Source organism: Mucilaginibacter pallidiroseus (assembly GCF_007846085.1).
Classification (GTDB): domain Bacteria; phylum Bacteroidota; class Bacteroidia; order Sphingobacteriales; family Sphingobacteriaceae; genus Mucilaginibacter; species Mucilaginibacter pallidiroseus.
In genome coordinates, this window is record NZ_VOEJ01000010.1 from 57,672 (window position 1) to 112,773 (window position 55,102).

The 55,102-nt window shown below is 42.0% G+C and carries 66 protein-coding genes (2 of these 66 only partly in view); 17 read left to right on the top strand and 49 right to left on the bottom strand.

Annotated features, from left to right (window positions below; translation table 11 throughout):
- Both FPZ43_RS17780 and FPZ43_RS17785 read right to left on the bottom strand, forming a co-directional pair.
- A protein-coding gene (locus tag FPZ43_RS17780) for an SDR family oxidoreductase (protein WP_146383287.1) crosses the window boundary here: on the bottom strand, positions 1-405 show its beginning. Its footprint begins 453 nt before the window's first position; the window shows 405 of its 858 coding nt (coding positions 1-405); the start codon lies at positions 403-405; its stop codon lies off the left edge, out of view.
- A gap of 516 nt (positions 406-921) precedes the next feature.
- Entirely contained in the window at positions 922-1,623 is a 702-nt protein-coding gene (locus FPZ43_RS17785) for a sterol desaturase family protein (protein WP_146383288.1), read from the bottom strand.
- 171 nt (positions 1,624-1,794) lie between these two features.
- Between FPZ43_RS17785 and arsM the strand changes: the two genes are divergently transcribed.
- Together arsM and FPZ43_RS17795 are read left to right on the top strand one after the other, a co-directional pair.
- The gene (gene arsM, locus FPZ43_RS17790) at positions 1,795-2,766 is read left to right on the top strand and encodes an arsenosugar biosynthesis arsenite methyltransferase ArsM (RefSeq protein ID WP_146271936.1); all 972 of its coding nucleotides are present in this window, start codon (positions 1,795-1,797) and stop codon (positions 2,764-2,766) included.
- Positions 2,767-2,778: 12 nt separating this feature from the next.
- Positions 2,779-3,768 carry an NAD-dependent epimerase/dehydratase family protein gene (locus FPZ43_RS17795; RefSeq protein WP_146383289.1) on the top strand — a complete coding sequence of 330 codons (990 nt, stop codon included), beginning with the start codon at positions 2,779-2,781 and terminating at the stop codon, positions 3,766-3,768.
- Here the strand turns inward: FPZ43_RS17795 and FPZ43_RS17800 are convergent.
- Positions 3,752-4,228 carry a TlpA disulfide reductase family protein gene (locus FPZ43_RS17800; RefSeq protein WP_146383290.1) on the bottom strand — a complete coding sequence of 159 codons (477 nt, stop codon included), beginning with the start codon at positions 4,226-4,228 and terminating at the stop codon, positions 3,752-3,754. The two genes, FPZ43_RS17795 and FPZ43_RS17800, sit on opposite strands and share 17 nt — an antisense overlap.
- Before the next feature lie 72 nt (positions 4,229-4,300).
- On the opposite strand from FPZ43_RS17800, the gene FPZ43_RS17805 reads away from it, so the two are divergent.
- Positions 4,301-4,993: a TIGR04283 family arsenosugar biosynthesis glycosyltransferase gene (locus FPZ43_RS17805; RefSeq protein WP_146383291.1), complete on the top strand. Its 693-nt coding sequence runs from the start codon at positions 4,301-4,303 to the stop codon at positions 4,991-4,993.
- Here FPZ43_RS17805 and FPZ43_RS17810 read toward each other — a convergent pair.
- From FPZ43_RS17810 to FPZ43_RS17830, 5 genes are read right to left on the bottom strand one after another with little or no spacing between them, the layout of a single operon-like run.
- The gene (locus FPZ43_RS17810; RefSeq protein ID WP_146383292.1) at positions 4,990-5,583 is read right to left on the bottom strand and encodes a TIGR04282 family arsenosugar biosynthesis glycosyltransferase; all 594 of its coding nucleotides are present in this window, start codon (positions 5,581-5,583) and stop codon (positions 4,990-4,992) included. The two genes, FPZ43_RS17805 and FPZ43_RS17810, sit on opposite strands and share 4 nt — an antisense overlap.
- A gap of 20 nt (positions 5,584-5,603) precedes the next feature.
- On the bottom strand, positions 5,604-6,266 hold the full coding sequence (locus FPZ43_RS17815) for an aquaporin (protein ID WP_186461888.1): 663 nt from the start codon (positions 6,264-6,266) through the stop codon (positions 5,604-5,606).
- An 11-nt stretch (positions 6,267-6,277) separates the two neighbouring features.
- Positions 6,278-7,327, bottom strand: a complete 1,050-nt coding sequence (gene arsS / locus FPZ43_RS17820) for an arsenosugar biosynthesis radical SAM (seleno)protein ArsS (protein ID WP_261381132.1) — start codon at positions 7,325-7,327, stop codon at positions 6,278-6,280.
- Positions 7,327-7,662 (bottom strand): arsenosugar biosynthesis-associated peroxidase-like protein, encoded by a 336-nt coding sequence (locus FPZ43_RS17825; RefSeq protein WP_146271946.1) that lies wholly within the window; start codon positions 7,660-7,662, stop codon positions 7,327-7,329. The genes arsS and FPZ43_RS17825 overlap by 1 nt, the downstream gene beginning before the upstream one ends.
- A complete protein-coding gene (locus FPZ43_RS17830) occupies positions 7,655-8,344 on the bottom strand; it encodes a DUF547 domain-containing protein (protein ID WP_186458759.1) in 690 nt (229 codons plus the stop codon). The genes FPZ43_RS17825 and FPZ43_RS17830 overlap by 8 nt, the downstream gene beginning before the upstream one ends.
- Positions 8,345-8,551: 207 nt before the next feature.
- On the opposite strand from FPZ43_RS17830, the gene FPZ43_RS17835 reads away from it, so the two are divergent.
- The 7 genes from FPZ43_RS17835 to FPZ43_RS17865 are packed head-to-tail and all read left to right on the top strand — an operon-like array spanning position 8,552 to position 12,969.
- A complete protein-coding gene (locus FPZ43_RS17835) occupies positions 8,552-8,881 on the top strand; it encodes an ArsR/SmtB family transcription factor (protein WP_146271950.1) in 330 nt (109 codons plus the stop codon).
- Positions 8,882-8,936: 55 nt separating this feature from the next.
- Positions 8,937-9,494: a DUF6428 family protein gene (locus FPZ43_RS17840; RefSeq protein ID WP_146383293.1), complete on the top strand. Its 558-nt coding sequence runs from the start codon at positions 8,937-8,939 to the stop codon at positions 9,492-9,494.
- Between the two features lie 18 nt (positions 9,495-9,512).
- Positions 9,513-10,007 carry a GNAT family N-acetyltransferase gene (locus tag FPZ43_RS17845; RefSeq protein WP_146271954.1) on the top strand — a complete coding sequence of 165 codons (495 nt, stop codon included), beginning with the start codon at positions 9,513-9,515 and terminating at the stop codon, positions 10,005-10,007.
- Positions 10,008-10,039: 32 nt separating this feature from the next.
- On the top strand, positions 10,040-10,456 hold the full coding sequence (locus tag FPZ43_RS17850; RefSeq protein ID WP_146383294.1) for an arsenate reductase ArsC: 417 nt from the start codon (positions 10,040-10,042) through the stop codon (positions 10,454-10,456).
- Positions 10,457-10,478: 22 nt separating this feature from the next.
- Positions 10,479-11,564 carry an ACR3 family arsenite efflux transporter gene (gene arsB / locus FPZ43_RS17855; protein WP_146383295.1) on the top strand — a complete coding sequence of 362 codons (1,086 nt, stop codon included), beginning with the start codon at positions 10,479-10,481 and terminating at the stop codon, positions 11,562-11,564.
- Between the two features lie 2 nt (positions 11,565-11,566).
- Positions 11,567-12,325, top strand: a complete 759-nt coding sequence (locus FPZ43_RS17860; protein ID WP_146271960.1) for a metallophosphoesterase family protein — start codon at positions 11,567-11,569, stop codon at positions 12,323-12,325.
- On the top strand, positions 12,325-12,969 hold the full coding sequence (locus FPZ43_RS17865) for a metallophosphoesterase family protein (RefSeq protein WP_146383296.1): 645 nt from the start codon (positions 12,325-12,327) through the stop codon (positions 12,967-12,969). The genes FPZ43_RS17860 and FPZ43_RS17865 overlap by 1 nt, the downstream gene beginning before the upstream one ends.
- Positions 12,970-13,180: 211 nt before the next feature.
- Here the strand turns inward: FPZ43_RS17865 and FPZ43_RS17870 are convergent, their stop codons facing one another.
- Positions 13,181-14,098, bottom strand: a complete 918-nt coding sequence (locus FPZ43_RS17870; RefSeq protein ID WP_146383297.1) for a DUF5677 domain-containing protein — start codon at positions 14,096-14,098, stop codon at positions 13,181-13,183.
- Positions 14,099-14,253: 155 nt separating this feature from the next.
- On the opposite strand from FPZ43_RS17870, the gene FPZ43_RS17875 reads away from it, so the two are divergent.
- Positions 14,254-14,517 carry a hypothetical protein gene (locus FPZ43_RS17875; RefSeq protein ID WP_146271966.1) on the top strand — a complete coding sequence of 88 codons (264 nt, stop codon included), beginning with the start codon at positions 14,254-14,256 and terminating at the stop codon, positions 14,515-14,517.
- Positions 14,518-14,647: 130 nt separating this feature from the next.
- Here the strand turns inward: FPZ43_RS17875 and FPZ43_RS17880 are convergent, their stop codons facing one another.
- From FPZ43_RS17880 to FPZ43_RS17905, 8 genes are all read right to left on the bottom strand, one after another.
- Positions 14,648-15,715, bottom strand: a complete 1,068-nt coding sequence (locus FPZ43_RS17880; protein ID WP_146271968.1) for a DUF932 domain-containing protein — start codon at positions 15,713-15,715, stop codon at positions 14,648-14,650.
- A 4-nt stretch (positions 15,716-15,719) separates the two neighbouring features.
- Positions 15,720-15,893: a hypothetical protein gene (locus FPZ43_RS19375; protein ID WP_186458760.1), complete on the bottom strand. Its 174-nt coding sequence runs from the start codon at positions 15,891-15,893 to the stop codon at positions 15,720-15,722.
- Positions 15,894-15,897: 4 nt separating this feature from the next.
- Complete coding sequence (locus tag FPZ43_RS19625) at positions 15,898-16,026, bottom strand: hypothetical protein (RefSeq protein WP_261381133.1); 129 nt, start codon at positions 16,024-16,026, stop codon at positions 15,898-15,900.
- Positions 16,027-16,089: 63 nt separating this feature from the next.
- On the bottom strand, positions 16,090-16,707 hold the full coding sequence (locus FPZ43_RS17885) for a hypothetical protein (RefSeq protein ID WP_146271970.1): 618 nt from the start codon (positions 16,705-16,707) through the stop codon (positions 16,090-16,092).
- A gap of 542 nt (positions 16,708-17,249) precedes the next feature.
- Entirely contained in the window at positions 17,250-18,122 is an 873-nt protein-coding gene (locus FPZ43_RS17890; RefSeq protein ID WP_146271972.1) for a hypothetical protein, read from the bottom strand.
- A 19-nt stretch (positions 18,123-18,141) separates the two neighbouring features.
- Positions 18,142-18,642, bottom strand: coding sequence for a GNAT family N-acetyltransferase (locus FPZ43_RS17895; protein WP_146383298.1), 501 nt, complete (start codon positions 18,640-18,642; stop codon positions 18,142-18,144).
- Positions 18,642-18,941: a type II toxin-antitoxin system TacA family antitoxin gene (locus FPZ43_RS17900; protein ID WP_146271976.1), complete on the bottom strand. Its 300-nt coding sequence runs from the start codon at positions 18,939-18,941 to the stop codon at positions 18,642-18,644. The genes FPZ43_RS17895 and FPZ43_RS17900 overlap by 1 nt, the downstream gene beginning before the upstream one ends.
- 429 nt (positions 18,942-19,370) lie before the next feature.
- On the bottom strand, positions 19,371-20,846 hold the full coding sequence (locus tag FPZ43_RS17905; protein ID WP_186461889.1) for a HEPN domain-containing protein: 1,476 nt from the start codon (positions 20,844-20,846) through the stop codon (positions 19,371-19,373).
- Positions 20,847-21,025: 179 nt separating this feature from the next.
- Between FPZ43_RS17905 and FPZ43_RS17910 the strand changes: the two genes are divergently transcribed.
- Complete coding sequence (locus FPZ43_RS17910) at positions 21,026-21,454, top strand: helix-turn-helix transcriptional regulator (RefSeq protein ID WP_146271980.1); 429 nt, start codon at positions 21,026-21,028, stop codon at positions 21,452-21,454.
- Between the two features lie 43 nt (positions 21,455-21,497).
- Positions 21,498-21,734, top strand: a complete 237-nt coding sequence (locus tag FPZ43_RS17915; RefSeq protein ID WP_146271982.1) for a hypothetical protein — start codon at positions 21,498-21,500, stop codon at positions 21,732-21,734.
- Here the strand turns inward: FPZ43_RS17915 and FPZ43_RS17920 are convergent.
- The 21 genes from FPZ43_RS17920 to FPZ43_RS18020 all read right to left on the bottom strand — a co-directional run bounded on the left by FPZ43_RS17920 (position 21,712) and on the right by FPZ43_RS18020 (position 39,040).
- Entirely contained in the window at positions 21,712-22,197 is a 486-nt protein-coding gene (locus tag FPZ43_RS17920; RefSeq protein WP_146383300.1) for a hypothetical protein, read from the bottom strand. The genes FPZ43_RS17915 and FPZ43_RS17920 overlap by 23 nt on opposite strands.
- Before the next feature lie 56 nt (positions 22,198-22,253).
- Positions 22,254-23,024 (bottom strand): hypothetical protein, encoded by a 771-nt coding sequence (locus FPZ43_RS17925; protein WP_146383301.1) that lies wholly within the window; start codon positions 23,022-23,024, stop codon positions 22,254-22,256.
- Between the two features lie 35 nt (positions 23,025-23,059).
- Positions 23,060-23,878 carry a DUF4138 domain-containing protein gene (locus FPZ43_RS17930; protein WP_146383302.1) on the bottom strand — a complete coding sequence of 273 codons (819 nt, stop codon included), beginning with the start codon at positions 23,876-23,878 and terminating at the stop codon, positions 23,060-23,062.
- A 9-nt stretch (positions 23,879-23,887) separates the two neighbouring features.
- Positions 23,888-25,132 (bottom strand): conjugative transposon protein TraM, encoded by a 1,245-nt coding sequence (traM, locus tag FPZ43_RS17935; RefSeq protein WP_146383303.1) that lies wholly within the window; start codon positions 25,130-25,132, stop codon positions 23,888-23,890.
- Positions 25,117-25,473, bottom strand: coding sequence for a hypothetical protein (locus FPZ43_RS17940; RefSeq protein WP_146383304.1), 357 nt, complete (start codon positions 25,471-25,473; stop codon positions 25,117-25,119). The genes traM and FPZ43_RS17940 overlap by 16 nt, the downstream gene beginning before the upstream one ends.
- Positions 25,474-25,478: 5 nt before the next feature.
- Positions 25,479-26,093 carry a conjugative transposon protein TraK gene (gene traK, locus FPZ43_RS17945; protein WP_146383305.1) on the bottom strand — a complete coding sequence of 205 codons (615 nt, stop codon included), beginning with the start codon at positions 26,091-26,093 and terminating at the stop codon, positions 25,479-25,481.
- Positions 26,094-26,116: 23 nt separating this feature from the next.
- Positions 26,117-27,319 (bottom strand): conjugative transposon protein TraJ, encoded by a 1,203-nt coding sequence (gene traJ / locus FPZ43_RS17950; RefSeq protein WP_146383306.1) that lies wholly within the window; start codon positions 27,317-27,319, stop codon positions 26,117-26,119.
- Positions 27,320-27,329: 10 nt separating this feature from the next.
- A complete protein-coding gene (locus FPZ43_RS17955; RefSeq protein WP_186461892.1) occupies positions 27,330-27,926 on the bottom strand; it encodes a TerB family tellurite resistance protein in 597 nt (198 codons plus the stop codon).
- Positions 27,927-27,987: 61 nt separating this feature from the next.
- The gene (locus tag FPZ43_RS17960; RefSeq protein ID WP_146383308.1) at positions 27,988-28,680 is read right to left on the bottom strand and encodes a hypothetical protein; all 693 of its coding nucleotides are present in this window, start codon (positions 28,678-28,680) and stop codon (positions 27,988-27,990) included.
- Positions 28,667-29,347: a conjugal transfer protein TraI gene (locus FPZ43_RS17965; protein WP_261381134.1), complete on the bottom strand. Its 681-nt coding sequence runs from the start codon at positions 29,345-29,347 to the stop codon at positions 28,667-28,669. Before FPZ43_RS17965 ends, FPZ43_RS17960 begins: the two co-directional genes overlap by 14 nt.
- A gap of 59 nt (positions 29,348-29,406) precedes the next feature.
- Positions 29,407-29,775 (bottom strand): hypothetical protein, encoded by a 369-nt coding sequence (locus tag FPZ43_RS17970; protein ID WP_146383310.1) that lies wholly within the window; start codon positions 29,773-29,775, stop codon positions 29,407-29,409.
- Between the two features lie 12 nt (positions 29,776-29,787).
- Entirely contained in the window at positions 29,788-32,277 is a 2,490-nt protein-coding gene (locus FPZ43_RS17975) for a TraG family conjugative transposon ATPase (RefSeq protein ID WP_146383311.1), read from the bottom strand.
- Entirely contained in the window at positions 32,274-32,594 is a 321-nt protein-coding gene (locus FPZ43_RS17980) for a DUF4133 domain-containing protein (protein WP_146272006.1), read from the bottom strand. The genes FPZ43_RS17975 and FPZ43_RS17980 overlap by 4 nt, the downstream gene beginning before the upstream one ends.
- 11 nt (positions 32,595-32,605) lie before the next feature.
- Positions 32,606-32,881 carry a DUF4134 domain-containing protein gene (locus FPZ43_RS17985; protein ID WP_391563984.1) on the bottom strand — a complete coding sequence of 92 codons (276 nt, stop codon included), beginning with the start codon at positions 32,879-32,881 and terminating at the stop codon, positions 32,606-32,608.
- Between the two features lie 98 nt (positions 32,882-32,979).
- Positions 32,980-33,504, bottom strand: a complete 525-nt coding sequence (locus tag FPZ43_RS17990; protein ID WP_146383313.1) for a hypothetical protein — start codon at positions 33,502-33,504, stop codon at positions 32,980-32,982.
- Positions 33,505-33,650: 146 nt separating this feature from the next.
- Positions 33,651-34,559, bottom strand: a complete 909-nt coding sequence (locus FPZ43_RS17995; protein ID WP_146272011.1) for an RteC domain-containing protein — start codon at positions 34,557-34,559, stop codon at positions 33,651-33,653.
- 85 nt (positions 34,560-34,644) lie between these two features.
- On the bottom strand, positions 34,645-36,579 hold the full coding sequence (gene mobC / locus FPZ43_RS18000; protein WP_146383314.1) for a conjugal transfer protein MobC: 1,935 nt from the start codon (positions 36,577-36,579) through the stop codon (positions 34,645-34,647).
- Between the two features lie 11 nt (positions 36,580-36,590).
- A complete protein-coding gene (locus FPZ43_RS18005; protein ID WP_146383315.1) occupies positions 36,591-37,841 on the bottom strand; it encodes a relaxase/mobilization nuclease domain-containing protein in 1,251 nt (416 codons plus the stop codon).
- The gene (locus FPZ43_RS18010; RefSeq protein WP_186458762.1) at positions 37,796-38,218 is read right to left on the bottom strand and encodes a plasmid mobilization protein; all 423 of its coding nucleotides are present in this window, start codon (positions 38,216-38,218) and stop codon (positions 37,796-37,798) included. The genes FPZ43_RS18005 and FPZ43_RS18010 overlap by 46 nt, the downstream gene beginning before the upstream one ends.
- A gap of 175 nt (positions 38,219-38,393) precedes the next feature.
- On the bottom strand, positions 38,394-38,714 hold the full coding sequence (locus tag FPZ43_RS18015) for a hypothetical protein (RefSeq protein WP_146383316.1): 321 nt from the start codon (positions 38,712-38,714) through the stop codon (positions 38,394-38,396).
- The gene (locus FPZ43_RS18020; protein WP_146383317.1) at positions 38,711-39,040 is read right to left on the bottom strand and encodes a helix-turn-helix domain-containing protein; all 330 of its coding nucleotides are present in this window, start codon (positions 39,038-39,040) and stop codon (positions 38,711-38,713) included. Before FPZ43_RS18020 ends, FPZ43_RS18015 begins: the two co-directional genes overlap by 4 nt.
- A 164-nt stretch (positions 39,041-39,204) precedes the next feature.
- Between FPZ43_RS18020 and FPZ43_RS18025 the strand changes: the two genes are divergently transcribed.
- Positions 39,205-39,768 carry a hypothetical protein gene (locus FPZ43_RS18025; RefSeq protein ID WP_146383318.1) on the top strand — a complete coding sequence of 188 codons (564 nt, stop codon included), beginning with the start codon at positions 39,205-39,207 and terminating at the stop codon, positions 39,766-39,768.
- 2 nt (positions 39,769-39,770) lie between these two features.
- Here the strand turns inward: FPZ43_RS18025 and FPZ43_RS18030 are convergent, their stop codons facing one another.
- The 5 genes from FPZ43_RS18030 to FPZ43_RS18050 form a co-directional block, all read right to left on the bottom strand.
- Positions 39,771-40,229, bottom strand: a complete 459-nt coding sequence (locus tag FPZ43_RS18030; RefSeq protein ID WP_146383319.1) for a Mov34/MPN/PAD-1 family protein — start codon at positions 40,227-40,229, stop codon at positions 39,771-39,773.
- Complete coding sequence (locus FPZ43_RS18035; protein WP_146383320.1) at positions 40,229-41,983, bottom strand: E2/UBC family protein; 1,755 nt, start codon at positions 41,981-41,983, stop codon at positions 40,229-40,231. The genes FPZ43_RS18030 and FPZ43_RS18035 overlap by 1 nt, the downstream gene beginning before the upstream one ends.
- A 5-nt stretch (positions 41,984-41,988) precedes the next feature.
- Positions 41,989-42,984, bottom strand: a complete 996-nt coding sequence (locus tag FPZ43_RS18040; protein WP_146383321.1) for a CBASS cGAMP synthase — start codon at positions 42,982-42,984, stop codon at positions 41,989-41,991.
- A gap of 3 nt (positions 42,985-42,987) precedes the next feature.
- Positions 42,988-44,028, bottom strand: coding sequence for a CBASS cGAMP-activated phospholipase (locus FPZ43_RS18045; RefSeq protein WP_146383322.1), 1,041 nt, complete (start codon positions 44,026-44,028; stop codon positions 42,988-42,990).
- A gap of 238 nt (positions 44,029-44,266) precedes the next feature.
- The gene (locus FPZ43_RS18050) at positions 44,267-44,668 is read right to left on the bottom strand and encodes a DUF305 domain-containing protein (RefSeq protein WP_261381135.1); all 402 of its coding nucleotides are present in this window, start codon (positions 44,666-44,668) and stop codon (positions 44,267-44,269) included.
- Positions 44,669-44,791: 123 nt separating this feature from the next.
- Between FPZ43_RS18050 and FPZ43_RS18055 the strand changes: the two genes are divergently transcribed.
- On the top strand, positions 44,792-45,382 hold the full coding sequence (locus FPZ43_RS18055; protein WP_146383324.1) for a hypothetical protein: 591 nt from the start codon (positions 44,792-44,794) through the stop codon (positions 45,380-45,382).
- A gap of 1 nt (position 45,383) precedes the next feature.
- Here FPZ43_RS18055 and FPZ43_RS18060 read toward each other — a convergent pair whose 3' ends face one another.
- From FPZ43_RS18060 to FPZ43_RS18070, 3 genes are read right to left on the bottom strand one after another with little or no spacing between them, the layout of a single operon-like run.
- Entirely contained in the window at positions 45,384-46,214 is an 831-nt protein-coding gene (locus tag FPZ43_RS18060; RefSeq protein WP_146383325.1) for an HNH endonuclease, read from the bottom strand.
- Positions 46,201-48,138: an AbiJ-related protein gene (locus FPZ43_RS18065; RefSeq protein WP_146383326.1), complete on the bottom strand. Its 1,938-nt coding sequence runs from the start codon at positions 48,136-48,138 to the stop codon at positions 46,201-46,203. Before FPZ43_RS18065 ends, FPZ43_RS18060 begins: the two co-directional genes overlap by 14 nt.
- 50 nt (positions 48,139-48,188) lie before the next feature.
- A complete protein-coding gene (locus FPZ43_RS18070) occupies positions 48,189-49,412 on the bottom strand; it encodes a site-specific integrase (RefSeq protein WP_146383327.1) in 1,224 nt (407 codons plus the stop codon).
- Between the two features lie 1,254 nt (positions 49,413-50,666).
- Here FPZ43_RS18070 and FPZ43_RS18075 point away from each other — a divergent pair.
- On the top strand, positions 50,667-51,041 hold the full coding sequence (locus tag FPZ43_RS18075; RefSeq protein ID WP_146383328.1) for a TetR/AcrR family transcriptional regulator: 375 nt from the start codon (positions 50,667-50,669) through the stop codon (positions 51,039-51,041).
- A 47-nt stretch (positions 51,042-51,088) separates the two neighbouring features.
- Here FPZ43_RS18075 and FPZ43_RS19630 read toward each other — a convergent pair whose 3' ends face one another.
- The 3 genes from FPZ43_RS19630 to FPZ43_RS18085 form a co-directional block, all read right to left on the bottom strand.
- The gene (locus tag FPZ43_RS19630; protein WP_261381136.1) at positions 51,089-51,214 is read right to left on the bottom strand and encodes a hypothetical protein; all 126 of its coding nucleotides are present in this window, start codon (positions 51,212-51,214) and stop codon (positions 51,089-51,091) included.
- A gap of 218 nt (positions 51,215-51,432) precedes the next feature.
- A complete protein-coding gene (locus FPZ43_RS18080) occupies positions 51,433-52,092 on the bottom strand; it encodes a CPBP family intramembrane glutamic endopeptidase (RefSeq protein WP_146383329.1) in 660 nt (219 codons plus the stop codon).
- Between the two features lie 353 nt (positions 52,093-52,445).
- Positions 52,446-53,162 carry a hypothetical protein gene (locus FPZ43_RS18085; RefSeq protein ID WP_146383330.1) on the bottom strand — a complete coding sequence of 239 codons (717 nt, stop codon included), beginning with the start codon at positions 53,160-53,162 and terminating at the stop codon, positions 52,446-52,448.
- 711 nt (positions 53,163-53,873) lie between these two features.
- Here FPZ43_RS18085 and FPZ43_RS18090 point away from each other — a divergent pair.
- On the top strand, positions 53,874-55,102 hold the 5' portion of the coding sequence (locus FPZ43_RS18090) for a TlpA family protein disulfide reductase (RefSeq protein WP_146383331.1). The gene runs 217 nt beyond the window's last position; only the first 1,229 of its 1,446 coding nucleotides appear in the window; the start codon lies at positions 53,874-53,876; the stop codon falls past the right edge of the window.

Sequence of the window (55,102 nt, forward strand, 5' to 3'; positions counted from 1 at the left end):
GTGACCCGATCCTTGCGCTCTTAGATAAGGTGCAGCATGGCGGATAACGTGTAAAGGCCCAAATACATTAACATCAAAGTTCCTTTGCACCTCTGCAGCACTAAGTTCCTCGACTGCACCAATCTGACTGAAGCCAGCGTTGTTTACGATCACGTCGATACGGCCAAACTTGCCAACTGCCTCACCGATCACTTTTTTTACATCATTGTCGTCGGTAACGTCCATATTCAATGGCAGGAAGTTTTCATGCTCACCGATTGCTTCTATTAGCGCCTCCTTTTTTCTTGAAGTGGCGGCCACCTTATAACCGTCGGCCAGTAGTTGTTTTACGAGGTCGGCACCCAGGCCCTTTGAAGCCCCGGTCACGAACCAGACTTTTTCTGTGTGCTTTGTTTCTTTTGTCATTTGTATGATGATTTGATAAAACAAAGGTCCGCAATGCAATGGTCCTCAATGTAACCGTTCCTTGGATAGTTGTAGCCATTTCTCAGGCGGGTAGAAAAACGCCAATAATTTATTGTCGCACCATAACGTCACTTACTTTGTTATCGGGGTTGAACGTAGATATTTACCTGGATTACCAATAACCACTTCTGCTTTTTCGCCAACACTCGACTTTTATTAATAGTTCCAAGCTATGTAGTTGCTGAGTTACTTGTTGGGAAATTTTGAGTAAATTTTTGATGTCTTATTGGTGCCAAAACAAAAAAGCAGTTACACTAAGTGTAACTGCTTGATTTCAGTGCGCCCACCTGGGCTCGAACCTATTTCCTTAAATCATTGATTTACAATGATTTGCTTTAGTTGCCGTTGTTTAAGGTAGTTACATAGGTAACACGCCCTATTGACTATACAAATATACGATTTTGCTCACTTTAAACATAAAATTGATGCTACTATCGAAAATTAAAAACCAAAATTTTATAAGCCAAATTTGATTTCTGAAGTAGGTGCTTTGGTATAGCTTTTAAATAACCGGTCCCAAAAAGGGAAAATCGAACCATAGTTAGAATTGGTTTCGGAGATTATTTTAGAATGATGTATCCGGTGCATTAATGGGCTTACTATCAATCTTCTTAGCTTATAGTCCAACTTCGTGTTGATACAGATATTCGAATGAACGAGCAATACAACCGGGAAAAACAAAATGCCATATGCTATCAATCCCGTAACTGTAATGCCCATCAACACCAGAAAGACCGCCTTTGCTAATATTGAAAAAAATAATTCTACCGTATGGAATCGGACTGCCGTTGTTGAATTCATACTTTCATCCTCATGATGAAATTTGTGAAATTTCCAGAGCAATGGTATTTTATGGTTGATCCGATGCCACCAATAAACGAAAAAATCGATTAAGAAAATTTGCATAAGCACTGATAGTAATGCAGGAATGTTTGAAAAATGAACAAGGCCTAAATGCTGTCCCGCAGCGTAATTCATAAGCTTCTGCAAACCATAGCCGCTAATAAACGAAAATATTAAATTGATGATACCAATGGCGATATTGATAAGATCATGTCTCTTCTTTAAAATTCCTTTTTGTTCCGGAAAAATATGCTCCGCAATGTAAGTTAATACAAAGAGCAGACCTATTGCTAATGGCTGTAATACATTATTCATGGCGTGGAACTTACCGTTAAGTGATAGAGGTCTGTTTCAAGAATTTCTTTCCCTATTAAATTACGATGAAATTCTGATATTAGGATTTAATAACCAAAAAACATTTTTTATTCGATAAACTCAAAAGCTATCTGCCGTCAAATAACGTATATTTTCTATAACCAAATAACTATGGATAATTATCTTGAAGAAACTGTAAATGTCTATCGCGATGCGGCTTTAAAGCCCGATGTTGGCCTTTGCTGTACTACCACCCCCTTAAATTCGTTCCCGGGATTGAAAATACCCAAGATCATGCAGGAAATGAATTATGGCTGTGGCTCGATTGTAAGTGCTAATGACCTGGCTAATGAACCAAAGATTCTTTACGTAGGTGTTGGAGGTGGTATGGAACTGTTGCAGTTTTCTTATTTCAACAGAAACCCACAGGGTGTGATCGGTGTGGATATTGTTGAGGAAATGCTGGAAAGCTGCGCTGCCAATCTGATCGAAGCTGAACAGTTGAACCCTTGGTTCAAGAAAGAATTTATTGATCTGCGCAAAGGTTCGGCACTTCACTTGCCAGTTGGAGACAATTCCATCGATGTAGCAGGGCAAAATTGCCTGTTTAATATTTTTAAGGAAAACGATTTAAAACAAGCCTTAACCGAAATATACCGCGTATTAAAGCCCGGCGGACGTTTGGTGATGTCTGATCCGGTTTGCGAACAGCCGATGAACGAGGCCCTACGCAGTGATGACAGGTTAAGAGCCTTATGCCTGACCGGCTCCCTATCATTAAGTGATTATATTAAAAGTATCACCGATATTGGCTTCGGTACTATTGAGATAAGGGCTAAAAGGCCTTACCGTATTTTGGCTCCCGGACAATATCCTACGGACGAGTTACTTTATATTGAGAGCGTAGAAGTTTGCGCTATTAAAGACCCTATGCCTGCTGACGGCCCATGCGTTTTCACCGGCAAAGCCGCTATTTATTATGGCGAAAAGGAATATTTCGATGATGAAAAAGGACATATTCTAATGCCTAATCAACCTTTGGCGGTGTGCGACAAAACGGCGGGAAACCTGGCAGCGTTAAATCGTGAAGACATTTTTATATCAAACTCTACCTGGTTTTATGACGGCGGTGGTTGTTGCTAATTTAAACTGATAATGAAGATATTTATCACAGGTGCTACTGGTTATATCGGACAGAAACTGGCTTCACGGCTGGCTGCCGACGGGCACACTATACATGCCCTGGTACGTGATAAGGAGAAAGGCAGGTCGTTGTTGAAGGACCCCAATATAACGCTATTTGCGGGTGACATTTTAAATCCGCCATCCCTGTTAACTGCCATGAAGGGTTGCCAACAGGTTTACCATCTCGCTGCGTTGGCCTCCGTATGGCATAAAGACCCGCAAAGCTTCCACATGATCAATGTGAGCGGGCTGCGAAATGTTTTGGACGTTTGCCTGGCATCAGGCATCAAAGACGTTTTATTCACCTCAACTGCCGGAGTTGTAGGAGATTCCGTAGATGGCAATCCAGTGTGTGAAGGCACGAACGCTAACCCAAAACTGGAAACCCTATATGAGCAAAGCAAGGTACAAGCCGAAATGCTTTTGAAAAGCTATATACCCAAAGGTATCATGGGTGTGATTGTTAATCCCAGCAGGGTTTATGGCCCAGGCATATTAACCGAAAGTAATGGCTTTACCCGTTTGATGAAGATGTATATTAACGGACAATGGAAGATCAAACCCTGCAACGGCAAAAGTATCGGCAATTACGTTTACATAGATGATACGATAAACGGGCTGATAGCCGCGATGGAAAAAGCAAAACCCGGTGAGCGATATTTATTGGGTGGCGTTAACGCTTCATACAATGACTTTTTCAGCCTGGTAGATGAATTAACCGGGGTAAAAAGAAAAATGTACAATGTTCCTTTGCCGGTGATGCTTTTTCTCTCTCGCGTACAAGTGGTGATGGCTCAATTATTTGGAAAACAACCAATGATCACACCCCCATTTGTACGCAAATACAACAAACACTGGATCGTCAGCTCTCAAAAAGCAGAACAGGAAATAGGCTATACGATAATGCCCTTACGTGAAGGAGTAAGCAAAACGCTCGACTGGCTTAATCAGCCTGTTTAACAGCCGTAGCCAATTCATCGTAAGTATAAGCCCCTTCGTGAAACCATTTTTTGCCGTTCTTTACAATTAGGGTTCCTGGTAATGCGCCGAACCAGTCAGGGCTTATTTTTTCATTATATGAATTTGGTGCTTCGTTCAGCAGGTAAATTTCGCCGGTTAATTGATGCGTTTTAACAAAGGGTTGCACGCCGCTTTCCAGTTTAGATTTCGAGTCTGTGCTGATTAGGATCACTTTAACAGGCTTGCCCTTTACCGATGCCTTAAATTTTTCAAACTCGGGCAGTTCTTTTACGCATGGTTTGCACCATGTTGCCCAAAAGTTGACCACGTAAGTGGTGTCTTTCCCCTGTTTCATGCGGCTTTCTAATTGGGAAACCGAAATGAGTTTAACCTGTTGGGCTTTTAAACTTACTGATAATAGCAAGCTAAAGGCAATCGTATAGGAAATTTTATTTGTCATGACTTTAATTAACTTTAACGGGCACTGATTGATATACGTACATTTTAACCAATTAGATGCGTACATTAAACGATGAATATAAGCATTATCATTCCTGTTTTCAATGAAGCTGAACATATCGGCAAACTGGTGGATTACCTAACGCGCTTTGGTAAAGGTAGTTTGGCAGAGATCATAGTTGTCGATGGCGGCAGCAGTGATCATACTTTGTTAGTGGCAAATAGTTCCGGCGCAAAAGGCGTTATCAGCCCTCAAAAAGGCCGTGCAACACAAATGAATTTTGGCGCTTCACTGGCTAATGGGGACTTGCTTTACTTCGTTCACGCAGACACCTTACCGCCAGAGACTTACGTAACAGACATTACGAACGCCATAAAAGCCGGATATGATCTGGGTAGATATCTTTCTACTTATGATAGCAAAAGCTGGCTGCTCAAGTTAAATGCTATGCTGAGCCGACTGGATACGTTCGGCGGTATGGGTGGCGATCAAACCTTGTTCATCACTAAAGATCTGTTTCAACAGACTGGCGGTTTTGACGGGACCATGAAAATTATGGAAGAATTTGAGTTTTGCGCCCGCGCTCGCAAGCAGGGTAATTACAAAATTATCAAGAAGCCCGTATTGATTTCCGCGCGAAAGTATGATACCAATGGCTGGCTTACGGTTCAAAAAGCTAACTACACTATCGTCAAAATGTATCAAAATGGAGCAAGCCAGGAAAGCATGGTATCAAAATATAAAGAAATGCTAAACTACCGTTAAATGCTTATTCCGTTCAATTCCAGATCGGCAGTTTCGTCAACATCATGCAATTTTTCAAGTAAGCTATGGTTTAGTTTCAATTGGCTTATTGTCGAAATCGTCTGGGTAGCGACCTGAGCCGTACTCCAGTCCTTATCCGTGAACAATTCAGGAATGTAATGGTTGCAACCCAATAGATAATAGCCGCCATCAAAAGTAGGCCCAACAACCACATCGTGATCATTCAGCGCGTCTATCCCTTCCTTTAATGTGTGTGTTTGTAACTGGTAGCAATCGCTGCCGATGATCATTACCCGTTTAAAACCTTGTTCAAACAATTCTTTAAAAGCGTTGGACATCCTTGCGCCTAAGTCCTCTCCAAACTGCTGCCTTTTCGTATAGCCGGGGAAAGTCCAGATATCGTGTTCGATAACCTGATCTGTGTAATATATAAATTTCCGGCAGTTTAATGGAATCGTGATCTGCCGGGTATGGCCTAATAATAAATTGTAAACAGACAACGCTTTTTCATTTCCTATCCCTTTTGCCAAACGGGTTTTAACTTTTCCTAACTCCGGGTGTCTGACAAATATAATTAGTGCTGTCCTCATTACGTTGTTAAAATCGGTAATCATGCTGTCGTTTTAAGTTCGGTGGGTTGTTTAAAAAAATAACGCCAGCATAACACAGCGAGTGCGGCTCCTGAAACGGGCGCTAATATATAAATCCATAAGGTGCTTAAATTCCCAGTGATTAGCGCAGGGCCAAAAGAACGGGCAGGATTCATAGATGCGCCGCAAATAGGCCCCGCGAAAAGCGCCTCGAACAAAACCACACCGCCAATGGCAAGTCCTGCAAACATACCCTGCTCTTTACTTCCTGTGGCTACGTTGATAATTACCAGCATTAGAATCAAGGTAAGTATGAGTTCCAAAATAAAAGACTGTGCATTTGAGCCGGAAGGCACGGTCCAGCCCAGATCTTTATTATGTGGGAAAAGAAATTTCAAGGTTAAACTGGCAAATGTTGCCCCCGTAAGCTGACTAATAATATAAGGAATAAGACATTTAGCCGGAAAGCGTTTGGCCAGCGTAAACGCAATGCTTACCGCCGGATTCATATGCGCACCCGAAACGCTACCTAATGCGTAGATCATGCTCATTACAACCAGGCCGAAGGTAACTGCAACTCCTAAATGCGTGACAGTATGTACCTGTTCATCAATAACGACCGCACCTGTGCCGCAAAAGACCATAATATATGTGCCTATGAACTCGGCCAGGTATTTTTTCATTCGGTCAATATTTATTCGGCGACTGCACCTCCACAACTCGAACCTGCCCCCGCCGTACAACCGTAGCAGTGTTGTTTCAAAATGATCTCACGGTTTTGTAATAATCTCAAATCAAAATCTGCGAGGTGCTGTGACGTGGCAGGGGTAACTTTCAAGTCAAGCATCTGATTAAAATCACAGTCATATAAAAAGCCATCCCAGCCTACCGAAATGGTATTGCGGCACATCACATTGGCTACTGCCGCGGGATTAAATGCCGCAATAAGCTTATCCATGTATTTATCGTAATTACTGGTCGTCAACAAGTAATCCAGATACCTGCTGATGGGCATATTGGTTATGGCAAAAAGGCTATTGAAACTAATGTTGTATTTTTTCATCAGTTCGAACTTATACTCTTTTTCAAGCGCATCCTGCGATGGTGGCAGAAAGGCACCTGCCGGGTTATAAACCAAATTTAGGGTTAGCCCGGTATCAGCCATGCCGTACCCAACCGCATTCAGCATCTGAAGTGCTTTAATGGAATCTTCAAAAACGCCGTCGCCGCGTTGCTTATCCGTCCTGTCTTGCGTGAAACTGGGTAAAGAGGAAACTACTTCTATCCGGTGCAGTTTGAAAAATTCAGGCAAGTCATGAAAACGCTTATTCGCTAAGATGATCGTCAGGTTACACCGCACAATGATATGCTTCCCTAATGCTTTGATCTGCTCCACAAACCACCTGAAATCAGGATTTAGTTCGGGGGCGCCGCCTGTAAGGTCAACAATTTTAATACGCGAATTAGCTAACACATTTAAACAAAGTTGCATCGTCTCCCGCGTCATGATTTCCTTGCGGTCTGGCCCGGCATCCACATGGCAGTGCTTGCATACCTGGTTACACATCTTACCCATGTTCACCTGGAAAATATCTACACCACCGGCTAACAGTGGGAACATACCGGTTGCAGCAACTTTATCTTTGAACGAAGTATGCTTATGCGTGGGGCTATGTTCCAGAATATCCAGCTGATAAGAACTATTAGCTAATGGGTTTTGCAGGACTTTTAAGGATTTGATCATTACATGCTGATTTCTTTCACTTTGTTCATCATCTGTACACCGTGTACCAGTACTGCGCCTCCCTTAATGGCCGAGGCTACATGCACCGCTTCCATCATTTGCGCTTCGCTAAAACCCTTCTCATAGGCATCGCTGCTGTAAGAGTCAATACAATAGGGACATTGAACGGCATGGGCTACCGCCAAAGCGATCAACGATTTTTCTTTAGCAGTTAATGCGCCGTCTTTAAATACTTCCCCATAATAGGAAAAGAATTTGTCGGCCATTTCTTTCTGATAATCCCCTATATTTCCAAATTTGCCGAGGTCTTCAGCGTTGTAATAATGATCAGCCATTGTTTTCAGATTTGTAATTATTCAAATATAAACTCCAGTCGTACTTTTTAAAATGGATTCTTGGTTTAGTTCCTTCCGGGATGATCTTATTATTGATTAAAATCTCCAGCATACCTTTTTTTCCGCCAAAATCATGACGGAACCAGCCCATCAATGCAGGCACCTCCACGGTATTAGCCGATTTACTATAAGTTACCTCGCCCTTTAAATAGGTTTTAACCGCGACGTTCAGTTGTTTGTCAATTTGTTCCGGCTCATAAAAAGCGATGGGCGGACAGCTTTTAGCCCCACAATTTAAAGCGAAATGAATGCGGTAATCCAGTTTTGCTACCCGAAACTTTTTTTCAAAACCCGAAGGGAAAAGTTTACCCAGGTAGCCCTCGCTCCATTTTACTTTGCTATGGCGTAATATCCCATGCTCGATCAGGTCAAGGCTCAATTCCTGACCGGCGATATAGATTTGTTTACTGGAAAAAAAAGAACCGCGCGTTTTATACTGATCAGGATCCTTCTTTAAGATTACTTGTGTAAAACCGTTATACAGGTTTAACCAAAATGCCAGTTTTTTATGGTCATTATCCAACTGCTCCGCTAAAATATTTGGATCTGAGTTTTTTAGAGTATCAATAAATGCTGCGGTACTATCTCCTGTTTTGGCAGCATATAGAAAATTTTGTGACATCTTGATATAATCTGTGGCTTTAACTTTTTGGGTTTGCGCACTGACCGATACCCCAGTAAAAACAAAAAACAAGATTAAAGTATATCTTAACGAGAGTTTCAAACGCATATATAAATTACGTAATAAATTGTCATAAAGGTTTAAGAAACTGAAATAAGATTTAATTTGGATATATAACTTATTAATCGTAATATTGCAATATTAAGTATGGGCTTAACAAAAACAGAAATATTCACCGAAGAACAGAACAGGTTGGCTGTGATGCTGAAGGCTATAGCGCACCCTGCACGTATCGCCATTCTTCAACATATTATTAGTGCAAATGCTTGTATCTGCGGTGACTTGGTAGATGAGTTGGGATTAGCCCAACCAACCATCTCACAGCATTTGAAGGAATTAAAAAATGCTGGGCTGATTCAAGGCACCATAGAGGGTGTAAGTATTTGCTATTGTATTGAGCCTAAAGCATGGACGTTGCTACAAGATCAGCTTAACAACTTTTTCAACCTTTATAAAGTTCCAACATCCTGTTGTTAAAAAAATTTATACATAATCATCGCAATATTGCAATAAACAATTTAATATCCGAATTATGGAACCTTTAAAATGGCAATCCTTCAAAGAACAATTACAGGCTAGTCCAACATTAGACCTGCAATTTCAATATGCAGAAAACACATGGGTAGAAGCCTCTTACCATATCACTGAAATTAAACAAGCTCCGATTACCTCTGTCGATTGTGGCGGTGTCATGAATGCCTGGACTGAAGTGATCGTCCAATTATGGGTTCCGGAGGAAGAACATCAATTACGGTCAATGAAAGTGCGCAAGGCATTGTCTATAGTAGACCTCGTAGAGAAAGCGCTTCCGCTTAACCCTAATGCCATAGTAAAGATTGAATTTGGAAACGCGCAGTTTGATACTCGTCAGATGCTGCCAAAAGAATTAAGAATAGACGGTGAAAATTTGATCGTGGATCTCCGTCCGGATGCGGTTCAATGCAAGGCGATCACTCGTGGCGGAAGTTGTGGCACTAACGAAAAAGGAGAAGAGTGCTGCACGCCTGCCGTGGAAGTGAAACCGAAAATTCAGCTGAAAAATTTGGTTGCTGAAGCACCAAGTTGCGCTCCTGGCTCTGGTTGTTGCTAACTTAATCAGGATGTAACGATGAACATTATTGCCTTACAACCTGCGTATTGGCCGGATGTTAGAAAAATTTATTTGGAGGGCATCGCTACCGGTCAGGCGACCTTTCAAACTGAAGCTCCTGAATGGGAAGACTGGAACAAAAGCCATTTAGCTGACCTGCGTTTTATAGCTATAACCGACGCGGGTAAAGTAGCTGGGTGGGTTGCATTATCCCCTGTATCCAATCGTTGCGTTTATGCCGGAGTTGCAGAAGTCAGCATTTACGTGAGCGAAACTTTTCGCGGGCAAAAGGTTGGCCAGGCACTTTTACAACACCTGATCATAGAAAGTGAGAAGGCGAACCTGTGGACGCTGCAAGCCGGTATATTTCCTGAGAATGAGGCGAGCGTTAAGCTTCACGAGAAACTGGGATTCCGCATTATCGGATATCGTGAAAGGGTCGCAAAGCAGTATGGCGTGTGGCGGGACGTATACATCCTTGAAAAAAGGAGTAATTCAGTTGGAATTGATTAAAAACCGCAAGAAAAGACAATTCAATTTATAAAATGAAGAATATACTAGTTCTATGTACGGGAAACAGTTGCCGTAGCCAGATTGCTGAAGGTTACCTCCGTCAATTCGCAGGTGACCGAGCGACGATCTACAGCGCCGGTATCGAAACCCACGGCGTGAATCCTAAAGCCATTGCCGTAATGGCTGAAGATCACATTGATATCTCTAAACACACTTCCAATCATATTGACGAGTATAATGCCATACGGTTTGATCACGTAATCACGGTATGTGACAATGATAACGAAGCCTGCCCGTTTTTTCCCGGCAAGGTGGAGCGGTATCATGAGAATTTTCCTGATCCGGCCAAAACCACGGGGACACCAGAAGCAGTCATGAACGAGTTTCGCCGGGTGCGAGAGCTGATCAAGTTCTATGCAAAGAACTTCGCTCAACAACATTTGAACTAAATATCAACCATAAACAAAACTTATGAGTGCAAACGACTGCGCACCGGCGCATGATAGAAAGCGATTAGGCTTTATCGACCGTTACCTGACATTATGGATCTTCCTGGCGATGGCTATCGGCGTGGCCCTGGGTTATTATATTCCTTCGACCGCTACCTTTATAAACTCTTTTTCAAATGGCACGACAAATATCCCGTTAGCTATCGGCTTGATATTAATGATGTACCCGCCGCTGGCTAAAGTAAAATATGAGAATATGGGCGAAGTGTTCCGCAATACCAGGGTATTGAGCGCCTCGCTGGTGCTCAACTGGATTATCGGGCCTATACTGATGTTCATCCTGGCAATTACCTTGCTGCGTGACCACCCGGATTATATGGTCGGATTGATACTGATCGGTCTTGCCCGCTGTATTGCGATGGTGGTGGTTTGGAATGAACTAGCTGAAGGCAACCGCGAATATGCAGCCGGACTAATTGCCCTGAACAGCATCTTCCAGGTATTATTATACAGTGTTTATGCTTATGTGTTTATTACTTTCCTGCCGCCCTTGTTCGGCATGAAAGGATTGGCGGTCAATATTACCATCGGGGAGATTGCCAAATCTGTGGGTATCTATTTAGGCATCCCATTCGCCGCAGGTGTCATCAGCCACTATGCGCTCATTAAACTGAAGGGCGAAACATGGTTCAATACCAAATACGTGCCTTTCATTTCGCCCATTACGCTCATCGCGCTGCTGTTTACCATCATAGTCATGTTCAGTCTGAAAGGCAACTTAATCGTACAGATACCCTTTGACGTGGTACGTATCGCGATACCATTGGTGATCTATTTTACCATCATGTTTATTGCCAGCTTCTTTATCGGTAAGTCATTTGGTGCGGACTATTCACGCAGCACCTCAATCGCCTTTACTGCTACCGGTAATAACTTTGAACTGGCCATTGCAGTCGCTATCGGGGTATTCGGCATCAATTCCGGTGAAGCCTTTGCCGGGGTGATCGGCCCGCTGGTGGAAGTGCCTGCGCTGATCGCGCTGGTCAATCTCGCTTTTTGGTTCCGCAAAAAATATTACGCTAATAAAACTACCGTACCAACTACCTGAATATGAAAATCGCCTTATTCTCTGATATCCACGCCAACCTGCCTGCATTGGAAGCTTTCTTTGCCGATGTGGAAACCCGTAACCCTGATGCCATCTATTGCCTCGGCGACCTGGTAGGCTATAACATCTGGCCGAATGAAGTGATCGATGAGATTCGAAAACGCGGCATTCCCTGCATTACCGGTAACTATGACTTTGGTATTGGCCGTCATAGCGACGATTGCGGCTGCGCTTATAAGACCGATGAAGAAAAAGCGATGGGTAAAATATCCATCAGCTATACCAATGAGATCATAAAAGATGAGCAGCGGGCTTACCTGAGGACCTTACCGGCACATATCCGCCTGGAATACCAATTAAACAACGATAAGTTAAATGTGCTGTTGGTCCATGGCAGCCCGCGCAAGGTGAATGAGTACCTGTTTGAGGATAGGGAAGAAAAAAGTATGCTGCGCATCATGGAACAAGCGGATGCAGATGTATTATGTTTTGGCCATACGCACCAGCCGTATCACCGTGTGCTGTCTGCGAATGAGCAGTTCTACCATGCCATCAATATTGGTTCAGTCGGTAAACCAAAAGACAAAGACCCAAGAGGCGGTTATGTGTTGTTGCACATTGCAGAGAATAGTTCTAAAACCGATAAGGACAGCATCAAAGCAGAGTTTATCCGTTTTGATTATAACATTGAAAAGGCGGCTAAAGCCGTTGAAGACAGCCCGCTGCCGAATGAATACGCAAACATGTTAAGGAACGGCTGATGAGAATAGCACTTTTTTCCGATGTACACGCCAACTTGCCTGCCTTTGAGGCGTTGCTGGCCAGTTTGGACGAACAAAAGCCAGCTGTGGTGTATTGCCTGGGCGACCTAATCGGCTATAATATTTGGCCGAATGAGATCATTGCCGAAATTCGAAAACGCGGTATCGCGACGCTGAAAGGCAACCATGATGAAAAGACCAAAGGCTATGCTTACGAACTGGTGACGGCCGACAACCGAGCTTATCTCGATACCTTACCTGCGCACATCCGCTTGGATTATGCCGATTTTCAGATCCTGCTGGTACACGGCAGCCCGCGCAAGATCGACGAATACGTGTTGGAAGAAATGCCCGAATATGAGGTCATCCAAATGATGGATGCTGCTAAAGCCGATATCCTTTGTGTGGCTCACTCACATTTGCCCTATCACCGCAACTTCAGCGATAAGCAGGTGATCAACACCGGTTCTGTCGGTAAGCCCAAAGACGGCGACCCGCGTGGCGGTTATGTTATACTAAACGTTGGAACTGATATTACAGTAGATTTTATCCGCTTTAATTACGATATTGAAAAGGCGGCCAATGCAATTATTGACAGTCCGTTGCCTGATGAACTAGCAGAAAGAATAATAAAAGCTTATTAGCCTTTTTAAATGTCGTAAAGATCAAAAGCGAAAAACAAAAGTGAATTTTTGCCCATCACTATTAGGACAAGGAATATTGCCAAAAGACTACGGCATAATGAAGCTATGGAATTCTCGCTTCACCCTCCGGGATTTATTCCGTTTCCTTTTGGATTTGCTGGGCAAATACAATTGCTTTCTTTTTCTCTTTTTTCTTTTAAAATTTTCTGCCCTACATATTTAGTTTACCAAAAACCCTTTTGATTTCAGGGTCGTTGGCCACATCTCTATCAGGGTTTTGCTTAGCCAATTCCGTAAGAAAATTTATAAATAAGTTGCTTGGCCGTTTCATATTCAATTCCTTAAATGTGACGAGTTCAGGATAGAATGCGTCAGCAAGCAGAATTTTTTTGATTTGCTTAAATTCCTTTAAAATATCTTCTTTAAACTTCATCTGCTTTTTAAAGGAATCACAGAATTCTAATAATAAATACGCAGCGTAAAATTTATTGAATTGATCATAGTATTTATGGAAATTGTGGGTAGAGAAGACTGTGGGTCCGTCTTTTTTATACCAACCCATTCGTAAAAGTATGTTCGGACTAAAATGAACCATCCGGGAAGTTGCATGATATAAGAAATCATACAGATGTTTTAATTGTGCATCTATGGCCATGTGCTCTACACTTGGGAACAGCCTTTCTTTATTCAAACCATTATTCTTCATAAGATTTTTCAGTTCAGCCTCACGGGTCTCAATTAATGTGTCTAAATCTTTAAATAAGGGGAATTGCTGAAAGGGAACCGCCTTATCCAGAAAAGATTTTTGAGCAAGCATCGAATGAAGCAAGAGGTAAAACATATAGCTCTCAATTAGCTGTTCTTTATCATAGGAAAAGTTCTTACCGATAAACTTTAGGGTGATCAGATCTTCACATAAGCCACGAAGAAAAGGCGAGTGAAAAAAACTGTTCTTAGCAGACCTGTTTTTATATAGAAACAAATTAAACTCCAACGCCTTGGCAAATGAAGCTATAAGCACAGATTGGTAAACATTGGTCTTCAAGTCAAGGGAAGGGACAGAATTATAATTCTTAAAATGCTTCTGAATAATCAGTAAATGGTTTTTTATTAACGTGTTGTCATTCATAGCTCAGCGGTTAAAGGTTGCATAAAAATAATAAAAGTCCCACAGCACTCGCTGCGTGGGACTTTCAACCTAAACCTTATCACAATTAGCCGTAAGTTCGGCTAAGATTGTGGCAAGCTAACAAAAAATCCGATCTTAGCGTAAAACCTATACGTATGGCTCCAACAATATACTCAGTCTTCTATCATTCTCCAGACGGCTTTCTTGTATGCCGTACGGACTTTGATAATCTTGAAGAAGCAGAAAACTTCCTGCAAACTAAGCTCTTCATTTTCGACGGTGCTGAATTCCACTTTATGTTGAAAGATGGAAGATTTCTGGTTAAGGGTGAGCCCAGGGAGCGAACAGAGAAATTTTATGCGGAGTCCATGCGGTATGCCGTAGAAATTCCTGCAAAGGAGATCAACAAATCATCATAAATCCCCGCCCCCTGTTTTCACCATAATCATCAACAATCAGGAAACAGGGGGCGTCCTCAAACGGGCGGGCGATAGCCCGCCGTCCGGCAATTTTTAAAAACAAGGGGGATCGCTCCCCCTTACCCTTCACTTAGTTGTAATTTAAAGCTTCACCGCCATGAGTTGCAAATTCCTTGCACAAATTAAATGCAACCTGCGCCCTTTGTTTAGCCGTGCCGTCCATGATGGACTTAAATTTTGCTTCGTCGTTTTTGAAGCTGCGTACGTTTTGAAAGTAACCAGTCACGGCATTGTACGCGCCAAACACTGTTCCTGCGGTCGTCTCGATCTGCTGGGTCGGGCTGCCTAAAGCATACTCATAAACGCTGTCTACCATATTCGTGTAATGGGTAGAAAGCTGGTCCAATTTGCCTACGGCCAAGTTTTCTACTACTTCCTTGTTGGGTGCCATAGCGATCTGTATCAGCTTTTTCAGTTCCCTGTCAGTAATGCGGACTTTTGCCCACTGGTTAAACAAGCCTTCCATTTCGTGGCTTAATTCTCTACTTATACCCATAAGCGTATGCGCTTGCTTCAACCGCTCAGCTGCGGAGGCGGTATGCCGTATCTTAATTGCTCCTGAATGATTACGCATGGCTGCATTAAGCGTGTTGTTACATACAATCCTGATTGGCGTAAATGCTGCCGTTATACTACCTAAACCGTCGTGCGAAGTGGTTAGAAACAAATACTGCTCTATCCAGTCCTTAACGCCAACACGAATATAGTCGGGTAACTTGGCGGTAATAAAAACCCGTTCGCCGTTGCCTAATGCACCTGCCGTTTCATAAAGGATGCCCTCGCCACCGCCGACAATCGCGTCAAAAAACGAAAACGCATCACGGTTTTGCACGACTTCATAGTCATTGCCGACTACGCCTAAAACCTGCTCCGTGTCTGCCCGTACGGTAGCAAAGAAATTAGGTACTTCTACTTCGGGTATCAAAATATCGTCGCTGCCCTCACCCAAATGGTTGGCAGTATCATAAGTAAACAAAGGGCGTTTTTCTACGATATAGTCCAAACCTGCATGCTGTATTGCTTCGCTGCTGGTCGGGTAGCGGTCAATGATCTGCCCTAGACCGTGCCAGGCCTTTTCCTTTACACTCATAAAACTGTGTTTGCCTGTTTTTTGATTGAAATTGATCTGATGTGCCATAGCTTTAATTTTTAGGAGTTCGTGTATTCATGGGTATGATCTCGGTACGCAGCACCTGTACATTGTCGGTGCTGGTAATTGCAACGTCGCTGTTTTGCAGTTCTGCAATAGCGTCGTGTATGTTAGGGTGCGTGGTTTGTATGGCCACTTTCACCAGTATGAAAATTTTGTCTTCCATCGCCTTAATATTGATAGGTGTTCAAAAAGTCGCTGAATTCCATTTGAAACTGTGCGGGGTTCTCCTGCGCCAGCTGCTCGGCGTAACCTTCCCAAAATAGCTGGTCGGTCAGTTCTATAAATTGCTCGTACATGGGAGTTGCTGTTTTGATGAAACTTAAAATTGCCCCCAGCTAAAAGCCGGGAGCAATACCTGTTCAGGCGTTCGGAAAGACAATGTTAGCCTCGATATCGGCCAGTTTTTCGTGGCAAGCATCAAAAATAAATTGCGCTACCATGCGGATCAGGTTCGGCGTATTGGTCACGAATTCACGGCGTTTATCATCCTGAATAATGAGTTTGCAGCCTTGGTACGGGTTGCTTTCCAGTTCGTCGTTCTCTTCCTGTAGTTGCACTTCAAAATCTTCTAAGGTCTTGATACGTGCTATCAGGGCTAAACGCTGGATAGATAAGCGGTGCAGATCGTTTACTGATTTTAAGGTTTGTTCTAAATTCAGCGCAAACTTTTTAGCTTCAAACTTTACTTCCTCGGACTTAACGGGTTCGGCCTGTGCATCGGCTTTCACTTCTTCGGTGGCAGGTAAGTTTGCAGGCTTAACGGGTTGGTGATCCACTGTAGCGGTGCTATCGGTCTTAACCTCGGCAGGCGCACCTTCTGTAACCTGCGAGCCCTGGGCGGGTTTTTCATCGGTTGTGTTTCCATCTTGTTTAGCTTCTTTGCCGGTGAGGCTCGGGCGGTTTTGAGTTCTGTTCGCTTCGTTTGCTTTTGCTGCTGCACCTTGTACACCGTTCGCATTTTTTTCTGCTGTTTTCATCTTAAAAGATTTTAAAGGGTTAAAAAATTTGTTTTTCATTTCCCTCTTTTCCCGAAGACTTCCCTTAAAAAGCTATTTTTCCAAAAGAAAAAACGGTAAAAAAGAAAGTCAAAAGAGCGGTCGTGAGCCAGAGCGGGAGAACTATAAGTCCCGGAGGGTGGCCGAAGCAAAGCGGAGGACATTATGCGTTCGTTCGTGAAGGCTGACCGAGATTGACGCCGCTTTTGTCCGTTTTCGTTGGAAAATAGCAGCTAAAAGAAGTCCCTTAAATCGAATCAGCAAGGGCAGGAATGCAGGCAAGCGAAGCTTTTCCCGGCGAAGCGTAACGGAGCGGGTAAACGAGTGAAGTCCGGAATGATGTGCTTGCAGAACTTAGCCTGTCAAAACATATTAGCGGATGCTTTTGCAGCGCAGCAAAAATGCAGGAGCGGAATTTTAAGCAATGGAGATTGGAGGAGTGAACCTGTCAGGGATTGCAACGGCATCCTTTTCATGGAAAAGATATAGTGAAAAGCCTGGCCGAAGGGACAGCCAACAAGCTTTCAATTGAGTGCGTTTTGAAGCAATTGATAAGTAAAGCTGCCGTCCTCGGTTTTAGCTATCTCTATCTGATTTAGAAATTTCATCATCTCTAAATAGCCTTGGTTACACAACTCCAATTGTTCTTTTAGGTAAGGCAGCCAGTATGTGCGTTCCCGATCTAACGCAACCATAGCCTGGTCATCCTCGCGATGCGCGTTTAAAAACTTCATGACATAATTACTATCATAACCAGCATGGTGCACGAAGAACTTTCGGTGTTTGTTAAACTGAGGATATATGTTTTCTTGAAAATTCCATAGCCATTGATAATGCGCTGAAGCTTCCAGTTGCGGAAAATGAGCATGTATATACTGTAATGGCGAATGAAAGTAAATTTGGCCGCGTTTCTCGATCAGCAGTTCTGGAAAAAAGCTGGTAATATAGTCAGCGATACGCTGCCAAAATTTATATAAGGATTCAAATGCAACCGGTAGCTCCCTGTTGAAACGGGCATCTTCCAGTTTCTGATCATAATGATAAAACTTCTTCCCATCTATATAACTATACGAGTGCTCAAACACGGTGATATATGGTGTATATAGATAAAGCGTTCCTAGCCGGTATTTCAGATCAGCAGTTGCGGAAAATAATTCCATCTGCATTTGATTCGGGTTTTTCACTTCACGATCCAAATGCAAGTGGTCATAGACTTCAATTTGCCGGTCATATAAACCGGACTTTGCAGCCATCACTACAGCGTCGGTGTTGATAGCAATAACATTTTCGCCCTGATAGGTATAATTATTGTCTGTCAAGCACTGGAGATCATGCGCTCTGTATAAACTGAATAATTCCTCATTATACGCTTGTATAATGTCTCGCTGTTTACTCATAAAAAATCCAATACCAGGTTTACTCTGCAAACAGCGCAGCTATGGTCTGCATGGTCAGAAACATTTTGCCTGAGTCCAGTTTAACAAAATCATATTTTAAATAAAAGGCTTCCGCTTCTGCGTCAAGCGGATCAACGATCACAGCCATTGCCCCGACGTGAGTTAAAGAGACATTATAACATTTCTTTAACGCATCAATTAAAAGGTATTCTCCAAGGCGTTGCCCTTTATAGTTTTGATCCAATGCCAGCCTTCCTAATAATATCGCAGGGAGGTTATGGTAAGAAGGCGGCATTTTCTTCTGCACTTGTTCCGGCACCAGCTCGCGTGGTATGCTCGTACTTGATAGCGTATAGTAGCCGATGATGCGGTCGCCATCCAGCATGACAGACACCGTACTCAAACGTCGTTTGATGTCCTGGCTTGCCTGTTTGTGCAAGTAATTATCCAGCATTTCCTTGCCGCAGGTAAACTCTTTTTTATTAAGTCCTGAATGCAGCGGTTCAATAGGATAATTCATTAAACTTCCGTTGACTGATTATTGAATTCACGGTAGCGCTCAGCAGCCTGCTGTAAGCGTTTGCCTGGCTTCGGCGGATTCATGATCGCCTCGAAAAAAACATTCTTGTCCCTTTCTGTAGCCAAAACTGCTTCGTGCTGTTCCACAATAAATTTTGCCTTTTCCTGAACAGTAGACACCACAAAATCGGTAAGCGTACGGTAACCGCCCAATTTAGCTGCCCGTTCAAATAATGATTTTTGGTCTGTTGTCAGTTTGGTATCGAACCTTGTCTTATCAGCTTTGATCACTCGTTCCATAATATTGCCTTTCTAAACAAATATACGGAAAAATTCCGTACAAAATAAAAACTTGCAATAATCAATCCAGTGCTAATTAACATTCGACGATTCAGCTGTTAACGAGAAGGTGGCTGCTTCTGTATCTTAGTGGTACGGGTGCTTTCAAGTCGTAAGGCTTGTTTTCGCATATCTTTCGAGAAAAAATTTAGGTCAACTGGTTCTAATCTTCATAGCTAACCGGTTCATATCTGCAAATGACACGTTGTAATTCATTGTTACATCTATTATAGCAAACAAGATAATTAATTAATACACATTAGCTATACATTGATAGTGCAGTGATGTAAATTGATCAAGCAGCGTCCTTGCCATCTAATCTCAGGAAACGTCATTGCATATCATAGCAGCAAGCAGGGCGGCCTGAGAAACTCAAGCCGCCTGCCGCTACTACTGGCCGGTACTTAGTGGAGCGGATTTTTCTTTAATAAACTGCTGATAAATTTGCTCAATCTTAGCTATCAGCAGTTCAACTTTATCTTTTAAGCGCTTTACAGATTTTTCATCGGGATTAAACTGGCTTTTATATCGTGCTTCCGAATATCCTGATTGCAGCAAACTAAATAGCTGAACGCCTTCCGTCGTGTCTAACTGCAAAACCCGCTTAATTTCTTCGGTAAACAACAACGTTATCCTGATCTTTCTCGACAAATTATGCACAGATAAGCGGTAACCTAATACAGCCCTAATAATAGCAATCAAACTGCTTTCAGCAGCCTGGTGAAGGGAAAAAAGAGCTAGAGAAAAATTGTTGTCTTCAATGTAGCGAAGAGCGCCTTTCATGAACGCTTTGCCTTGAACACCCCATCTGTTCCAGTCGTGCTCGGCTCTTTCCAGCCACACACTATTATCAATGGAATGCGCACCTGTTAGCTCAACATCAGGAGCTTTATAAACATTAATACTTTTAAAGAGTGTGTTGTGCCAAAAACGCTTATCGTTTGCCAACGCATCTTTGGCACTGGCCAGTTTATGTACAAAGGTAAAAACGGATGCCAGGTGACGACAGCCATCCTCAATTTTGTTGGCAATCTCGTGTTCAGGCGTTTTCTCCTTGTCGTCTATCAGTATTAATAAGTGATACGTAAATGGATTGGGATGTGTACCCATCAGGTAGATCATGCGAACTGATGGTATACGCTCAACAATCAGGTTCTTTACTTCCTCAACACCTGACTTTTCAGCTTGATTTAATACCGGATCAAGGTCTTTTAATGGTGCTATTTTATCATTAATGCTTTCTGTTTCCGACGCATTCCGCTTTCTGCCCCAACCTTTATGCGTAATCGTTTCTTCCGTCTCACGCTGGTGGATGAGCCATGCTGCGGAATAAAGTTTACGTATATTATCATATACATCAATGATCTCCCCAGCAATGAGTGTTTCGTCAGCAGCACTTTTATACAGCGCGCTGTGCAGCCATTCGTGCAAGTAGTCGCGGTAATCCTGCGGGCTGATCTTTTTGAAACATTTCTTTATTGCCTTATAGGGGTTAGCCAGTTCCTTCGCGGGAAGATTCTTTGGAAAATATACCCAGTCCTTTTTTTCCTGTTCGATCTGCTTTTCGGTCACGTCCTGCAAGCGTGGCCACCTGTCGAAGTTTTTGAGTAGTAATAAATGCAAGGCTTCGATCAGCTTAACGGTCTGGTCATAAATGAACAATATGTGTCCGGGGCCATGCCGGTCTTTGTAAAACTTGTCATTTAATACATAGTACCGCCATTCTTTCAGATCTTCCCGGTGATCCTTCGGCCATCCCGAACTGAAAAAATCAATGACTACTTTCAAAGGGTTCATGATCTCGCTAAAGCGCAGATGTTTGGGGTACTGTTCCCAGGGTGCAATGTTGCCTAAATACATGGTCATGATCGTAATGCCGCATTGTTGCCAGCAAGACAAAAAACCGGATGAGGCCATTTCTAACCTATTCTACAGCTTTCTAACCAAGTCGCAAGACAGCATAATTTATGCTTGTTTAAGTGCCTAAAAACAGGTAACTTGAAACTTCAAAAATTTCTACATTTGCTTAAACAACCCTTTTCAGCATGAGCTCAACTACCGATTCGATAAAAAACATTCACCAAGGCCGAAATGTGAAGCGGTTTCGCGAAATGCTTGGTTTAAAGCAGGAGGCATTAGCATTAGCCTTAGGGGATGATTGGAGCCAAAAAAGAGTGTCCTTATTGGAGGCTAAAGAATTGATTGAGGAAGATCTACTCGCCCAGGTAGCTGCCATACTTAAAGTTCCGGTTGAAGCCATCAAAAACTTAGATGAAGATAAAGCTGTTAATATCATAGCTAACACTTTCACCGACTTTAAAGATAATGCTTCAGCAATTAATAACAATTGCGCGCTCAATTTCAACCCAATTGAAAAATGGCTTGAGGTAATCGAAGAAAATAAAAAGCTTTATGAGCGCTTATTAGCAAGCGAACAGGAAAAGGTAGAAATACTTAAGGGCAAAATTGAATGATAACATTATGACAGCACAGCAAGTCAAACCTTACCGCGAAAGAATGTTCAGTCTCGTAGCCGACCCTGAATTAAAGGCCATGGAAATCAGGTATGAACCCTATCTCGATCTTCACGCTATCGAAGACGTATTAGAAGGCTGTGATATTGTGCAAGCAGGTCCGGGAGAACTTATTACAGGAAAGCTTATATGGAAAGAGGGTTACGACCTCCCTTTGGAACTGAAGCGTGACATCATCAATTTATACAATAAGCATTTTATTGACCAGGAGGCGAATTAAGGTCGAACAATGTTCGCCAGTTATCTTCTACAGGTCTTTCAACTTTTGCAAAAAGCCTGTCATCCCATAAGTGCAGTTCTTCGTTAATGAAGCGATAAAGTTTCCTGATACCGACTTCATTACTGGTGAAAACATGGGTAATGCCCATTTTTTCCAAATAGTCATCCCAAAAGCCGTCTGAACTAAGGGGTTCAATATATACGTCATCATCAATATCCTGGTCGAAGGCAAAGCGAAATCCGGAAACCTGCGGCTGATCATTACGGTCGTTAGGATCATTCAGAATGGTTGTTAGTCGAAAATGCATGGCAGGGTAATGTCCAACACTGTACATGATCTCCGTTTTCTGCAATGTGCGGGCATTTAGTTCTAACACGCCATAAGTAAGCATTTCAATCAGTTTCAGCCACTGCTCGTCTGATACGTTTAATAACACGTTTTGGGCCTCATCTAATGTTTTCATGGAATCGCACTTAAAGTTAAGTAGCAACAGGCCAAAGAGGCCTGTTGCCTAATTTGTTAAACACTCATTTTGCTCTTACGCGACTGCTTTTTTTTTGGCGATTCCTCCTGCGACTGTGAAGGAGATTTTAAGTTTTTCGCCGTTTTCGTACCGGTTCCTAACAGTTCTTCGCGTTTGATCTTTTTCATCTGATGGTCAAACAGGTCCACAGTTTTAAACTGCGGGTTCGCTGCGATAAAATATTTTTTATTACCGTCCGCATGAGCGACAGTGATTTGCTGAGCATTGCCTTTTTTCAAAGATCGAAACAGATCGTCTTTTAATTTAGGGTCTTCCAACTCCTTTATACCTTTGCCTGCGATCACTTTTTCTATGTCATACCCATAGTTTTCGTGGTAGTGCTTGATCTTTTTGTTGCCGCTGTCTGTTAAATTCTGGTCATCCAGCGTAAGCCAGGCCTGATACTTCTGATTTTCAAGATTGGTGAGCTGCTTATGTACAGAACGTCCCTCCATTAAGTTGAAAGCCTCTTTAGCGGTCACACCATTACCTTTGTTGATGTAAAAGGTTTGGCTGACATCTTTTTCAGGATCGTTTTCATGGCGGATGTTCGCATCATATTTGTTAAAAAAATACATATCCTGATTATCACCTGCCTTAAAGTGCAGCGTGTAATCAACTGTTTTCTGATTGAACTCGTGGCTTAAGCCTAACTTGAATTCCGGCGTTTTTGCTTCGATCTCCCGGTCAAGTTCGGCATTTAGTTTTTCCCCAAAGCCTAAGTTCAAAAGGCTCTTTTTTAAGAATTCTGCATTTTGTGTATTCATGACTGAATGAATTAAATGAATAAATGGATGAATTATCAATTAGCTGCCAGCGTTTGTGGCGTGTACCTTGGTGCAGGAAGTACCTTGATATCGTCTAAGTCGTCTTGTTTAATTTGCAGGTAGAGATGCCGGTTACCTGATCGTTCATAGACTTCAACGAACAGCGCCTCGTCATTGGAAAGAGAAAAACGCTTAAAGGCGAATACTTTGGCGACTTCCTGATCTTTTGATATGACTGTGCGGCTGCGAAAGGTGCTATAGAGTGGTACGATCTCCTGTTCGTGCGTCGCCGTCCGGTCTACCGTTTTACGGTCACGGATATAAAAACGTACAAAATCGATCCCATAAGGCAGATTCGAACGGTTTCGAAGGTCCAATCGGAGATAGATGCGACCGGCAGCAAGAGATATTTTATTGATCCATGCTTTTACACCGCCAGTTTTTTCATGCGTGGCAATATCAGCGCGCTTGCCTGAAGCTAATTGCTGCGCAATGACTTGTTCTTCCCGTTCGGGACGGTTGTTAGGCACTGATCCTGCAAATACAGTTCCATAAGCTATACGGCGACCGGCTCTTCCATAAGAATAGGCGACAGGAATTCTATAGATTCTTTTGGTAGCTTCCTCCTGAATACTTAATGTTTGGGGTCGAATATGGGCGGACAACGCTTTGATCGTTACAATACCGTTACCTTTATCAATAACCACAAAATCACTATTCGGGTTATTGATGATTTTTACTGTTGCAGGGAAGAACAATGCAGTAGCTTTGTCCCGACTTATATAAGCCGTATCCTGTGCAAATGATTGTTTTACCGCCAGCACAAGAATTAATAACATTTTGAACGTTTTCATAACACCTCCTTAGTTATCACGATCATTATTGTCTTTCAGCAAAACCTCGTAACCTGCTTTGACTTTGATCTTGATCTGTTTTACTTTCTTTCCAAATAGTCCTTTGGCTGCCTCTATACCGGCACCAGCGGCTTGTGCGCCTAATGACTGGTCCATCGTCATGAGCTGCATTGAACTTACCGCGTTGCTCACACCGTTCTTTGCTGCATCCCGGCTGATGGAACCCGGAACATATAAGCCTTCCAGACCATCTAAATCATATACCGTCAGTGCTACAGGCAGTATGTTATTCAGATAGCGGATGCTTGATATTTTGATATCCAGACGTTCGTTATTTAAAGCGCAAGTGCCATAAACAAAGCTGCCTTTCGGTATCATTTTGCCTTTTACATAAATGCCGTCGACCAAACGCAGCTTGACGACCGCTCCGCTGACCAGCGTTTGGTCCTCGTGAATAACCGCCTGAATGGTGTTACCTTCCGCATTCGGGCGGTCAGCTGATCGGTTACTGGCATAACTTACAGTTGAACCATCGCCGTAGTCATCACCGTCATCATTTGCGGCAGTTACTGCATAAACCCGATTGCGGTTCTTCAATGATCTGGCACGCAGCACCTGGTCTGCGTTTCCCGGATTTTGGATATCATTGATCTGCTGGAGCATCCGGCTCAGCTGCTTCATTTCCGGGTCTTCTCCACTGCCGCTGTTCATCGCCGCCATCATCATTTGTAGTCTCTTGACTTCTGTACCTGTATTCACCTGCGGTTCATATCCGCTTGTTTGTACAGGCGTAGAAGGTTGATTGAGCTGGCGATCGATCTGGGCTAACTTGGCCTGGATCTTAGCTTCGTTAGGATCGCTTGTGGTCAGGTTTGCTGACAAGGAGGAAGAGGATCCTGCTGCGCTTTCTGTCGCCGACTGTTCGCCGAAACCCATAGCGCTAATGAAGTTTTTACTTACTCCTTCAGTTTCAGTGGTTCTTGCATTTGAATCCTTCAGGGTAGTTTGATAAACACCCATTTTATCCTGATCGGATTCATTTTTAAACTGTGCCTGGGGTAAGGTAGTGTTTAAACCCTTCACGGTTGCCTGATCACTACCAGGGTAGTTACTATTTCGTCCGCCACCTAATGCCCAAAAGGCCATTGTCAGAAAAGGAAAGATCAGAACAGGGATCATGATTAAGAATTTGCGCTCCTTCAGAAATTCAGGAGCGTGTACGGGCATATTGCCTTTTTTTAGTGTTGCTTCCATGGTTTAATGATTTTATTTGAAGAATCTGTTAATGATATATCCACGTTTTCGGGCCTATTGATATCGGATGCCATGCCGATATGGGTTGCAGGCTTGTAGGTTTGGTGTATAGCTGGAATAGGATAAGTGCCTGCAAATAGTCCCGCGATCAACACAACTGCTGCTAACAATCCAAAGAAGATAAACAGGAATTTCTGCTTGCGGACGCTGTAAGCATTGAACTGCTTTGAACATCCTGCTGCCAATCTTGCCTGAGCATTTAGGATCAGCTTGGATAGATATTTTGCTATTTGATCAGTCATAGCATGTGAATGACTTTTATGATTGCTGGCTGTTTTCATGATGGTCAGTGTTGAATTGTCGTATCGCGGTTTGCAACAGTTTCCCAATGCTGAATCAGGAAACCATGTGGGTTATTGTCAGATCTTGACACATTGCGCAGATAACCTTGCGTGATCAGACTGCGGTTGACCGTAGAAGTAGCCCTGATCAGTTTCTGCGTCGCAAAACATTTAAAGTAATACGGATACTGATCAACATCCAATTGTATACTGTCCACTACGACCTGCTGGCTGATGTTACCGGAAATCAAATTGTTGTAATAACTTTTTTCCTTGAGGTCGTTATACTGATTACGGGCACTTTCGTCAGCCAGGTATAATGCTTTCCCAATATTGGCGTTGATCACCTTTTCGTCAGGGTCGAGGGTAAAAAAGTAATGATGAAACATTTTGATATGATCTCTTGCCTCAACGGGTATGTTGTCCTTTCTGTCTGCGGCAAAAGCTTCCAGCGCCTTACCATTGGCTAAAATGTAAATGTGCCTGCTGGCCAGATCTGCGGCCTGATAACTCTTATAAAGTGCAAAGCAGGAAATGCTTGTACAGGCTGCTATCAGAAAATAACTGAATAGCTTTACATGCCGAAAGGCGGTCTCGATATTTTTAAGATGGGTAAACATAGCATTCGGTATTTGAGTGAAATTTATTGACCAGTTATTCTGGCTGCCTGATTATTAGATGGCTGCGATTTATTTTCCTGACCGGCACTGTTCCAGCCAGTCATAAAGTCTCCCGGCGCATTACTTAGATTCACTGCGCCGTTCACCATTCGTTCGCCGGTGTGGGAGCCAGCGGCCATCGTCGTATTGGAACTACTAATCACCAGCGCATTCACCTTCTGCAAAAGCCCATGCCCGCCACCCGCATTGACGATATAATTAGCGACACTTGGTACAGTGAAATAACCAATGATCCCGATGATCAGAAAGACGAGGTAAGCGGTATCTGTCGAACTGAAGAAGGTGTCACCGGCAGATTGAACCTGAGAAATATCGAGCTTTAGCATGTTTTCCTGGACTTTGCCAATGATTGCGCCGAATATGTTGGCTACGGGCAACCACAGAAAAACGTTTATATACTTTGCCAGCCAAACCGTGAGTGTACTTTGAAAGCCATCAAATACGGCCAGGCCAAAAACAATTGGCCCTAGTATGGCCAGGATGATCAGGTAGAAGGTTCGTATCGTATTAATACATAGTGCCGCAGCTTGATAGAGTACCTGTAATACCTCGGACATCCATTGCTTCACCGTATTCCGAAAGTTATAGGATGCTTTCGCCATCGCAAACTTCATGTCGTTACCTACGCTAGCTAAAACCCCTTCGTTGACACCGGTAGGATCGTCAGGGTGAGTATATTTATACCACTTATCCCGGTCGCCGTCTCCATCGGTCCCCACATACATTTGCCAGGTGTCGGTTTTTTCAACGGCTTCCTGTTTGGCTTTAAGTAAAGCCGCTATCGCAGCATCTGAATTCTGCACCATGCCGCCAGTAGCATTAACGGTTGGCTGCATAATACCATTAATAATCGCGATGACCGTGGGAAACAATAAGATCGCCAGTCCAAGGGCAAATGGCCGCATTAGCGGGTAAAAATCGATGGGCTCTGCTGATGCGATCTGCCGCCAGACCCGGCTTCCGATGTACCACAGCGCACCAAAGCCTGCGATGGCACGGCCCACACCGATCAAATCGCTGCACATGGGAAGCATGTCATTATAGACATTATTCAATGTACCCTGCAAACCTTCGATATTTTCTGCAAGCCCCACGGCGTGGGAAAGTAAAGGGAAAAAGATCCCCGTCACCGCAATTAATGCGGTTAAAAAAACTGTCTTTTTCATAAAAACTGATTTAGTGATCTATACCGTAAAGCTTTTTTAAGCTGATTGCATCCCCGGTCTCCTTCGTTCGTTGAAGGCTAAGCAAAATGCCATTGCGGTTGAAGTATCTAAGAAACTGAAGTTTATCGGTTGAACTTGCATATATGCGGTCAATCGCCCTGATCCGCTCGTCATCCGACATTCTTAATTTAGAGGCTGTCAATATGTTGGTCAGTTCGTTGATATTATCCAGGCTCTGCTTGACCAGTTGGCTGTAGACTTTACCCATGTAATCCAGTTCGCCACCAGAAAATGAGCCGCTTTGTCTGAACTTGGAATAAGCTTTTTTGTATTCACTGAGCAAACTCGCCTGCTGGGACATGATCTCGGCAACTCTGCCATAATTCTTGACAGCCGGATTAATTTGTAATAAGCCGTTCAAATACACATCGTGTAAATTAAAGTTCCCCTGCGATAATGACGAGATCGTGCTGTAACCCTTTTGATAGATTTGATAACCGGTTTTCATATCGGTCAGAATGCTTTTAAGCTGCGTTAGCTTCTCTATGTTCAGCAACAGCTGCTGTAATTCTTGTCCCTGTGCTTTAGCTAAATGAACCTGCACCATAAAGGAGATAAGAATGCCAAACGACCATATTACTTTGATGCGCCTTTTCATATTTTGATGATTATCGTATGCCAAATATGTACTTGCTGTAGCTTAAGTTTTTCGTCTCTTGTTGCTTTTGAACACCGTATAATTTTACCCGCCCGGAAAAGTCCGCAGCAAACCGATAGTTGCTTTGCATAGTCAGATGAATGGAATTTAACCTGCTGATCCGCTCATCATCGCTCATTTCCAATTTTCCATTAGTCAGCAGCACTTGCAGGGCTGATATCTGTTCGTCACAATCCGATAGAAGGGCACCTTTTACTTTACCTACGTACCGCTTTTCGTTTACGGATAGATAGCTGACTTTATCCAATTCACTGATAGACCGTAAAATATCCCTCTGCCAGGTTATTATATCATTTATTTGCGGGTCGTTCTTTACAGCCGGATTGACCGCTTTCAATTTGTCGTAATAAGTGGAATGCAAGTTAAATTCCTCTTTCAGCGATCCAGTGATATAGCCCAGGCCACCATTCGCGATCTTGTAGCCCTGTTTTAAATAGCCGGAGTAAACCTGCAATGCTGCTATCTGCTGTAGCAAATATTTTTTTTGCGTTTTCTTCTGTGAGAACCATTCGGCGAATGTTTGCGCATGAGCGTCAGAAACCAACATCGTTGCCGCCGCGGTCATGATTGCGTAACCCAGCAACGCTTTGCTTTTTCGGCCGATCAGATCTGCACAATGCTTAATCTTATTAATTGATTCCATATAAAGCTTTTATTGATTTCGTATCAGCAAAATCCCTGCTCCGTTGCAGGCAGATTCTCAGATTCTGATTATTAAATTGCTGCAAGTCATTATAGTTGATGTCCAGCTGGTCGCTGGCGTGGTTGATCAGTTCGAGTCTTTCGGCATCGGTCATTTGAGTTTTAAAACCATTGATGACTAATAATATCTGATCAAGATTTTGAACACTCGCATCGAGGATGCCACTATAAACTTTTTGCATATAAGAAATCTCATCAGGTCTGAAGTGATTATCTTTCTGAAACAATCCCCAGGCTCTCTTATATTGCCCCACAAGGGCTGCCTGTTTCAAGGTGACCTCTTTTATTCGTTGGTAATAGGCAATGGTAGATTTGATCTTCCACAATTCAGTATAATAGCCGCTATATAGTTGCTTTTGATCTTCTGTCCACCCGGAGATCTCAGTTAATTTTATTTTAGAAAGTTTATTCTCCAATACCTTTTGGGCGTTTTGCAGCCAAATGGTTTTGTTCTGCATCCGTTGCACTTTGAGATCTATGGCTTTGATCACCTTCTTTACCGTCAGCTTTATGACTTCACCCACAACGAACTGCGCATGAACTTTAGGAGCTGATAGCATCATTAAAGCAGCAATAGTTATCGCCGGCATTACCTTAAAATTTTTCATAAAAAGTCCCCCTTACCCTCATTTCTATGAGAGTTCACTTTTAATTAAAACGAGATTGATTACTTGATTTTTAGGTACTCTGTGCCCTTTAAGCTCAAAGATTTCCCATCTTCACTAAAGGTAATTTGTCTGCCTAATTCTGTTTCAGACAGAACCATCTTGTCCTTATTCCATTGGGCTGACCATCTTTCAGATTTAAATTCTTTTGCCATAATTGAACCGTTTCTAATTTTTTGAAACCCGGTTTTCCGCTCAATCTCGTAGCTTAGTTCTGATTTTTTGGAAAGGATAAGAGTGTCAAAAGCAATACTGTATTCGCTTTGAGCTTTGTTTACGTAACTGCCTGAAAAATCACTATTTGTTTGACTGTTACCACAGCCTGCGAATAGGAAACTTATTGCAAGAAAATAAATGATCGACGCTTTCATAATAATATTTGGTTAAGCTACTTTTTCAATTTCTTCCTGGACAATTGCTGCGATGCCGCGCTGAATGCTCCCATACTTTCTAGCATACTCTTGAACCCTTGCTTTTTCGGCTGATTCCGTTGTATAAGTCCAGTACTCTTCACGGCTTACTTCTGTACGATACACTTTTGAGAGTTGACCATTGAGACTGATGAATACTTCCTTGTATTTGAATTTTTCATCGTTGTTGCGGTTCATGCTCATGATCAGCGCCGTCTCCTTATCCGTGATACCTAAGAGCTGCTGAATTTTAGGAAAGTCATTCTGGTATTTGCGCTGGTCAAGGAGAATTTTGCAGTCACTGTTGTTGATGATGGCCTGTTTAACCACCGGAGAACTAATGATATCTTCAATATCCTGGGTAACCACCAAGGCTTCGCCAAAATATTTACGGACCGTTTTAAATAAGTATTTGATGTACTCTGCCATGCCTTCACGCGCAATGGCTTTCCAGGCTTCCTCGATCAAAATCATCTTCCGGGTAGCCTTGCTCAGTTTGCGCATTTTGGACACAAAGGTTTCCATTATAATCAGTGTAACCACCGGGAAAAGAATGGGATGATCTTTGATATTGTCTAATTCGAAAACAATAAAACGACGGTGCAATAAGTCGAGGTTTTCCCTTGCATTTAAAAGGTAAGCATACTCACCACCTTTGTAATATGGCTTTAATACGAACAGCATGTTATCAATATCAAAACGCTCATCTTTGACTTTTGATTGTTTCATCGCCTCATAAAAGTCTCCCGCTAGAAATTCATAAAAGCTATTGAAGCAAGGAAATGTATCAGGATTTGACTTAAGCTTTTCATAATAGTGGTACAAGGCGTCGGAAATTGCGATGTATTCCGAACGTTGAACACCTTCATCTTCTTTCTTCCATAATGCAAGGATCATGGCCTTGATACTTTCTTTCTTTTCTGTATCCAGGTAGTCACCTTGAGCTATATAGAAGGGATTAAAGCTGATCGGGTTATCTTCTGAATAAGTGAAGTAGTAACCTCCGACGAATTCACACAATCCCTGGTAACTATGACCAACATCCACCAATACGATGTGAGCGCCCTGCTCAAAATAGCTTCGCAGCAAGTGATTAGTAAAGAATGATTTGCCGCTGCCGGATGGCCCTAAAATAAATTTATTCCGATTGGTCGTGACTCCCTTTTCCATCGGTTCATCACTGATATCCACATGAACCGGTTTACCTGATAACCGATCTCCTAAACGCAGACCGCACGGACTGATACTTGACTGGTAGTTGGTCTCTAAGTTGAGAAAGCAGGTAGCCTGTTCAACAAAGGTATCAAAGGTATCATTCATGGGGAATGTAGCTTCATTGCCTGGTAGTCCAGACCACCAGATCTGCGGTGCTCCGTCAGTTTCTTGCTTCGGTTGGGCATCCATTTGAGCTAAAGCCGAGCTCACCTTATTTTTAAGGTCTTTCAATTCTGCACGGTCATCAGTCCAGGCCATAACGTTGAAGTGTGCTTTTACCGGTAAACGCTGGTGGCTGATCGCTTCATTCAAAAATTCGTGGGTAGCATCGCGGCTGATCGCATTTTCCCGAGAATAAGCCGATAAGGATTGTAAGCGGAGTTTTTTGGCTTCCAGCTTCTTTAACGTTAGTGTGCTGTCTTCAATAAAAATAAACTGATTGTAAACATGGTTACACCTCAATAAGGTTCCTATAGGTGAAGCAAAGCCGGTGCTGAATTTGGTTTTATCCGTGCTGTACTTGTCAAAGGTGATCCTCGGCCCACAGAGCGGCGGCAGGTCTTCCGCATCACTCAGGGTGAATAGCTGGCAGTAATCACCGCCAATGCGCAATTCCTCCTGAATATGAATGTCTTTTAAAACGGTGGTGCTGTTCTTATTAAGCAAGAAACAATATTGCTCCAGAACACCGGCTGTCGTTTGTGTACCAGCCAGCCCGTCATCGCCTATGCGTTGCAGTGAAATTAAGCCACTATCTTCAAGTACTTTAACAAACTGTCCGGCATTGTCTAAAAAGTCTCGAAACAACTCTTCGGAAGTAGTCTGATTAGGAACTATCCGCTTACGCATCAGCGTACTGACCGCACTGGTGTAAGGTTTGAACTTTTCTGGCTTCTTAGTCAGAAATATATGGCAGTGATGATGTAAAAAGGGCCGCTCATGAAAATGCTTTTCGCTCGAATGAGATAGAAAGGTTTTTACCTGAGTTTCACCGTTGACCTGAAAGCGCGCTCCATATCGTTCGCTTAAGAACCAATCTTGTTTATGAAAGATACAATTCTTTGGGAGCAGCTTTAACGCTTTGATCCAGGTTTCATGAAAGCTATGATACTCGTCATTGGACAAAGTAAATATCTCTGGCAGTGTGACCTCATATCCAATCGTAAGGTCGCCCTGTGCGGAAAGCATACAGTCATGCTGAACCTTGTAAACAGGAAACACCTGCTCTGCTTTACTATGTGATCTCATGATGTTCGTTTTAATCGTAAAAAAACTTGACGCGTTTTAAACTGAAGGTATTTTGGCAGGTAACGCTTTGCCGATCTCTTCATCAAACCATGCTGACCATATTTATGGCTTAGCTTAAATACCTGATAGAAAAGCAGACTTCCAAGCGCACCGATCATGATGACACAAAACGTCACCGGGACACCTACCAGGTACATGATCGCAAACCCGACAAGTAAAAGAACAAGCCCGCCAGCTAGGTAGCCAATGTATTGTGCTTTCAGCCCTTTAAATTCTATCGGCTTATTAATCCCCTTATTAATATGATATAGTGCCATGGTAATTCGCATTAAACACCAAAAAAAGATTTGAGTACGGTAGCAACAACCACGAGAAAGATGCAGCTTCCAAACCAGCTGGACGCCACTTTCCCGGTATCGTGTTCCCCGTCATTCCACTTCTTATAGACCTTTATCGCACCGACCAAACCCACCAAGGCACCGATAGCATACATTAAAGTGGTCCCGGTGGTGAAATAGCTTTTAACCTGCGTTGTTGCTTCCTGGATACCTGCATTGCCGTCTTGTGCATATAAGCTAAAGCTGATCAGTATCAATGTCAACATTCCGCAGATCGTTTTTAATACATGTTTTACGCTGTATGCTCTTTTTACTTGTTGTGTTTTCATGATAACCGATTTTTAAGATTTATATAAATGATTAATTAATTCCATTTTGGTAATTCATCCGCGGTAAGATCAAATAGTAAATTCTCAGCGGACTGGCTGATCACATGAGTGGTAACCTTGGAAAAATCTATTTCTGCCTGATACGGCTGAAATGATCCTATAAGTATTTTTAGCAAAGAGAGGAACTCGGATTTATTGTCTACATCCTTAAAAGCTGCAATAAGATTATCAGTTTCGCCAATCAGTTGCGCTTCCGGAATTGTAATGTTGTTGTTTGAATCGGTTAAATCGCCAGTTGAATCCAGGCTTTCATTTAATTCCTCGTCGGCGAATTGTAGTTCCTGTTCCTCTACAATACGCACATGCTTGTCCGGACGGGCGGCACCCATCAGTTCCGTAGGTGAAATGGAGCCGCCTTGCGACATTACCGCGCTTTGCTGTTTTGATGTGAAGAGATTTGAGATCTCGCGCTGATAGTAACGCAGAAGTACATACAGGTAGTAGGTTACACTGATGATAGCGATGGCCGCAAAATACTGCTGCCAGGAAATTGATGACAACATACCGCTTTGTTTTAAAGATCATCTGCACCATGCAGCGATCCCTGAAACAAAGGTTGGGCTATCTCCAAAAAATTTATCACACCTCATGTACAAGGTAGGATAAATTTTTTTTAATTAACTAATAATCAGACATCTATAAATGATTAAAATTTCAGCTTTTGTTGAACTGAGCCATCTTCATCAAGTTTTTGGTCGATTTTTCGCAGCAGCGACAACTTCAATTTATCTAACAACAATGTACGATCCTTCTTTCGCCTGGTGATGTCGGTATATTTATGGTAATACTGGCCCAAATCAATGTGAAAAACGGTTTGAAAGAAACTAACCACCGATTTAATTTCTGCATTGCCGTTATTAAAAGCACCTGCTGCAACCAACGCATAGATCAGCTCGATAAGATCCGTTTTGCTAAAAGTCCAGGTGAGGGGTAATTCGATGCTCATTTCAGGTGGACGCTCATCATGATTGTTGATTTTCTGCAATTCGATATTCAGGAAGTCCTGGTATTTTTCATTAGCAATGATGTTGGCGAGCTTATAGTCATGGCTGGTTGAGTAAACCTCATCTTCTTCAAACTTCTCCAGTTCCACATGTACATCGAATCCACCACGTGTAAAGTAAACCTGGTCCATTTGGGTTGAGCCGGACCGGTAATATTGATAAAAGGCAGCGTTGTGGTCGAAGTATCGTTTAAGATCTGCTAGTTCGGAGTTGATGTATTCTTTCAGATGATCCTCGGCACCTGTCGGCCTCTTCATCAAAAAGTTGTAGACACTGATAAAATAGATGTATTTGCTGTAAAACATCGGCTTTACTTCTTTGAAAAAGTGGATCTCGTCGTCAACGCTTTCGAAAGAGTAACTGGAAATATAGCTTTTCAGCTTTGCCATCGCCTTTTTGCAAAGTATGATCGAGGCTTTGTATTGTTCGGCCAGAGGTTCGCCGTTCGTAGAAATTTCGTTTAATTGATTTTCTAAAGCACTATAGAAGCGTTCGGTGATGGTGCGCATATAAGTAAGGATAAGGCTATTAGGGTATTTCTTATTACGCAAAATAAGAATAGCGTGTTACAACACGCTATTCAAAAAAGTTCATATTAAATCAATATTACGTTAATATGACGTTTGGTGTTATTTCTTAAGAGTTAACAATCACACTTTGTACAATTACCTTAATGTCGTCTTTTATTTGCTGATAATTTTGAAGAATAGTAGCTTGATCAATATTCCTTACACTGGGAATAGTTTTGTATGCCAATTCCTCTTTGTTGAGTGCCAAGTGGTCATTTTGTATCTCGTTATGAAATACTTTTAATTCAATCTTATTGGTTGGATCATCAGACACCATGCCCACAAATTCACCTGAAGAAAGTCCGGCAATCTTAGAAGCGGGAATTGCGAAATCCAGTTGTGTTGATCTGCTGATCGAAGTGTCCTGGCTGTTGATGGATACACTTTCTTTTTGTTGATTGATCTTGCCAAAACGTTCGGAAAGTTGTTTTGCTGTATCTCCTGTGACCTGACCGCAAACGATGTTGCCAACAATGTTCATGATAACTTCAGCCTGGTCGCGTCCATAATCTTTTTTTAACTGGCTGTAATCCTGAACGGCAAGTGTAACCGCTACCTTGTTCGACCTGGCCGTGGCGATGAGATGATCAATTCCGTTGAAATAGATCGTTGGAAATTCATCAAAGATCATACTGCACTTTTGCCTGTTCTTTTGGTTGACCAGCTTATTGATCCGATTAATGTATAGAGACAGCACAGCGCCGTTTACCTGCGACTTTTGCGGGTTGTTAGCCAGGCAAACGATCTTCGGTTCGTCTGGGTTGTTGATGTCAAAAGAGAAATCATCGCCGCTCAATACGTAATAAAGCTGTGGTGAAGACAATCGGGCTAAGCTGATCTTGGCGCTTGCGACCTGGCCTTCCAACTGTTCAAAAGCCTCATTTTGCCAGGCAGAAATAAATGGATTGATCAGGACTTCAATTTCGGGCTCCTGCAACAACACTTCGAATAAATCTTTATAATCCACCTGTGCCAGCTCAATAACGTGTGGCAAAGTACAAAAGCGCCCGTCCTGGTACTTTCTTAAAAACCACATGATCGCGGTAATAAAATTAATGGGCGACTCGACAAAGAAATCCCCTTGTTTTTTGATCCACTCCCGATTTAACCCGAGCATAATCGTTCTGCTGGCATCGATAGCATCCGTGATATCCAGCATGGTTTCCGGCTCTAATGGGTTAGCACGGTGCATTATCTGTTCCAAATTGATGACGTAGAAGGTCGGCCTGACCTTATATAAGTGCCCGTATTTCAGCAATGCGTTATAAGCAATCTTGGTGAGATCGTCGTATTTAAAGTCATAGATCAGCATAGAGAATCCTTTACTGATATGCTGGGTGATGATGTGACGGATAACGAAATAGGATTTACCGGAGCCAGGACTACCGCCGATAAGTGTGCCTCTAAAGGGGTTAATAATATTGATCCAGCTGTTACGCACCTTTCCTTTGTAATGATAAACCGCAGGCAGGTTGATCGAGTATTCGTGATCCAAATAGCGTTCTTCCTGGGGAAATGATTCGTTGGCTTTATTAAAAATGTCATTAGCCAGCTTAAGCTTTAAAATTCTAAATAACGCACTTATCCCTGATAACATAAACAGGTAGCCAAACGAAGTAATGCTGATATAAAGCAGTGCCCTCACAGCGAATGAGTAGTGTGCCTTTAAAAATACCGCACTCAAAAAATAAAGCAGCAAACCGATCACGGCAAAAGCCAAGGCGCTACGGGCTTTGATCTTCTCATCCTTTTTACCTTTAGTACCCAATAATGAAATCATCAGCGTGATCAAAGCGGCCAGCTTAGCCAGCATAGTACTTTTGAAAATGGCCATTTTGGAGACTGGAAGTAAGATACTGTCTACAATAGATTGGGTTAAACCCCATTGCTGAAATGCACTATAGCATGTCAGGTAGAAATGAAGGAACAATATGGCCAGGCTGATAAACCGGGTAAAGTCAATGATCCTTCTTAATGCTTGTTCATTTTCACCTGTTTGCATGATTGAAATTTTTAAAGTGAATGTCCTCTGCGTTTTTTCTTACGCTTTTTTTGCTGAAGCCTGCCGATCGCAGCCATATCTTGCCTTTCCTCCTGGTAAAGTGCATCTATGATGGACCTGCCTTCCAATTGCTGATCGGCATAAATATTTGAAGTATTTATGTTAGTATGGTTAACTGGAGAGCCCGTCCGCTGAAGTTCCTCACCCGAAACAACTGATTGGGAAAAGTATTGGGATAGGCTGTTAGCGCTATAGCTCTTTCCTAAATCGCTGCCGTTAAACACTGCTTTAGCGTGATGGTCGACAAACGTAACACCGTACATTCTGCCTTCGTCGCTGTGTCTGAATATCGCATCTATCTTTTGTGCCTTAAGTTTGAGCTGAAATTCTTTTGTGCTAACTGAACTGGTAAGGACGGTATCGACCTTGCTTTTCAGTTGTTCCTTCAATGTTTTCCGCAACACTTCATTCAGGGTAAATCGATTCTCAAGGGTTTTTAATGTTGGCTTCCCGTAGATACTGCTTGCTTTGATTGGCACGCCGATTTTGCCGCCGTTATGATCCAAAGCCCAGTACACTAAACCATTTTTCTCAAACATCCTGGATTCTTTTGAGCCTCTGTCAGCATCTACGTTAAATCCATTTAATACCGCATTCAATTCAGGCAAACTTGTAAACTTATAGTTTCGCAACACCTCGTTAACTACATTGGTAATCGCTCGTTTAGTTTCTGATTTGCCATAGGCGACCTGTTCCAATTTTAAAGAAGAAATAAGCCCCTGACCCTTTGTTTGCTCTTCTGCCTTCACCAACCCAAAATGCTGTTCGACTTGCTTTCGTGATTGCTCTGATGCTTTATTTGCCAGCAAATGAAAACTGATCCGGTTACCATCCGGCTTTATGTTCGTCGAAATGATATGAAGGTGCGGATGACCGGCATCTTGGTGCTGATAAACGAGGTAGGGTTGCGCACCAAATCCTAAACCTTCCATGTACGCATCGGCTATTTGCTGAAGGGTAACCTTATCTAAATTTTCACCAACTGCAAAGTTCAGCGAGACATGCAGGGCGTTGACCTGGGTACGCTCATTCCGTTTGGTCAGGTCTGTTAACCGTTCCAACTTGTTACTAAAAGTAAGTTCATGCGGTTCCTTCAAATAGCCCTGTGCAAGGAGCAATTCAGCCTTTCCCAAACGAACTTTATGTTCGTTATAATTTATTGCACCGAGGATGCTTCGTCCGGTTTTAATTTTTGCGACCATAACTCTGAAAAGCTTTGCATCCGGTCTTTGATCTGGGCAATAGCCGGGTCTACTTTAGTTCCGATAATCGACATCAATGACAGCCACAAACGATTGTCTGCGGAGCCATGCGCAGCGTTGATCTGACGTACAGCCTGGTTTAAATTATTGCCAATGGCATTGAGTTCACGGCGCAGCAAGGAGAGCTCTTCCAGCATCTCATCCATGGACTTGTCACGATAATTTACCGTGATCGGTTTTTCTAAAAGAACACTCCTAATGTATTCGCTCATTTTGCGAAAGCGTGTCTTTTTAAACCGCCGGTCAATTAGCAAAAACTCACCTGGTTTGAACCTCGTGGTGATCTTTCGCTCACGGTTTTCTTCCTCATTTTCCATACCTTCTGTCTCTTTAAAAATCCGACTTCGGAGGGTTTTTACCATGCTCCCGGACTGACTTCGGAAGGGAGGGCAAGATCCGTTTGTCCGACAAACGTTTATCTTGCTGATTGCTCAAAAATGCAATCTCGTCCTTTGCAAAGTCCTCGATTTTGATTTGTTCAACGTCATTAACCTAAAACGATTCACTGTAAAATGGAGACTGCCTAAACCTGCGTTTCACATTTTGCCGATGGTTGTAAATCCATTCAGCAGCACATACCTTCCAATTGTAAATTGTAGCGCCGGTCGGCGTCTTCCACCCGCGACCGTCATGCTCATTGAAGAACTCGTTAGCCATTTCTCCTTCGCCTTTTTGGTCAAAGTAAATCATCAAAACCTCCTTGTCGGGAGGCATGGTAGTTCCCATGCCATCGTGAATTTGCAGGGTATGTTTACTGCTTTTCCTGACCTCATTCAGCAGCCTCGGCACGGTGCGTTTAGCCTTGCGTTTCATGCCATCTTCATCTGATCGTTCAACTTGCCGGAGGCCATTAGCTTTTCAATTTCCTCGGAATTGTAGTATGTAATACCACCTAATTTCTTGAAAGGAATGAGGCCCTTATCCCGAAGGTATTGCAGTTTGCTTTCGGACAGCCGGAGCATCTTTTTAATCTCAAAGGCTTTCAGCCAATGGTGGCCCGGCTGGCCGGTTTGTTCTTTGAGTAGCTTCTTAATATCAACGATAAGCTGTTGCTTGAAGTCGAGCAAGTCCTGAACCGTGATCAACTGATCTCGGTTGACTTTAGGGAAGTCATGTTGGATTTCATTTTGATTTGCCATAGCTTAAAATTTAGCAACAGCAAATGTGAAGAACTGCAAAATAAATTTATCACACCTCATGTACAAGGTAGGATGTTTTATAGATAAAAATCTCCCTGCTGCCACTTTAAACTTTAGCAAATCCGCACTACTTTTGTATAAAAACTAATTAATCGAACGCGCAAATGGAACCAACGACAATTACCTGGCTAACTGCCGACCAGATAAAAATTTTAAAATATATTGTGGTCGTTTCAGACCGAAACAATCAAGAAATAGAATTAGGCATCATTATCTACACACGGGAATTTAACGAGCAGTATAACCTGATCAAGCAGGGTGAGGAAGATAAAACAGAAACGGATACTTTTGCGCGCTTACTGGGGGAATATCCTAAACAGAAAAATTATCCCTGCGATGATGCAGATCTGATCATTTTGAACGCAGTGAGAAAACAGTATCCTAAATCCTTCGTCAGAAATGACACCTTGTTTTTTAACGTGGACCTGGAAAAGCTGAAAGTTTTAAAAAACAGGAATGTGATCCAGGGAGCGATCTACTTTTCGCCCGAGTTCTCCTATACAGATATCTTTAAACATGTGGGCCAGTCATTTCCGGCGCCACGGATCGATTTTAACTTTTATACCAATTATGGCACACAGCATGTGCCAGTTCCATTTTTTTACGCCAATTACCCTGCTGAAGACCAGAAAGTCTTAACGGTAATTGGGCAGATCGCCTTTGAATAAGATCACAAGGTTAGCCGCAATTCTCTGAACCCTTTGTTATTGACCATACGCAAATACATCCCGCTTGTCCCTTTAATTACTAGAAGCAGGAAGTCGGTTCTAAGATCGTTGTTCCTAAACTGGCTATCGATCATTTTCAGATCGGTGCCGGATGGTGTGGGAAAGGGCTCGGGATGGGTATGCCACTCGCCCAAATAAACCGTTTGCCCGTTGCTATTGTAGAATTCATAGTCCAAAATGATTTGGGCACTGGTCTTATGCCGCTCAAAGTTGGTCCTTGAACAACGGTCCAACGGTGTGGGTACGGATAATTTGGTAATGTTGATCTGCCCGTCGATTATCTTACCAAGTATCACGCCTCCCGCTTCCGGTAGTTTTGGTTTATTTTGCGTGAACTTTTCCAGTATCGCGAGTGGTTCCGGGTGGATAAGAATATCGTATTGATCTAATTTAAGCTGCATTATATCGCGTTTGTGGTTAACTGATGAGATCGCAAAGTATTGCCGAAGTCGGAAAGTTGCAGGTCCTGTGCAACGGCCAGCGACAGGTCGCCTGCATAGCTGATAGCAATGTTGGTATCGGGCGGTTCTGCAATTATCCGATATAATTCGGGGATCAGGTGCGCAAAAAAGAGGCTGATGGCAGCCTTACCATAAGGAACGTAGGAGCCCTGGCATCCTGCTTCGCGAAGCAGGGTCTGCCGGCCGGGATCAGCATAAGTTTCGGCAGAGATGACATTGTACCGGTAATATCCATTGGTCTCCAGGTCTTTTAAGGAAAAACCGGTGGATGGCCGTATATATAAAGCGTGACCACCTGCCAGATAAGGCTCTACCCAAAAGAGCATCACCGGACGCCCGATGATCCCTTCACTTAAAGATTCCAAAACATAATTCTCGATCGCGTCTTTGCCGATGGCACAAAATATCACATCCATCGTATTCATCAGACCTGACCGAGACCTGATCATATCCACAATGGAACCCTTATGGGTGTGAACATGCAGGAATGGGTTTTGGAACGTGAGATATTTAGCCAGGGCATCGACCTTGGCCTTTCCGACCTCGTTAAAACTGAGTAAATGCCGGTTCACATTTTCTAAGGCAAATATATCGGGGTCGCATAAAACAAACTCGGAAACCTCCAGGCTGTTCAGGCCACTCAAAAGATTGGAGCCGATGCTACCCAAACCAGCCACCATAAATTTATAAGCAGGTTTCGTGTTTAGGATGCCATCAGTTCGTTTTTGCAGTCGGGTCTGGCTAAAATATTTGAACGCGATGCGGGCAACCGCTTTTGACGGTTGCACCGTGTCCAGAACATTCAAACTCGTGAGTGAGGTTCTACGCCAACCGTCGATCTTAGCCTGGATCGCTGGAATATAAAACCCGAAAAATACCAGTTGTCCGTTTACTTCCAATGAAAAAGCGAATATTTTCGGGCCAAAACTTTGATTTAAATAGCGCTTAACAGCACTCCATTGTGAACTGAAGTGTTCCCGCAGATAGCTGATGAGCCTCCGGTTATCGATATAGAAAGGCGGTACCAGATGGCCGATCTGACCTAAGTAAAAATAGGCCTGTTCTGTCACCTTGTGTCCCCTCGTCTTAAAAAATGCTATGACCTGTTGTGATTGTTCTGATCCTGAACTCATCAGGAAATCGACGTTATGATAAGCAGGCGATAACAGATGGCCGGGATGAACACCGGGCGCTATCGCATCGATACCATCACCAAGGTAAGCTTCAAAGACCTGGTCTTTCGGGTCATAAACATTCGCCCAATAAGCAACGATCTCATCCACAAAGTCCCCGTTATTCACGCCAGTGATACCGTCCGAAATGATAGTCGCCGCCTGTTTCAGACAAGCCTTTATAATTTCAGCGGGCCGGTCAGGGTCAAGCTTGATATTTTCATTATCAAAAAGACATATATTCCGGCGGTCATCTATATGCGGAACATATTTTATCTTTTCATAATCATCCTCAGCTAAATAAATGACTGGCAACGAAAGCGGAAAATCATCCTTCAGTTCCACTAGTACCGTAAAATCTGTTACCCCTTCGGGCAATGGAACTTCAAGGGTCACCTTCCATTGTTCGATCTTCTTTGGTGTACCCAACCGTGTTTTTACGTCAACGGTTGTTTTCTCTATCGTGAATATCTTGGCCAGATCTTCGAACGCGCGCTCCCGTAACTGGTCAAAATCCATCATCAGGCTTAAGCACTTTTGGCGTTACTGGTAACTACTGCTGGCGAAGCGAAACTCTTGGCGCCCTCATCTTCATCTTTAGCATTGGCGCAAGAAAACCTTGAACCCAAATGTTTTTGCCATTTATGGCAGGCATTCTTCGGGTTGGTCTCGTTGATCGCCTGCTTAGCAGAATCGAGGAAAGATTTTAGCTTATCCATGAAATACTGCTGGTAGCTGAACCCGTCCATGACATTTTCACCAGCAGGGACCGTAGGACGCAGACATTGAAAGCGGTAACTGAGCGTGTTGTAAATATTCTCCAACGTATCTTTGAAGCCAACGTCATCACGACTATTCGCGCTGAAATTATTGGCAGCCCATATCGTCATCACAAAACCGGTAGGCATTTTCTTCGAATTATCCTGATAGTTCTGATAATCGCACCAGGCTTTCAGGTATTTGACGAACCTGCGCAACTGCTCATTCTTGGCAGCCTGATCATTGAACCAGTTGCTGAATGCACGCGGATCACTAGGGCTCCAGCCATCCCTTTTGTGAGCCAGTTTGGGTTCATCGGGATAAGCCTCATCAATGAAATAAATGGGCTGGTCAATATGGCGACCGTCCGAAAACTTTGTACGTACACAGGTATTTTTATCAACCGGGGGAACACCCGTGTAGCCGTCCACCGCATCCCATATCCAGTTATGATAGGTCTGCACACTTTTACGTTGGCTTAGCGGCCCGATAAAATAGATCCCGTCATCGGTATCGTATTTGGTGATTGTTTTGGTAATCCCGTCCTGTTCAATAGTTCGTGGTATCGGGTTAATCGTCGTCTTCATTTCCGAAGAGCCCTGTGAGGTAAATTTAGGTTTGATCTCATCCTTGTGGTTCTGTTTGAAATCTTCCCTGATTCGGTCACGCAGATTCTTGCGTGACTTTTTTAACTTCTTTTTCCGGTCGTGGGTCAGTGAGATACTGGCATTGAAATCGGTAAATTGATCGTGACAATTGGCCATAATTTAGTTGGTTTTATAAAGTTTCTGTTTTTTAAAAAAATCTGCGATCTCTGGCTTTTTCCGATATATATCGCCCATGTCGTTGCCTTTGCCGCGGATCAGGTCCAATGCAGCGGGTGTTGCTACGTCCAATTGGACCAGTTCTTCCTGAGAGCTGGATATTTCGGATGAGGGTATTCTAAGATAATCTACCGGCAGGTCATTAAGCGTCGCAATTTTCTTCATGAAAAAATCGGTAAAAAAACCCTGCCCGGTAAAGGAAGTCTCGAATAGTTCGTCTTTCCAATCCAGGAAGGAACGGTTCCGTTTCAAGCCTGTGGGCTTTCCGCCGGTGAGTGAAAGGCTGCTGATCGACAATATTTTAAGCTTATCATATGGCTTGCCCTTTCCTACAAAGTATTGCAAAGCCTCCAAGTAGCCCACTAAGGTGGGATTATTGCCCCAAACGCCGCCATCGATAAATTGCTTGTTATCGTAATAAGGGATCTCTGCCATTGGAAAATAAGTAGGCGCGGCGCTGGTGGCCAGGGCAACATCTACATAAAACGCCTTATTATCCCGGTTAAGATCACCTTCCTTATGATCGAACTTAAAGATGAATGGTCTGGCTTCGGTCACGTTGTAACTGGGAATACATAGCAGGTTGTTACTTTCACCGATCTTTCTTTCGCCAAAGATCTTCACTAAAGCTTCCTTCAGATTCTTATCTGTAAATTTACCGCCGTTGGCCAGTTGTTTGATGGTGCCATTGCTGTATTTTTTGCCCCTGAACTTGATCTTCCGGAAAGTCGGGAAAATTTTAGGGCCTTCGTTATCGTAGAAATCGCAAATCTCGGCGGCTGGTATTTTGAGCGACAAGGCCAGCGCGATCAACCCGCCCGTGGATGTGCCACAGAACATATCAAAATAGTCAGACAGCCGGCAATCAAATTTCTCTTCCAGATGCTTTAATACCGTAGCACTGTAAAGGCCTTTAATTCCCCCTCCGTCAATCGATAGTATTTTAAAAACATTTTCTTCTTGTTGCGTAGTTGTTTCCTGCATATCGGCTCATTTACAGAGCTCTGTCATATACGATGCCAAATTGAATGCAGTAAAATATGTCAACCATCAGACATATCAGTCCTTAGCTATCTGGCACTGTTGACACTAAATTTGTTTGCTCAAAATATTTATCCACAAAATTTCGGACAGCCGGATTGACAGTAATCAACATAACAACCATGCTAAGTTGCTGTCAAAGTGTCACTTTCAAAAAAAAATTACCCCGCGATGTTCTTAATCAGTGGTTCTGCTGCAAGCTATTGATCAGTGCTTTCATTTTCGCGATCTCTTTTTTCTGTGCAGCGATGATTCCGTCGGCCAATTTACGAACCCTCGGATCAGTAATGTGGGCGTTTTGACTTGTCATTATCGCAATGGATTGGTGCGAGATCATTCCTATCATGTATTGTATATCAGCTACACCAACCTTTATGTGCACGCCTGCGAAGGCCAGGAGAAGCACAATGAACGACGATACTGTGATCACTATATTTTTCTTTTTATCCGGGTACATCATTGTTATCATCAGCAACATGAGCAAGGCCATTGCTGCAATCATCATTAGTGTCATATAAATACGGGTCATATTAATGTAGATGTGCTCCACGGAATCAGCGTTCAGGAATATGATCGCGAACATCAGTACAAAGGATATGGCCAGCATCAGGCCAAATTTTCCGTAATTATCTAGTAATTTGTGAAACAGCTATTTTAGCATGAAGGAAGCAAGCCTGAGCAATTTAAAAAGTAAAGCTTAAGAATAATGATGAAATATAAAGACCTGGACCCACAGAAATACCCTAAACTGTTGGAAGACGCCGTAAAAAAACTAACACTTACTTTGGAAAGGGACAGTAAAGTTTTAACGGAGATGAACAACTCATTGAACTGGATCGTCACATTGCTTGGCGTAATATTGGCTACGGGTATCAGTTATTTCAAGAACGTGTCGCCTTGTAGCCTTTCGTTTACCTTGCTTTATGCCAGTCGGATCGGATTTTGTTTCGCGGTGCTTTCGCTGATCATCCATAAAATATTCCTGGTCCGGTATGAAACAGCCAAATTCCAATATCTCAATTCTTTAAATACCCACGAGTTGGAATTAAAGTATGATCAGCGATTACTATCAAAAAACATTATCCAGGATAGCAATTTCTTTATCGTAGAATTTATCAATAATTTTCGCAACGGTCAATATATACCCCATCCTGAAATTGATAACCGCGCAAAGGAATTTCTAAAACTGGATAAAACGATCATCAGTTGTGCACGCATCTTGAAGTTTACGTTCTGGCTTAGCATGATCATTTTTATTTTGAATGCGGCGGCCGTGTTTTACCTGATATTGGCCTAGACTATTCATAATCTATCAAAAAATCATCGTTGTTGATGAGCTCTAATTTCAAGACCGATTGCCAATAGTTTTGGCCGAAGGCGATCTGTTCCTTGCGGATGGTTTCCAATACAAACTGTCTCGTTTCCTGAAGGGTATGGTTTTCACGGTAAGGCTCTATAACAGACCGGAAAGTTGTGATCACGGTATCCGCTTCGTCGGAAAAACGCTCATACAGGTTTAATTTGCTGTAGTGATCGACCAGCAATGCAAAAAGCCGGGCATCCACTCCGTTCCTGTTCTCCAGGTAAAACGCAGTTGCCATACTGGTAAAACCGATATCGACCGTGACGAACAAATATTGCACGGCTGGTAATGTATCCAAATAAAGATTTAAAACGGTCCGTTGTCCCGCATTCCGCCATCGGGACCCTTTTCTTGGGTTACAATCGCCGCAACAACACAACAAATTTTTAGGGTGAACTATAAATTCCGGAAAGTCCCCCTGTGGAACAAAATGATCAAAGGTACTGATGCTGTTGATCGTACAATACTGGCATTTGACGAGCCTTCCAGATGGTGTTGTTGTTAGCCTGTCTTTAAGTTTGCTCAATGTCGCGCTATCATATTCATATAATTCGCCAAGATCGGCCTTATCCTGGTTCACATAACCATGGGCATTCAGAGATTGCAAATCGTTGGCAGCAAAAGACTGATCGTAGCGATCAAAGAGTAAACGCATATTAGCATCCATTGCGGTCAATCTTGCAACAAGCGCAGCATCGCGTTTCCTTGATCTCACCAGCTCATAAAACGCAAAAGAATCTTCATCATAGGACCTAAGATTCTTCATCTCTGCGTTTTAAAAGATTTTTAATATAGATCCTTGCGTTAAGGCTTAATGGTACCTCATCAAATTCCAGTAATTCTATAATTTCATCGAAGTTCTTTTGTTTGCGTATTAATTGCCGGATAATGGTCTTATATTGCTTGTTCACCTCACGGTCACCGAACACCTCATCGGTAAGCACGCCAAGGTTCTCTCCAAAAGATTCAATGCCAATTCTTCTGATAGAAGGCGCATTTTTTGCACGCTCCATTACATAGACGTTTTTCGAGAACAATTCACGGATGACCAGCGGCGAATGCGTGGCGATCAGGCAATAAGATTCAAATTCCTCCACCAATTCGTAAATCGTATTCATCAATTCCACGATCGCATTCGGATGCAAATGGGTTTCCGGTTCGTCATATAAAATGAGAGAATCCAACCTGATATTGGCAACTACTTGGGTAATAATATACAACAATATACTTTGTCCGGAACTGAGTTTATTTTTGATTGAGTTATAGCCCTCCAGGCTAACTTTATACTCCCTGGTTTGGCCTTCGGCAGGAAGAATAAAAGCATCAATCACATTCTTTTCAATAAAATTACGGATGACGGAGCGCCATTTAGAGGTTCTGCCCATTTCCTCTATTTTTTTCCAGTTATGATGAAAACTTAATACCAGGCCACGACTGGACCGAATATCGCCTTCGTCGTCCTTCAGTCCACAATAAACATAATTAAAGGTTGCGTTCTTTCGGGGTATCGGATAACTATCGAATACACTGTAAGACACCGCTATGATCTTACTAAATGATGGTATGTGCTGATAAAAATCTTCAGGATCATTCTTTGCGAAACTATTGGGCAGGCCGGTCATTAGTTGCGTCTTTCCGGTACCATTTTTCCCAATCACGGCAAAGATCCGGTTCGGCAATTCCCCTGTATTATTAAAATCTAAGTTGATCCGGACCGGCACTTCGCTGTAGGCAGGTTTGAACCGGTAATCAAAACTATATAGGCGTTCCATATCTGCCCCCTGAAGCCTTGGTTTGAGTTCTCGCAGTAATCGTTCGGCTTGATCTGATCGCAGCAATGATGATTTAAAGTTCGAATTTCTGGCGAAACGGTCATGAATATCTGGGAAATAAGCCGCATCCTGTAAGGCGAACAAAAGGCCGATCATTCTAAAATCCTTAAAATACGATCGCAGTGAAAAATAAAATTCGTCGCTAAAGGAAAGTGAGCAAAAGACATCAGGCAACTGGTAAAACCGATCGGGCAAATATTCCCAGGTAACCAGTTCTGTTTCGTGAATGATCTTGGTACGGCCTAAGTTTGTCCAGCCCCCGTCATCGTGAATAGCAAGAGTAAATATAGAGACCACGCTGTAATCATTCCAGCCCTTGTTAGGCGTTAGCGTGAAATAAGTTTTATCTTTGGGACTGACGGAACCGGACTTTACTACATAAAAAGGAATATTATTTTTAGAAACGCCGGGAGGCAGATCTTGCACCTCTTCCAAGGTATATACTTTTTGGATAGGATAACCAAGATCATTATGATCTTCAATGACCAGTCTTAATTTGTCCCGTTTCAGTTCGGCATCAATCTGAGCGCTCAAGCCGATCAAATAATCAACGTCGGCGTAATGATCAGGCGATAAGAAACTTTCGATAAATACTTTAAAATCGGTGCTTTCCCCAAACAGGTCCAGCCGGTCGGTGAACAAGTAATCTGTTTCCCAATCATTGTTCCGAAAATAATGCTGGATAATATCGCCGTAGGCATCATCATAGCGATTATCAGTCGATGGCATATCATGCAGGTCCCAAATGCTGTTGAGCAGTTCAATGGCTTCATCGCCTCTTTCATTATTAAAGATGCGGTGCCATTCGTTTACCAGTAATTTAAAGACGTTGGTTTTCGAAGCTTTGGAAAATGTCACTGTATAATTGCAATAAGATTTGAGATACTACAAATGTTAAAAATAATTCATTAATGTGATAACTTGCTCTGAAGCATTTTCATATCTTCTTTCAACTTTCGTTCGACCACCTTTGCATATATCTGGGTAGTCGTAATTTTCGTGTGTCCCAAGATTTTACTGACTGTTTCAATTGGTACACCGTTAGACAACGTTACCGTTGTAGCGAAAGTATGCCTGGCGATATGAAACGTAACATTCTTAAGAATGTCGCAACGGTCCGCTATCTCCTTTAGATAACTATTCACCTTCTGATTGGATATCTTTGGAAACACCCGACCATCATATAAAGCGCGCTCATTATCTTTGTACTTGTCAAGAATTGTTAAAGCTTTCGGTAACAGCGGTACGATTACAGGTATTAAGGTCTTTTCCCTGCATGTCCTGATCCATCGGTCACCATCAGCACCAGTAACAATATGTTCGGGCTCAAGATTGCTTACATCCACAAAGGACAGTCCGGTATAGCAGCAGAACACAAACATGTCCCTGACCATTTCCAAACGTTCAATTCCAAACTTTTTCTCTTCTATGGCTTTTAGTTCTACTTCGGAAAGCTGCTCCCTGTTCACCTTTTGGATCTTCAATTTGTAAGTAGCAAAAGGGTCGTTACTAATCCATTGAAGATTGTGAGCTAGGTTAACCATTTTTTTTAGGCGTATGATATGTTTCATAACACCGTTGTTATTAAGTGGCTTTTGATGATCTTTCGGTTTATGGTTTCTCAAAAAAACTTCAAAGTCTTTCACAAACTTATAATCCAGTTGATGCAGGTAAATGTCACTGGCGTTAAATTGTATGTTCAAAAACTTGATCAAATAGCGCTGGGTGACATAATAGTGCTTTAAGGTACTCCACTTCAAGTCAGTAGTAGAAGATTCATTGTGGTAGCTAAAAAGACGACTCATGGAATAAACTTCCTGTTCAGCACCGAGATACAAATCTTTAACGGCTTTTGCCGACAGCATTTTTCTTTTTAACTGTAACTCTTTATAACTACTGCCAATGGCCAACCGAACTTCCTCCAGGTAATTGTTAATGGATTTGACTTCATCCTTGTTTCCCTTGGCTGTGCCCTTACCGCTATCCCAATTTTTAGGATCAACGTTTTGCTTTAAGGCGATGTAAGCACGCTGGCGATTAACGGTCACGCATGCATAAATAGGCTCTTTTCCGTCTTTGGCTTTGTCGGGACGGGTGGTAAAATGAATACCGAACGACTGTGATGTTTGCATAAAATTTAATTTTTGAGTTTAAATGTTTCATACTTCATCCCATTTTTTGAGGTAACATACAGGTAACACAAATACAAGCCGCTTTTAAACAACTTTTATCGCTGTAACTAAATGAATTCCAATTACTTGAATCGATTTGTGTTACCTAAGTTAAAAACAAAAAACAGGTAGTCGGATAGGTAACGAGAACTTAGGCTTTACAAAGGGTTGGAAAGGGGATAATTAATGAAAAAACCCCTTAAATCAGCGATTTAAGGGGTTCAAAAGTGTAGAGCTTATCTACTTTGTGCGCCCACCTGGGCTCGAACCTTAACTTATAGTAAATTGATAGCCAATTTATTATGTATCTTGAAAACATCAAGGTTACGGAATAGGTTTCGTAACCGATAAGCACAAATATAATGAACTAAATTGTTATTGTTAATGAGACTTTTCAAGACAAAGTATAGCCATAACAATACATGAACCCCGAATATGTAATAATACTCGAATAAAAATAAATGTCCAGAATTGTTTCGCACATCTTACAATACAATACTTATAAATTTTTGCGGAATCAGCAATGATTACTCCAGCTAATTGGTTTGATAAACTTCTTAATAATTCCTTGAAGTCAGATGAGATTATAAATCAGCGCCCGAAGATTTACGATGCTCTTTCCAGTCACGTTGCTTAATAATCCTCGTTTTGATTGCTTCGAAAAACTCAAATACAAAATTTTCCGTTCTAAAAATAGGCAAAGAGCAAATTTATACGTGTCAACAAATTCTTGAGCGGACAGTCATTTCGAAATGGTTTGCTATGTAGATAATATTACTTACCGATAGTCAATTTAAAAAGCCCGGCCGGTAGGCCAGGCAACTTAGGGCTTCTTAATCAATATTCAACTTTTATACAACGCACCACGTCAAAAGTTATTTAACAAAAAAACTTCTAAGCTTTTTATAGCCAAGAAGTTTAAATATTGATCAAAGAATCCCCATTCAATGATTTTGTAAATGTGGACAATTGTTAGTAACTTTTTCACTTTTTTGTTTAATTAAGAATTAAATGTACTGTATTTGTTACAACCTACTAAATTTATAGGTGACAGATAAATTACTCAGCTATAATATTTTTTAGATGTTGTAACAAATAACTGCCCTTGTTGTATAAACTACACCATATTTAACTTTAAGTTAATACAATGGTACAACTATTAGCTATATATTAATTTACGAGAGATATTAATCCATATGTTTGCATCACACTAACATGGAAAAACATAACGGGCAAATAACCGAATACCTGGTAAGGAAGAACGGTTTTAGCATTACTGAGCTTGCTATAGCTCTAAATGTAAATAGAAGAAGTATATATAATTACTTTCAAAATAAGCATCTGAAATATGATGTGATGTTAAAGATAGGACGAATCATTCGACATGATTTCAGCCAGGAATTCCCGGAATACTTTACTTCTGAAGAGTTTGAAGTGTCAAACAAGCAATTTTCTCCAAACGTACTGAGTGCCCAAAATCAATCAACCGAAAACGAAATATGGAAGGATAAATACATTGATCTATTGGAAAAACACCAGCAACTTCTATTAAGCCAAATTGCAAAAAACGACAACTTATGCTTAATTTAAAATAGTCCCGCAAGTTTTGAAGTTTTGGGCCATGCTAAAGGAACCCCTTAGTTAAGCGTAACCTTCATCTTATATATGATACCGCTAAGTATTTCAGCAGCCTGATCTTCATGATTTCGCTTGAGTTTCGAGTAGACACGCTTATATGCTCTCAAGGCATATCTGCGTTTCATTAGTCGTTTTTGTGGCGTAAGAGCTGCTTTATGCAATAGTAATTCCTCATGCAGCTTCTTTGAGTCTTCGAGAGTTCTTTCAAAGTTCATATTAGTAGGGTCTAATGCTGTAAAGGTAAATCGAAAAAGTGGCAGTTTAAGTCAGGTTTTCGTAACGATATTATAAAGCTAACTTTTAATACTGAAAAACAAGTGGTTATGGGAAAAGAATTTACTTATTATGTATTTGCCAGCCTAAGGCCTAGGAATACTGCTATTGATAAGTTAAATATGTCAACGACAATATGCGACATAATAGGATAGATCAATCTTTTGTCTTTCTGATAAAACCACATCCAGCAATAACCCATAATGAAGGTTGTCACACAGGTAGGAATTAAAATGCGAGGATTAGCAAGCCAGTATGCACCCCATAAAAAGTAATGAGAGAAGCTAAATAATGCGCCTGAAACTAAATTTAGCTGCATTGGGCTGATAGGTAAGTTTATGAACATACCTCGCCAAAAAGACTCTTCAAAAAATGGATTGATTGCTGCAAAAACAAAAATGTAAGCGACTGATGACAATGGAACAGCCTGATAATTGCTTATAAACACACCAAACGGAATGAGGGCTGGAATAATGATACCAAACAGGAACAGCTTAAACTTTGGGAATGGATTTAGTTTAGATCGAGCTATGTCTAACGTAATCCCTAAATTTTTCTTAGCAAACCACACGCAAAGTTCAATACTAGCATAGTAAATTCCAAAGGAAGGTATCCATGAGAGACGCATTGGCAGCAAATGTGCGCAAAGCTCAATTACTAACCTTGTAAAGATTAGGACAAATAAGGGCATAGCATATAAAATGCGGTGACTAGGCAAGGTTGAATTCATGGGCTTAAATTTAATAAATTATTCTAACTAGCCCTTCACTATCTCCTCATGCCATAACCCAAAGCCGTGCACCTTATATAATGTTTAAGGTTAATTTTGATTGAATAAAAGTCTGCCCTTGTCGTTTATAGATTTGGTAGTAACATTAATTTGAAAGGTCACTAATTCTAATCACTAACAGACAACTATCCTTGCTACCTTTAAATAGTGAAATTATATAGCAATCAAACTTTGGCACTAGCATTCATGGACAGATATTAAAAAAGGGTAAATACATCAAACTGTAAAGTGTCCAACTATCTCGCGCTATAAGAACAGCAGATGACTACATTCTTGATGTAACTAATGCTTCTTTATGCCATCTGATGAGTTGATAACGCTTTCAAGCGCAATAAGCTAAGGCCAATTAAATATGGCATAATAAAAGGTATTGCAGGAATTGCGGCTAGATAGCTTGCAATTGATAAAGGCGCAGGTACTGACGAGGGCAATAAGATCAGTATCATTCCTATTACTGCAATAACTAAATACCATTGTTTAGCTCGGTAGGTCAATACGTTTACCTTATGCAGTGCAATTGCGAATAATGCGGTAGCGCAATATAAAAGCCATACTTCTATAATTGAGATAACGTTAAAAATCGATTTAATCGGCAGGTACCATTCGGGCCTTTTGCCCTGTGGTAGCGTTACGAAGTACTTAAATACCTCTGTAAGGTAATATCCCCAAAACACCATATTCAAAATAAACAGTGGCATTGCAACACTTATCGCAATAAAACCCAAAGTAGAATAGAATCTTTCACCATAGTTTTCCAATTTTGATTTAAGCAAAGCAAATCCCATTATAGCAATAACACCTCCAGTTATAAGAATTGTGTACCTGACTTGTTGCTCTGTTGATGTTGCTAGCCAATCAGATATTGTTATTGGCGGTGGTCCCATACCAGCGAAAATTGGGAATAACATCCAGGGGATGATCAAAAATAAAGCAGCACCGATGTAACTTTCAGCTATAATTCCTTTTTGATTCGATTGCTGTCTGATTAGCTGCCTTATCGCTACTAGCATTAGACAGGTATTTATGATCCATAAGCACGAATACAATAGAACATTTACATGGCCTATCCCGAACCCTACCGCTGCAACTATTGCTGGTACCAGGTATAAGTACGCTAAAATTATTCTTTGCGAAATGCTCATGGCTTAATTAACTTAAGCTAAATCTACTGAATATATTAAGCTCAATCAATTGAAGAAAGAGCAAAGTGATGAATGTTCATTACCAAGAGGTAATTACTAGTACTCGCAATTAAGTTGAAAGGGGTTGTCCGCAGCGACATTTACAGATATTATATGCAGATAAAGTTGGTGCAAATCACCTCATTTAAAAGGTCATTAGTTCTGTAATAGGCATTCGATTATCTTTGTTACCTTTTAATGAGTTAAGGTATAAATCTATCTAAACAAACTTTTTAGCGTATATGGACAGTTATTATGAAACGGTATATACCCCAAACTGTGAAGTGTCCATACCCAATTCGGGATTTATCACCACTATAAAAGCTATATCTCCATATTTCTAAATTGATACTTCAGAGTGCTCCCGTTTTAAGTTGTTAGGCTTAATGGAAATTATACATAAACCCAATTAAGTATGAATATTAGTACTAACGTTTTTGCTTAGTTATAAATAGCATACTAAATTTATGCCTTTTAATTAACATCTTTAAGCAGAAGCTTAATTAAACAAAGCCTAAAAACCTATTAGATCAACTCATCATGAAAATAGTATCCTTAACTATCGCATTTCTATGCTTTTTGACAATCGCTATCGCCCAAAAAAAGCATGCTGAGCCACTTATCATTCAAGGTAGAATTGCAAATACTACTGAGAAGATGCTCAAAATATTTTTTGAAGATGAGTATAGCCGAACAACTATTGATACCATTAAAATAAATAACGACGGCACGTTCTATCTCAAAACCTACCATATAACAAAACCACAGCGCACCAGTCTCCAGCAAAACAGCTTGCAGATCAACAAAATCTATGTGGCACCTGGTTATAATCTTACTATTACAGGTGATGCTACCGACTATCTAACCTTATTTCAGACAAAACGCATTACAGGTATAGGCTCAGAAACAAATGCCTATCGTCAGAAGGTTGACTCTATGTTAGCAGCTCGCAATGATCGGACCGAATGGTACAGTTTAAAGCTTGACGATCTTCTCAAATACATCCGGAAGACGGCAGCTTTAAATGATTCTATATTCAATGTGGTTTTCAACAAACAACCTAAACAGGATAAGTATTTCAACACTTTCAAGCGACTAATCAAAATTGATGAACAATCCCTGGCTTATTACATGGTTCTGCAACATTTAGAGATGGGCAAATACACCTACCAGCAGATGGACGAGATTGCCAAACAAAATCTCCCACCAATATTTAAGGCTGGCATATCTCGCGATGAATACCTTGAAAGCGACGACTATAAATCTTGGATTGTCCCGCTGTATTTTGCATTACATAGAAAGATGGATCTGCTTAAAGACTCGATGTCAGTTAAACAGCCTGACTATGTATTGAATACCGTCAATAAACTTTATACAGGCAAAGTTAGAGACAAATATCTTTACTGGTCCGTAAATTCCAGGATAAGAGATGCAAGCAGTATAGAGCAGTTAAATAAAGCAAAAAAGGCGTCTGAGAAAACAATCAATTCTATTAAAGATGCTAACTTAAAAGGTAATCTAAATTCAAGTTTCAAATTTAAAGAAGATCAACTGATGCTTGTACAGGCCGGTCAGCCGGCTCCATCATTTAACTTACCCAGCGATAAAGGGCAACTTTACACTGTAGAAGGTTTCAAAGGCAAGGTAGTATATATTGACCTATGGGCGAGCTGGTGCGGGCCGTGTCGTCAAGAAATGCCGAACTTTAAAAAGCTTTCAGAAAGCTATAAAGGCAATGGTAATATTACTTTCGTATCAATAGCCGTGTT

Excerpts from the sequence above, each read along its gene's own strand:
- FPZ43_RS17940 (WP_146383304.1), bottom strand. The coding sequence starts at position 25,473 with ATGAAAACAGCCAGCAATCATAAAAGTCATTCACATGCTATGACTGAT.
- FPZ43_RS17850 (WP_146383294.1), top strand. The coding sequence starts at position 10,040 with ATGAAGAATATACTAGTTCTATGTACGGGAAACAGTTGCCGTAGCCAG.
- FPZ43_RS17835 (WP_146271950.1), top strand. The coding sequence starts at position 8,552 with ATGGGCTTAACAAAAACAGAAATATTCACCGAAGAACAGAACAGGTTG.
- FPZ43_RS17830 (WP_186458759.1), bottom strand. The coding sequence starts at position 8,344 with ATGTCACAAAATTTTCTATATGCTGCCAAAACAGGAGATAGTACCGCA.
- FPZ43_RS17860 (WP_146271960.1), top strand. The coding sequence starts at position 11,567 with ATGAAAATCGCCTTATTCTCTGATATCCACGCCAACCTGCCTGCATTG.
- FPZ43_RS18050 (WP_261381135.1), bottom strand. The coding sequence starts at position 44,668 with ATGTTCGCGATCATATTCCTGAACGCTGATTCCGTGGAGCACATCTAC.
- FPZ43_RS18035 (WP_146383320.1), bottom strand. The coding sequence starts at position 41,983 with ATGATGGATTTTGACCAGTTACGGGAGCGCGCGTTCGAAGATCTGGCC.
- FPZ43_RS17785 (WP_146383288.1), bottom strand. The coding sequence starts at position 1,623 with ATGAATAATGTATTACAGCCATTAGCAATAGGTCTGCTCTTTGTATTA.
- FPZ43_RS17925 (WP_146383301.1), bottom strand. The coding sequence starts at position 23,024 with ATGAATACACAAAATGCAGAATTCTTAAAAAAGAGCCTTTTGAACTTA.
- traK (WP_146383305.1), bottom strand. The coding sequence starts at position 26,093 with ATGTTTACCCATCTTAAAAATATCGAGACCGCCTTTCGGCATGTAAAG.
- FPZ43_RS17960 (WP_146383308.1), bottom strand. The coding sequence starts at position 28,680 with ATGGAATCAATTAATAAGATTAAGCATTGTGCAGATCTGATCGGCCGA.
- FPZ43_RS17880 (WP_146271968.1), bottom strand. The coding sequence starts at position 15,715 with ATGGCACATCAGATCAATTTCAATCAAAAAACAGGCAAACACAGTTTT.
- FPZ43_RS17965 (WP_261381134.1), bottom strand. The coding sequence starts at position 29,347 with ATGAAAAATTTTAAGGTAATGCCGGCGATAACTATTGCTGCTTTAATG.
- FPZ43_RS17845 (WP_146271954.1), top strand. The coding sequence starts at position 9,513 with ATGAACATTATTGCCTTACAACCTGCGTATTGGCCGGATGTTAGAAAA.
- FPZ43_RS18020 (WP_146383317.1), bottom strand. The coding sequence starts at position 39,040 with ATGGCAAATCAAAATGAAATCCAACATGACTTCCCTAAAGTCAACCGA.
- FPZ43_RS18080 (WP_146383329.1), bottom strand. The coding sequence starts at position 52,092 with ATGAATTCAACCTTGCCTAGTCACCGCATTTTATATGCTATGCCCTTA.
- FPZ43_RS17970 (WP_146383310.1), bottom strand. The coding sequence starts at position 29,775 with ATGAAAGCGTCGATCATTTATTTTCTTGCAATAAGTTTCCTATTCGCA.
- FPZ43_RS17810 (WP_146383292.1), bottom strand. The coding sequence starts at position 5,583 with ATGAGGACAGCACTAATTATATTTGTCAGACACCCGGAGTTAGGAAAA.
- FPZ43_RS19630 (WP_261381136.1), bottom strand. The coding sequence starts at position 51,214 with ATGAAACGCAGATATGCCTTGAGAGCATATAAGCGTGTCTACTCGAAA.
- FPZ43_RS17910 (WP_146271980.1), top strand. The coding sequence starts at position 21,026 with ATGAGCTCAACTACCGATTCGATAAAAAACATTCACCAAGGCCGAAAT.
- FPZ43_RS17985 (WP_391563984.1), bottom strand. The coding sequence starts at position 32,881 with ATGTTGACATTGATACTGATCAGCTTTAGCTTATATGCACAAGACGGC.
- mobC (WP_146383314.1), bottom strand. The coding sequence starts at position 36,579 with ATGCAAACAGGTGAAAATGAACAAGCATTAAGAAGGATCATTGACTTT.
- FPZ43_RS17975 (WP_146383311.1), bottom strand. The coding sequence starts at position 32,277 with ATGAGATCACATAGTAAAGCAGAGCAGGTGTTTCCTGTTTACAAGGTT.
- FPZ43_RS17885 (WP_146271970.1), bottom strand. The coding sequence starts at position 16,707 with ATGAAAACAGCAGAAAAAAATGCGAACGGTGTACAAGGTGCAGCAGCA.
- FPZ43_RS17825 (WP_146271946.1), bottom strand. The coding sequence starts at position 7,662 with ATGGCTGATCATTATTACAACGCTGAAGACCTCGGCAAATTTGGAAAT.
- FPZ43_RS18010 (WP_186458762.1), bottom strand. The coding sequence starts at position 38,218 with ATGGAAAATGAGGAAGAAAACCGTGAGCGAAAGATCACCACGAGGTTC.
- FPZ43_RS17930 (WP_146383302.1), bottom strand. The coding sequence starts at position 23,878 with ATGAAAACGTTCAAAATGTTATTAATTCTTGTGCTGGCGGTAAAACAA.
- FPZ43_RS18015 (WP_146383316.1), bottom strand. The coding sequence starts at position 38,714 with ATGAAACGCAAGGCTAAACGCACCGTGCCGAGGCTGCTGAATGAGGTC.
- FPZ43_RS17795 (WP_146383289.1), top strand. The coding sequence starts at position 2,779 with ATGAAGATATTTATCACAGGTGCTACTGGTTATATCGGACAGAAACTG.
- FPZ43_RS18070 (WP_146383327.1), bottom strand. The coding sequence starts at position 49,412 with ATGCAAACATCACAGTCGTTCGGTATTCATTTTACCACCCGTCCCGAC.
- FPZ43_RS17980 (WP_146272006.1), bottom strand. The coding sequence starts at position 32,594 with ATGGCACTATATCATATTAATAAGGGGATTAATAAGCCGATAGAATTT.
- FPZ43_RS18055 (WP_146383324.1), top strand. The coding sequence starts at position 44,792 with ATGATGAAATATAAAGACCTGGACCCACAGAAATACCCTAAACTGTTG.
- FPZ43_RS18030 (WP_146383319.1), bottom strand. The coding sequence starts at position 40,229 with ATGCAGCTTAAATTAGATCAATACGATATTCTTATCCACCCGGAACCA.
- traJ (WP_146383306.1), bottom strand. The coding sequence starts at position 27,319 with ATGAAAAAGACAGTTTTTTTAACCGCATTAATTGCGGTGACGGGGATC.
- FPZ43_RS19375 (WP_186458760.1), bottom strand. The coding sequence starts at position 15,893 with ATGGAAGACAAAATTTTCATACTGGTGAAAGTGGCCATACAAACCACG.
- FPZ43_RS18045 (WP_146383322.1), bottom strand. The coding sequence starts at position 44,028 with ATGCAGGAAACAACTACGCAACAAGAAGAAAATGTTTTTAAAATACTA.
- traM (WP_146383303.1), bottom strand. The coding sequence starts at position 25,132 with ATGGAAGCAACACTAAAAAAAGGCAATATGCCCGTACACGCTCCTGAA.
- FPZ43_RS17920 (WP_146383300.1), bottom strand. The coding sequence starts at position 22,197 with ATGAAAACATTAGATGAGGCCCAAAACGTGTTATTAAACGTATCAGAC.
- FPZ43_RS17900 (WP_146271976.1), bottom strand. The coding sequence starts at position 18,941 with ATGGAACGAGTGATCAAAGCTGATAAGACAAGGTTCGATACCAAACTG.
- FPZ43_RS18075 (WP_146383328.1), top strand. The coding sequence starts at position 50,667 with ATGGAAAAACATAACGGGCAAATAACCGAATACCTGGTAAGGAAGAAC.
- FPZ43_RS17955 (WP_186461892.1), bottom strand. The coding sequence starts at position 27,926 with ATGGTGCAGGTTCATTTAGCTAAAGCACAGGGACAAGAATTACAGCAG.
- FPZ43_RS17840 (WP_146383293.1), top strand. The coding sequence starts at position 8,937 with ATGGAACCTTTAAAATGGCAATCCTTCAAAGAACAATTACAGGCTAGT.
- FPZ43_RS17875 (WP_146271966.1), top strand. The coding sequence starts at position 14,254 with ATGGCTCCAACAATATACTCAGTCTTCTATCATTCTCCAGACGGCTTT.
- FPZ43_RS17895 (WP_146383298.1), bottom strand. The coding sequence starts at position 18,642 with ATGAATTATCCTATTGAACCGCTGCATTCAGGACTTAATAAAAAAGAG.
- FPZ43_RS17890 (WP_146271972.1), bottom strand. The coding sequence starts at position 18,122 with ATGAGTAAACAGCGAGACATTATACAAGCGTATAATGAGGAATTATTC.
- FPZ43_RS18025 (WP_146383318.1), top strand. The coding sequence starts at position 39,205 with ATGGAACCAACGACAATTACCTGGCTAACTGCCGACCAGATAAAAATT.
- FPZ43_RS18085 (WP_146383330.1), bottom strand. The coding sequence starts at position 53,162 with ATGCTAGTAGCGATAAGGCAGCTAATCAGACAGCAATCGAATCAAAAA.
- FPZ43_RS17870 (WP_146383297.1), bottom strand. The coding sequence starts at position 14,098 with ATGAATGACAACACGTTAATAAAAAACCATTTACTGATTATTCAGAAG.
- FPZ43_RS17905 (WP_186461889.1), bottom strand. The coding sequence starts at position 20,846 with ATGACCATGTATTTAGGCAACATTGCACCCTGGGAACAGTACCCCAAA.
- FPZ43_RS17805 (WP_146383291.1), top strand. The coding sequence starts at position 4,301 with ATGAATATAAGCATTATCATTCCTGTTTTCAATGAAGCTGAACATATC.
- FPZ43_RS18060 (WP_146383325.1), bottom strand. The coding sequence starts at position 46,214 with ATGAAGAATCTTAGGTCCTATGATGAAGATTCTTTTGCGTTTTATGAG.
- FPZ43_RS17800 (WP_146383290.1), bottom strand. The coding sequence starts at position 4,228 with ATGACAAATAAAATTTCCTATACGATTGCCTTTAGCTTGCTATTATCA.
- FPZ43_RS17865 (WP_146383296.1), top strand. The coding sequence starts at position 12,325 with ATGAGAATAGCACTTTTTTCCGATGTACACGCCAACTTGCCTGCCTTT.
- FPZ43_RS17915 (WP_146271982.1), top strand. The coding sequence starts at position 21,498 with ATGTTCAGTCTCGTAGCCGACCCTGAATTAAAGGCCATGGAAATCAGG.
- arsM (WP_146271936.1), top strand. The coding sequence starts at position 1,795 with ATGGATAATTATCTTGAAGAAACTGTAAATGTCTATCGCGATGCGGCT.
- FPZ43_RS17815 (WP_186461888.1), bottom strand. The coding sequence starts at position 6,266 with ATGAAAAAATACCTGGCCGAGTTCATAGGCACATATATTATGGTCTTT.
- FPZ43_RS19625 (WP_261381133.1), bottom strand. The coding sequence starts at position 16,026 with ATGTACGAGCAATTTATAGAACTGACCGACCAGCTATTTTGGGAAGGT.
- arsS (WP_261381132.1), bottom strand. The coding sequence starts at position 7,327 with ATGATCAAATCCTTAAAAGTCCTGCAAAACCCATTAGCTAATAGTTCT.
- FPZ43_RS18005 (WP_146383315.1), bottom strand. The coding sequence starts at position 37,841 with ATGGTCGCAAAAATTAAAACCGGACGAAGCATCCTCGGTGCAATAAAT.
- arsB (WP_146383295.1), top strand. The coding sequence starts at position 10,479 with ATGAGTGCAAACGACTGCGCACCGGCGCATGATAGAAAGCGATTAGGC.
- FPZ43_RS18040 (WP_146383321.1), bottom strand. The coding sequence starts at position 42,984 with ATGGCCAATTGTCACGATCAATTTACCGATTTCAATGCCAGTATCTCA.